Source organism: Rhodanobacter sp. Root179 (assembly GCF_001428465.1).
GTDB lineage: Bacteria > Pseudomonadota > Gammaproteobacteria > Xanthomonadales > Rhodanobacteraceae > Rhodanobacter.
Map to the genome: position 1 here is coordinate 1 of NZ_LMHR01000076.1, position 56,860 is coordinate 56,860.

50 protein-coding genes, 1 tRNA gene and 1 riboswitch (1 of these 52 cut by a window edge) are annotated in these 56,860 nt (G+C 65.9%); of the genes, 21 read left to right on the plus strand and 30 right to left on the minus strand.

Annotated elements, in window-relative coordinates:
- Window positions 1–133: 133 nt before the first annotated feature.
- The 7 genes from pgsA to ASD82_RS09255 all read right to left on the minus strand — a co-directional run bounded on the left by pgsA (window position 134) and on the right by ASD82_RS09255 (window position 7,964).
- On the minus strand, window positions 134–745 hold the full coding sequence (gene pgsA / locus ASD82_RS09225) for a CDP-diacylglycerol--glycerol-3-phosphate 3-phosphatidyltransferase (RefSeq protein WP_007808940.1): 612 nt from the start codon (window positions 743–745) through the stop codon (window positions 134–136).
- Window positions 746–817: 72 nt separating this feature from the next.
- Window positions 818–2,659 carry an excinuclease ABC subunit UvrC gene (gene uvrC, locus ASD82_RS09230; RefSeq protein ID WP_056717543.1) on the minus strand — a complete coding sequence of 614 codons (1,842 nt, stop codon included), beginning with the start codon at window positions 2,657–2,659 and terminating at the stop codon, window positions 818–820.
- A gap of 38 nt (window positions 2,660–2,697) precedes the next feature.
- Entirely contained in the window at window positions 2,698–3,477 is a 780-nt protein-coding gene (gene kdsB, locus ASD82_RS09235) for a 3-deoxy-manno-octulosonate cytidylyltransferase (RefSeq protein ID WP_056717544.1), read from the minus strand.
- Between the two features lie 57 nt (window positions 3,478–3,534).
- The gene (gene aroA, locus ASD82_RS09240; protein ID WP_056717545.1) at window positions 3,535–4,845 is read right to left on the minus strand and encodes a 3-phosphoshikimate 1-carboxyvinyltransferase; all 1,311 of its coding nucleotides are present in this window, start codon (window positions 4,843–4,845) and stop codon (window positions 3,535–3,537) included.
- Window positions 4,842–5,930: a prephenate dehydratase gene (pheA, locus tag ASD82_RS09245; RefSeq protein WP_056717546.1), complete on the minus strand. Its 1,089-nt coding sequence runs from the start codon at window positions 5,928–5,930 to the stop codon at window positions 4,842–4,844. The genes aroA and pheA overlap by 4 nt, the downstream gene beginning before the upstream one ends.
- A 93-nt stretch (window positions 5,931–6,023) precedes the next feature.
- Window positions 6,024–7,112 (minus strand): 3-phosphoserine/phosphohydroxythreonine transaminase, encoded by a 1,089-nt coding sequence (serC, locus tag ASD82_RS09250; protein WP_056717609.1) that lies wholly within the window; start codon window positions 7,110–7,112, stop codon window positions 6,024–6,026.
- Window positions 7,113–7,196: 84 nt separating this feature from the next.
- On the minus strand, window positions 7,197–7,964 hold the full coding sequence (locus ASD82_RS09255; RefSeq protein WP_056717547.1) for an FHA domain-containing protein: 768 nt from the start codon (window positions 7,962–7,964) through the stop codon (window positions 7,197–7,199).
- 91 nt (window positions 7,965–8,055) lie between these two features.
- Between ASD82_RS09255 and ASD82_RS09260 the strand changes: the two genes are divergently transcribed.
- Together ASD82_RS09260 and infA are read left to right on the plus strand one after the other, a co-directional pair.
- Window positions 8,056–8,331 (plus strand): polyhydroxyalkanoic acid system family protein, encoded by a 276-nt coding sequence (locus tag ASD82_RS09260; RefSeq protein ID WP_056717548.1) that lies wholly within the window; start codon window positions 8,056–8,058, stop codon window positions 8,329–8,331.
- A 107-nt stretch (window positions 8,332–8,438) separates the two neighbouring features.
- The gene (gene infA / locus ASD82_RS09265; protein WP_007508585.1) at window positions 8,439–8,657 is read left to right on the plus strand and encodes a translation initiation factor IF-1; all 219 of its coding nucleotides are present in this window, start codon (window positions 8,439–8,441) and stop codon (window positions 8,655–8,657) included.
- Window positions 8,658–8,763: 106 nt separating this feature from the next.
- Here infA and clpA read toward each other — a convergent pair whose 3' ends face one another.
- Complete coding sequence (gene clpA / locus ASD82_RS09270) at window positions 8,764–11,034, minus strand: ATP-dependent Clp protease ATP-binding subunit ClpA (RefSeq protein ID WP_056717549.1); 2,271 nt, start codon at window positions 11,032–11,034, stop codon at window positions 8,764–8,766.
- A 66-nt stretch (window positions 11,035–11,100) separates the two neighbouring features.
- Window positions 11,101–11,427: an ATP-dependent Clp protease adapter ClpS gene (gene clpS / locus ASD82_RS09275; protein WP_007808959.1), complete on the minus strand. Its 327-nt coding sequence runs from the start codon at window positions 11,425–11,427 to the stop codon at window positions 11,101–11,103.
- A 122-nt stretch (window positions 11,428–11,549) separates the two neighbouring features.
- On the opposite strand from clpS, the gene ASD82_RS09280 reads away from it, so the two are divergent.
- From ASD82_RS09280 to hflD, 3 genes are read left to right on the plus strand one after another with little or no spacing between them, the layout of a single operon-like run.
- Entirely contained in the window at window positions 11,550–12,035 is a 486-nt protein-coding gene (locus ASD82_RS09280; RefSeq protein ID WP_056717550.1) for an NUDIX hydrolase, read from the plus strand.
- Complete coding sequence (gene mnmA / locus ASD82_RS09285) at window positions 12,032–13,174, plus strand: tRNA 2-thiouridine(34) synthase MnmA (protein ID WP_056717551.1); 1,143 nt, start codon at window positions 12,032–12,034, stop codon at window positions 13,172–13,174. Before ASD82_RS09280 ends, mnmA begins: the two co-directional genes overlap by 4 nt.
- A 10-nt stretch (window positions 13,175–13,184) precedes the next feature.
- On the plus strand, window positions 13,185–13,808 hold the full coding sequence (gene hflD, locus ASD82_RS09290; RefSeq protein ID WP_056717552.1) for a high frequency lysogenization protein HflD: 624 nt from the start codon (window positions 13,185–13,187) through the stop codon (window positions 13,806–13,808).
- A 150-nt stretch (window positions 13,809–13,958) separates the two neighbouring features.
- Here hflD and ASD82_RS09295 read toward each other — a convergent pair whose 3' ends face one another.
- A complete protein-coding gene (locus ASD82_RS09295; RefSeq protein WP_056717553.1) occupies window positions 13,959–15,212 on the minus strand; it encodes a porin in 1,254 nt (417 codons plus the stop codon).
- Window positions 15,213–15,397: 185 nt separating this feature from the next.
- On the opposite strand from ASD82_RS09295, the gene rnt reads away from it, so the two are divergent.
- The 6 genes from rnt (at window position 15,398) to phoU (ending at window position 20,880) form a co-directional block, all read left to right on the plus strand.
- Window positions 15,398–16,057 (plus strand): ribonuclease T, encoded by a 660-nt coding sequence (gene rnt, locus ASD82_RS09300; RefSeq protein WP_056717554.1) that lies wholly within the window; start codon window positions 15,398–15,400, stop codon window positions 16,055–16,057.
- 164 nt (window positions 16,058–16,221) lie between these two features.
- Window positions 16,222–17,256, plus strand: a complete 1,035-nt coding sequence (gene pstS / locus ASD82_RS09305; protein ID WP_056717555.1) for a phosphate ABC transporter substrate-binding protein PstS — start codon at window positions 16,222–16,224, stop codon at window positions 17,254–17,256.
- 86 nt (window positions 17,257–17,342) lie between these two features.
- On the plus strand, window positions 17,343–18,350 hold the full coding sequence (gene pstC / locus ASD82_RS09310) for a phosphate ABC transporter permease subunit PstC (protein WP_056717556.1): 1,008 nt from the start codon (window positions 17,343–17,345) through the stop codon (window positions 18,348–18,350).
- On the plus strand, window positions 18,350–19,216 hold the full coding sequence (pstA, locus tag ASD82_RS09315) for a phosphate ABC transporter permease PstA (protein WP_056717557.1): 867 nt from the start codon (window positions 18,350–18,352) through the stop codon (window positions 19,214–19,216). Before pstC ends, pstA begins: the two co-directional genes overlap by 1 nt.
- The gene (gene pstB, locus ASD82_RS09320; protein ID WP_056717558.1) at window positions 19,209–20,018 is read left to right on the plus strand and encodes a phosphate ABC transporter ATP-binding protein PstB; all 810 of its coding nucleotides are present in this window, start codon (window positions 19,209–19,211) and stop codon (window positions 20,016–20,018) included. The genes pstA and pstB overlap by 8 nt, the downstream gene beginning before the upstream one ends.
- Before the next feature lie 139 nt (window positions 20,019–20,157).
- Window positions 20,158–20,880: a phosphate signaling complex protein PhoU gene (gene phoU, locus ASD82_RS09325; protein ID WP_056717559.1), complete on the plus strand. Its 723-nt coding sequence runs from the start codon at window positions 20,158–20,160 to the stop codon at window positions 20,878–20,880.
- Window positions 20,881–20,897: 17 nt separating this feature from the next.
- Here the strand turns inward: phoU and sugE are convergent, their stop codons facing one another.
- The 4 genes from sugE to rnr form a co-directional block, all read right to left on the minus strand.
- Entirely contained in the window at window positions 20,898–21,215 is a 318-nt protein-coding gene (sugE, locus tag ASD82_RS09330; protein ID WP_056717560.1) for a quaternary ammonium compound efflux SMR transporter SugE, read from the minus strand.
- A 76-nt stretch (window positions 21,216–21,291) separates the two neighbouring features.
- Window positions 21,292–21,561 (minus strand): hypothetical protein, encoded by a 270-nt coding sequence (locus ASD82_RS09335; RefSeq protein WP_056717561.1) that lies wholly within the window; start codon window positions 21,559–21,561, stop codon window positions 21,292–21,294.
- Entirely contained in the window at window positions 21,558–22,304 is a 747-nt protein-coding gene (gene rlmB, locus ASD82_RS09340) for a 23S rRNA (guanosine(2251)-2'-O)-methyltransferase RlmB (RefSeq protein WP_056717562.1), read from the minus strand. The genes ASD82_RS09335 and rlmB overlap by 4 nt, the downstream gene beginning before the upstream one ends.
- Complete coding sequence (gene rnr, locus ASD82_RS09345; RefSeq protein WP_056717563.1) at window positions 22,301–24,859, minus strand: ribonuclease R; 2,559 nt, start codon at window positions 24,857–24,859, stop codon at window positions 22,301–22,303. The genes rlmB and rnr overlap by 4 nt, the downstream gene beginning before the upstream one ends.
- Window positions 24,860–25,117: 258 nt before the next feature.
- Between rnr and ASD82_RS09350 the strand changes: the two genes are divergently transcribed.
- Window positions 25,118–25,204: transfer RNA gene (locus tag ASD82_RS09350), tRNA-Leu, on the plus strand.
- Window positions 25,205–25,384: 180 nt separating this feature from the next.
- Here the strand turns inward: ASD82_RS09350 and ASD82_RS09355 are convergent.
- Window positions 25,385–25,792, minus strand: a complete 408-nt coding sequence (locus tag ASD82_RS09355) for a VOC family protein (protein WP_056717564.1) — start codon at window positions 25,790–25,792, stop codon at window positions 25,385–25,387.
- Between the two features lie 209 nt (window positions 25,793–26,001).
- Window positions 26,002–26,099, plus strand: a riboswitch (glycine riboswitch).
- A gap of 39 nt (window positions 26,100–26,138) precedes the next feature.
- Between ASD82_RS09355 and gcvP the strand changes: the two genes are divergently transcribed.
- Window positions 26,139–29,060, plus strand: coding sequence for an aminomethyl-transferring glycine dehydrogenase (gene gcvP, locus ASD82_RS09360; protein ID WP_056717565.1), 2,922 nt, complete (start codon window positions 26,139–26,141; stop codon window positions 29,058–29,060).
- Between the two features lie 69 nt (window positions 29,061–29,129).
- Here gcvP and ASD82_RS09365 read toward each other — a convergent pair whose 3' ends face one another.
- The 3 genes from ASD82_RS09365 to ASD82_RS09375 all read right to left on the minus strand — a co-directional run bounded on the left by ASD82_RS09365 (window position 29,130) and on the right by ASD82_RS09375 (window position 35,914).
- Window positions 29,130–31,985: a C1 family peptidase gene (locus ASD82_RS09365; protein ID WP_056717566.1), complete on the minus strand. Its 2,856-nt coding sequence runs from the start codon at window positions 31,983–31,985 to the stop codon at window positions 29,130–29,132.
- 178 nt (window positions 31,986–32,163) lie between these two features.
- Window positions 32,164–33,102, minus strand: a complete 939-nt coding sequence (locus ASD82_RS09370; protein ID WP_056717567.1) for a sensor domain-containing diguanylate cyclase — start codon at window positions 33,100–33,102, stop codon at window positions 32,164–32,166.
- Window positions 33,103–33,256: 154 nt separating this feature from the next.
- Window positions 33,257–35,914 (minus strand): M1 family metallopeptidase, encoded by a 2,658-nt coding sequence (locus ASD82_RS09375; RefSeq protein WP_056717568.1) that lies wholly within the window; start codon window positions 35,912–35,914, stop codon window positions 33,257–33,259.
- 253 nt (window positions 35,915–36,167) lie between these two features.
- Between ASD82_RS09375 and ASD82_RS09380 the strand changes: the two genes are divergently transcribed.
- Window positions 36,168–36,515 carry a hypothetical protein gene (locus ASD82_RS09380; protein ID WP_056717610.1) on the plus strand — a complete coding sequence of 116 codons (348 nt, stop codon included), beginning with the start codon at window positions 36,168–36,170 and terminating at the stop codon, window positions 36,513–36,515.
- 53 nt (window positions 36,516–36,568) lie between these two features.
- Here the strand turns inward: ASD82_RS09380 and ASD82_RS09385 are convergent, their stop codons facing one another.
- Window positions 36,569–37,303 (minus strand): hypothetical protein, encoded by a 735-nt coding sequence (locus tag ASD82_RS09385; protein WP_056717569.1) that lies wholly within the window; start codon window positions 37,301–37,303, stop codon window positions 36,569–36,571.
- Window positions 37,300–37,791, minus strand: coding sequence for an RNA polymerase sigma factor (locus ASD82_RS09390; RefSeq protein WP_056717570.1), 492 nt, complete (start codon window positions 37,789–37,791; stop codon window positions 37,300–37,302). Before ASD82_RS09390 ends, ASD82_RS09385 begins: the two co-directional genes overlap by 4 nt.
- Before the next feature lie 121 nt (window positions 37,792–37,912).
- On the opposite strand from ASD82_RS09390, the gene ASD82_RS09395 reads away from it, so the two are divergent.
- Window positions 37,913–39,160 carry a S8 family serine peptidase gene (locus tag ASD82_RS09395; protein WP_056717571.1) on the plus strand — a complete coding sequence of 416 codons (1,248 nt, stop codon included), beginning with the start codon at window positions 37,913–37,915 and terminating at the stop codon, window positions 39,158–39,160.
- 102 nt (window positions 39,161–39,262) lie between these two features.
- Window positions 39,263–40,303 carry a hypothetical protein gene (locus ASD82_RS09400; RefSeq protein WP_056717572.1) on the plus strand — a complete coding sequence of 347 codons (1,041 nt, stop codon included), beginning with the start codon at window positions 39,263–39,265 and terminating at the stop codon, window positions 40,301–40,303.
- A 103-nt stretch (window positions 40,304–40,406) separates the two neighbouring features.
- Here ASD82_RS09400 and ASD82_RS09405 read toward each other — a convergent pair whose 3' ends face one another.
- The 3 genes from ASD82_RS09405 to ASD82_RS09415 all read right to left on the minus strand — a co-directional run bounded on the left by ASD82_RS09405 (window position 40,407) and on the right by ASD82_RS09415 (window position 41,588).
- Window positions 40,407–40,673, minus strand: coding sequence for a hypothetical protein (locus ASD82_RS09405; RefSeq protein ID WP_056717573.1), 267 nt, complete (start codon window positions 40,671–40,673; stop codon window positions 40,407–40,409).
- Between the two features lie 134 nt (window positions 40,674–40,807).
- The gene (locus ASD82_RS09410; RefSeq protein WP_056717574.1) at window positions 40,808–41,014 is read right to left on the minus strand and encodes a hypothetical protein; all 207 of its coding nucleotides are present in this window, start codon (window positions 41,012–41,014) and stop codon (window positions 40,808–40,810) included.
- A 79-nt stretch (window positions 41,015–41,093) separates the two neighbouring features.
- Window positions 41,094–41,588, minus strand: coding sequence for a hypothetical protein (locus tag ASD82_RS09415; RefSeq protein ID WP_056717575.1), 495 nt, complete (start codon window positions 41,586–41,588; stop codon window positions 41,094–41,096).
- Between the two features lie 611 nt (window positions 41,589–42,199).
- Here ASD82_RS09415 and ASD82_RS09420 point away from each other — a divergent pair.
- From ASD82_RS09420 to ASD82_RS09440, 5 genes are all read left to right on the plus strand, one after another.
- Complete coding sequence (locus ASD82_RS09420) at window positions 42,200–44,977, plus strand: type I restriction-modification enzyme R subunit C-terminal domain-containing protein (protein WP_056717576.1); 2,778 nt, start codon at window positions 42,200–42,202, stop codon at window positions 44,975–44,977.
- Window positions 44,974–46,635 carry a restriction endonuclease subunit S gene (locus ASD82_RS17940; RefSeq protein ID WP_200950267.1) on the plus strand — a complete coding sequence of 554 codons (1,662 nt, stop codon included), beginning with the start codon at window positions 44,974–44,976 and terminating at the stop codon, window positions 46,633–46,635. The genes ASD82_RS09420 and ASD82_RS17940 overlap by 4 nt, the downstream gene beginning before the upstream one ends.
- A gap of 75 nt (window positions 46,636–46,710) precedes the next feature.
- A complete protein-coding gene (locus ASD82_RS09430) occupies window positions 46,711–48,162 on the plus strand; it encodes a hypothetical protein (RefSeq protein WP_157599233.1) in 1,452 nt (483 codons plus the stop codon).
- Between the two features lie 101 nt (window positions 48,163–48,263).
- The gene (locus ASD82_RS09435) at window positions 48,264–49,733 is read left to right on the plus strand and encodes a class I SAM-dependent DNA methyltransferase (RefSeq protein ID WP_056717579.1); all 1,470 of its coding nucleotides are present in this window, start codon (window positions 48,264–48,266) and stop codon (window positions 49,731–49,733) included.
- Window positions 49,734–49,849: 116 nt separating this feature from the next.
- A complete protein-coding gene (locus ASD82_RS09440; protein WP_056717580.1) occupies window positions 49,850–50,920 on the plus strand; it encodes a hypothetical protein in 1,071 nt (356 codons plus the stop codon).
- A 168-nt stretch (window positions 50,921–51,088) separates the two neighbouring features.
- Here the strand turns inward: ASD82_RS09440 and ASD82_RS09445 are convergent, their stop codons facing one another.
- From ASD82_RS09445 to miaA, 7 genes are all read right to left on the minus strand, one after another.
- The gene (locus ASD82_RS09445) at window positions 51,089–52,381 is read right to left on the minus strand and encodes an adenylosuccinate synthase (RefSeq protein WP_056717581.1); all 1,293 of its coding nucleotides are present in this window, start codon (window positions 52,379–52,381) and stop codon (window positions 51,089–51,091) included.
- 58 nt (window positions 52,382–52,439) lie between these two features.
- On the minus strand, window positions 52,440–52,622 hold the full coding sequence (locus ASD82_RS09450; RefSeq protein WP_056717582.1) for a DUF2065 domain-containing protein: 183 nt from the start codon (window positions 52,620–52,622) through the stop codon (window positions 52,440–52,442).
- A 10-nt stretch (window positions 52,623–52,632) separates the two neighbouring features.
- Window positions 52,633–53,499, minus strand: coding sequence for a protease modulator HflC (gene hflC, locus ASD82_RS09455; protein ID WP_056717583.1), 867 nt, complete (start codon window positions 53,497–53,499; stop codon window positions 52,633–52,635).
- Complete coding sequence (gene hflK, locus ASD82_RS09460; protein WP_056717584.1) at window positions 53,499–54,569, minus strand: FtsH protease activity modulator HflK; 1,071 nt, start codon at window positions 54,567–54,569, stop codon at window positions 53,499–53,501. The genes hflC and hflK overlap by 1 nt, the downstream gene beginning before the upstream one ends.
- A gap of 180 nt (window positions 54,570–54,749) precedes the next feature.
- Window positions 54,750–56,051 carry a ribosome rescue GTPase HflX gene (hflX, locus tag ASD82_RS09465; RefSeq protein WP_056717585.1) on the minus strand — a complete coding sequence of 434 codons (1,302 nt, stop codon included), beginning with the start codon at window positions 56,049–56,051 and terminating at the stop codon, window positions 54,750–54,752.
- Between the two features lie 57 nt (window positions 56,052–56,108).
- The gene (hfq, locus tag ASD82_RS09470) at window positions 56,109–56,393 is read right to left on the minus strand and encodes an RNA chaperone Hfq (protein WP_056717586.1); all 285 of its coding nucleotides are present in this window, start codon (window positions 56,391–56,393) and stop codon (window positions 56,109–56,111) included.
- 132 nt (window positions 56,394–56,525) lie between these two features.
- Window positions 56,526–56,860: the end of a tRNA (adenosine(37)-N6)-dimethylallyltransferase MiaA gene (gene miaA / locus ASD82_RS09475; protein ID WP_056717587.1), read on the minus strand. 634 nt of this gene lie beyond the right edge of the window; 335 of the gene's 969 nt are visible here — the last part of the coding sequence; its start codon lies beyond the right edge, outside the window — the gene reads right to left on this strand; the stop codon is at window positions 56,526–56,528.

Genomic DNA, 56,860 nt, shown 5'->3' on the forward strand with positions numbered 1-56,860 from the left:
GACTCGAACTCGCGACCCCGACCTTGGCAAGGTCGTGCTCTACCAACTGAGCTATTCCCGCATTGGAGCCGCGCATTCTAATACGTGATGGCGGATCGTCAAGCCCGGATTTGCAACAACCCGGACTGCCTGCTCAGGACCCGGCCTTGTCGACCGGCGACGGCTCCTGCATGTCGCTGCTGAGCAGCGGCCACGCGGCGCGCAGATAGGTCAGGCCGGACCAGATCGTCAGCACGCCGGCAATCACCAGCAGCGCTTCGCCGATGTGATAGAGCCGCAACGCCTCGGCGGCCTTCTCGTGCTGCACGATCAGCACCACCAGCGCGACCATCTGCATCACCGTTTTCAACTTGCCGATGAAGGCGACCTTCACCGTGGCGCGCATGCCGATGCCGGCCATCCATTCGCGCAGCGCCGAAACGCTGATCTCGCGCCCCACGATCACCGCTGCCGTCACCGCCATCACGATGCCGGGCCAGCCGCCGCGATGCGCTTCCACCAGCAGGAACAGGGTCACCGCCACCATCAGCTTGTCGGCCACCGGGTCCAGGAACGCGCCGAAGGCCGAGGTGAGTTTCATGCGCCTGGCCAGATAGCCGTCCAGCCAGTCGGTGATCGCAGCCAGCACGAACACGATCGCCGCGGTGATGTTGTGCCCGGGGAACGGCAGGTAGAACACCGCCACCATCACCGGCAGCAAGGCAACACGGAACAGGGTCAGCCAGGTCGGCAGGTTGATGCGCATGATTCTTTCCAGTGATTTGTGCCAGTTTCGCACGCCGATGCGCTACTGCCGAGTGAAAGGGTTTGCCGATGTTCAGCCATGCAGGCTGGCGTAGATCCGTTCGGCGAGGCCGCGGTCGATGCCCTTCACCTGCATCAGTTCCTCGACGCCGGCGCCCTCGACCCCCTGCATGCCGCCGAACGCCTTCAGCAGCGCCGAGCGGCGGCGGGCGCCCACGCCCGGCACGTCTTCGAGCACGCTGCGCTCGCGGGCCTTCTCGCGGCGCTTGCGGTGGCCGCTGATGGCGAAGCGGTGAGCTTCGTCGCGCACCGCGGCGATCAGATGCAACGCGGGCGACGACGAGCCCGGGTGCAGCTCGCGTCCCGGGCTTCCCGCTTCGATCCGCGCCAGCACCAGGGTTTCCTCGCCGGCGCGCCGACCCGGCCCCTTGGCCACGCCGACCACCTCGATGCCGGTGACGCCGAGCTCCTTCAGCACGTCCAGCGCCTGCGCCACCTGCCCGCCTCCGCCGTCGATCAGCAGCACGTCGGGGCGCGCACCCTCGCCGTCGGCCACCTTGCGGAAGCGCCGGGTCAATGCCTGATGCATCGCCGCGTAGTCGTCGCCGGGCGTGATGCCGGCGATGTTGAAACGGCGGTAATGCGATTTCTCCGGACCTTCGGGGCCGAACACCACGCACGAGGCAACGGTGAGTTCGCCCATCGTGTGGCTGATGTCGAAGCATTCGATGCGGCGTGGCGGCGCCTCCAGCCCGAGCAGCTTCTGCAGGTCGTCAAAGCGCGTGCCCAGGGTCTGCCGGCTGGCCAGTCGCGCGGTCAGCGAGGCCTGCGCGTTGCGCTCGGCCATCTGCAGGAACTGCGCGCGGTCGCCCCGCACGCTGGACTTCAGCTCCACCGCGCGACCGGCATGCTGGCTCAGCAATTCGGCCAGTATCCCGCGATCCGCCAGCGCCTCGCCAAGGATCAGTTCCCGCGGCACCGGCCGGTCGAGGTAATACTGCGCTATGAACTGCGTCAGCACGTCGGCCGGCTCGGCATCCAGCGGCAACCGCGGGAAGAATTCGCGCGTGCCCAGGCTGATGCCGTTGCGGAAGAACAGCACGCTGACGCAGGCCATGCCCGCCTCGATGCGGCAGGCGATCACGTCCATGTCGGCACTGGCGCCCTGCACGTGGTGCTGCGCCTGCAGCTGGCGCAGCGCGGCGACCTGGTCGCGCAGCTTCGCCGCGCGCTCGAACTGCAGTGCCTTGCTGGCCTGCTCCATCGCCTCGGCCAGCTCGTCGATCACCGCGTTGCTGCGTCCCTCCAGGAACATCTCGGCGTGGCGCACGTCGTTGCGGTAATCCTCCACGCTGATCAGGCCCACGCACGGCGCGCTGCAGCGGCCGATCTGGTACTGCAGGCAGGGGCGCGTGCGGTTGCGGAAATAGCTGTCCTCGCACTGGCGCACCTTGAACAGCTTCTGCATCAGGCTGAGGCTCTCGCGCACCGCGTAAGTGCTGGGATACGGCCCGAAGTAGCGTCCCGGCAGGTTTTTCGCACCGCGATGGAAGGCCAGCCGCGGATAGTCCTCGCCGCTGGACAGGTAGATGTATGGATAACTCTTGTCGTCGCGCAGCAGGATGTTGTAACGCGGCTTCAGCGACTTGATCAGCTGCGATTCCAGCAGCAGTGCCTCGCCTTCGGTGCGCGTCACGGTGATCTCGACGCGGGCGATCTGCGCCACCATCGCCGCGATGCGCGGTTCCATCCGTGGCTTCAGGAAGTAACTGCTGACGCGCTTCCTGAGGTTGCCGGCCTTGCCCACGTAAAGCAGCTCGCCCGCTGCATCGAAGTGGCGATAGACGCCGGGGGCGGAAGTGAGCGTACGGACGAAGGCCTTGCCGTCGAAGGGGGGCGGTTGCGCGGGCTGCATGGGACGATTCTAGAGGGCGGCCCGATCGATATGGTGGCTTAGTGCTGCGTGCGCAACCACTGCTCGGCGCGCTCCAGGTCGGCCTGGGTATCGATGCCGGGCGGGAACGGTTCGGGGGTCAGTCGCACCGCGATCGCGTGGCCGTGTTCCAGTACCCGCAATTGTTCCAGCGACTCGGCCTGCTCCAGTGGCGTGCGCGACAGGCGCGTGTAGCGGTCCAGGAAACCGGCGCGATAGGCGTAGATGCCGATGTGCCGCAGGAACGGCAGGCCCGACGGCAAGCTGTGTCGGTCGCCGGCGAACGCATCGCGCGCCCACGGCATCGGCGCACGACTGAAGTACAGCGCGTGTCCGTTCGCCGCACGAACCAGCTTCACCACGTTCGGGTCGAACAGTTCCTCGGCGTCGATGATCGGCGTGGCCAGCGTGGCCATCGGCGCGTCGTCGCCGGCCAGCGCCTGCGCCACCGCGCGAATGCCGGCGGCCGGGGCGAACGGCTCGTCACCCTGCAGGTTCACCACGATGCTGTCCGCGCTCCAGCCGTAATGCAGCGCGCATTCGGCCAGCCGGTCACTGCCCGAGGCGTGGTCCGCGCGGGTCATGCAGATATCGATGCCGGCCTGCCCGGCCAGCGCATCGGCGATCCGCGCATCGTCCACCGCCACCACGATCTGGGCGGCGCCGGCCTGCAAGGCGCGTTGCGCCACCCGCACCACCATCGGAATGCCGTCGATCTCGCGCAGCGGCTTGCCCGGCAGGCGGGTCGAGCCGTAACGGGCGGGGATCGCCACGATGAAGGGAGGTACGACGTTCGACATGGATAAAACCTTCAGCAGCCCGGACCAATGCCACCAAGATACAGCCTGCGCGGCGGCTCAGTCCGCATCGCGCAGGTCGAAACCGCAACCGTTGGACAGCGTCACGAAGCCCGGGAACGAAGTGGCGACATGGCTGCAGTCATTGATCTGCACCGGTGCGTCGGCGACCAGCCCGGCCACCGCGAAACTCATCGCGATGCGGTGGTCGAGATGGCTGTCCACCGCGCCACCGGCCAGCCGGCCGCCGTGGATGATCGCGCCATCGGGCGTTTCCTCGATGCGCGCGCCGAGCGCACGCAGGCCCGCGGCCATGGTCGCGATGCGATCGGATTCCTTCACCCGCAGCTCGGCGGCGCCCCGGATCACCGTACGACCGGAAGCCACCGCCGCCGCGATGAACAAGGCGGGGAACTCGTCGATCATGTCCGGCACGATCGACTCCGGCAGCTCGACACCGTGCAGCGCGGCGTGGCGCACCACCAGGTCGCCGACGGGCTCGCCGCCGGCTTCGCGCTCGTGTTCGACGGTGATGTCCGCCCCCATCAGCCGCAACGCCTGCAGCAGGCCGGTGCGACGCGGGTTGAGCCCCACGCCGGGCAGGCGCAACGCCGAACCGGGCACGATGCTGGCAGCGACCAGGAAGAACGCGGCCGAGGAAAAGTCCGCCGGCACGTCGACATCCCGGGCGCGCAGCAGGTGTCCGCCTTCGAGTCTCGCGTGGCCCGGCGCAAACACGATCGGCCAGCCGAACGCCGCCAGCATGCGTTCGGTGTAGTCGCGGGTCGGGTGCGGTTCGATGATTTCCGTTTCGCCCTTGGCGTACAGGCCCGCGAGCAGCAGGGCCGACTTCACCTGGGCGCTGGCCACCGGCAGCTCGTAGCGGATACCGCGCAGCGGCTGCCCACCATGGACGTCCAATGGTGGCAGGCCATCATGGCTATCGATGCGTGCGCCCATCAGCGCCAGCGGATCGGTCACCCGGCGCATCGGTCGTTTCGACAGGGACGCATCGCCGACCAGCGTGCTGTCGAACGCCTGGCCCGCCAGCAGGCCGGCGAGCAGGCGCATGCCGGTACCGGCGTTGCCGCAATCCAGCGGCAGCGTGGTGCCGCGCAGACCGTGAAGGCCCACGCCGTGCACCACGCGCTCGCCGGCCGACGGCGTCTCGATGCGTACGCCCAGTTGCGCCAGCACGGCGGCGGTGGCCCGGGTGTCCTCGCCTTCGAGGAAGCCATGAATATGCGAGGTGCCCTCGGCGATGGCGGCCAGCATCAGCGCACGATGGGACACCGACTTGTCGCCGGGCACGGTGACGCTGCCCTGCAACGCGCCGCCCGTTCGGCTGCTCCAGTCGAGCCGGCCGCTCAAGGCAGCGCCACCGGATAGGAGCCCAGCACGCGCACGGTGGCCGCCGAGGCGCCGATGTCCTGCACCGCGGCCTGCAGCGAGCCTTCGTCGATATGCCCTGAAACGTCAATGAAGAATGCGTATTGCCACTTGCCGGTATGCGCCGGCCGCGACTCGATCCGGTTCAGGCTGACGCCGTGTTTCGCGAACGGGCTGAGCACGTCGTACAGCGCACCGGGCTTGTCGTTGACCGTGATCAGCAACGAGGTGCGGTCATTGCCCGAGGGCGGGAACAGCGACCGGCCGATCACCAGGAAGCGCGTGGTGTTGTCGGCGCGATCCTCGATGCCCTTCGCCACGGTCTTGAGGCCGTAGACCTTGCCCGCGGTCTCGCCCGCGATCGCCGCTGCATCGTCGGCATGGCGGGCCAGCCGCGCCGCCTCGGCATTGCTGCCCACCGCGATGCACTCCACCTCGGGCAGGTTGATGCGCAGCCAGGTCTTGCACTGCTGCAGCGACTGGGCATGGGCGTAGACGCGCCTGACGTCCTCCGGCTTCCCGGTGAGCGAATGCAGGCACTGGTGCACGCGCAGCTCGACCTCGCCGCAGATCGTGGCTTCGGAGGTGAGGAACATGTCCAGCGTCACCTGGATCATGCCCTGCCCCGAATTCTCCACCGGCACCACGCCGAAATCGGCATGCCCGGCGGCGACCTCCTGAAACACTTCCTCAATGCTGCCCAGCGGCAGGCCGTAGGCCGCGTGACCGAAATGCTTGCGCACCGCCTGTTCGCTGAAGGTGCCTTCCGGCCCCAGGAAGCCGATCTTCAGCGGGTCTTCCTGGGCCAGGCAGGACGACATGATCTCGCGGAACAGGCGCACCATCTCGGTATCGGAGAGCGGGCCGTCGTTGCGGTCCACCACCATGCGCAGGACATGCGCCTCGCGCTCGGGTCGGTAATAGTCGATCGCGGAAAGACCTTCGCCCTTCACCTTGGCCACCGTGCGCGCATGGTTGGCGCGTTCGGAGATCAGCTGCTGGATCTGCCGGTCGATGCTGTCGATGCGCTCGCGCATCTCGCTCAGCGGGGTTTTTGAATCGGTCATGATGCGATCACTGTCTGGATGAATGGACGTCCGGATGATGGACGTCCAAATGGAGAAGTTGCATCCTGCCTGAAAAACGCCGTCTGCGCCTGCTCAACCGTGCCGGCGGACAAAATCGCCCATGAATTCGACCAGCGCCTCGACGGCTGCCAGCGGCACCGCGTTGTACAGCGAGGCGCGCATGCCACCCAGCGCCTTGTGTCCCTTCAGCGCCAGCAGGCCGGCGGCGTCCGACTCCTGCAGGAACGCGGCATCCAGCGCCGTGTCGTGCAGGTCGAAGCGGACGTTCATGCGCGAACGGGCAGCGGGATCGACCGGGTTGCGGTAATAGCCGTCCGAACCGTCGATGGCGCCGTACAGCAAGCCGGCCTTGGCCCGATTCAGGTCAGCCATCGCGGCGACGCCGCCCTGCTCCAGCAGCCACTGGAAGGTCAGTCCGGCCAGGTACCAGCCCCAGGTGTTCGGCGTGTTGAGCATGGAGTCGGCGGCGGCGTGCTCGGCGTAGCGGAAGATCCGCGCCATCGGCCGACCCGCGCGCTGCAGCAGGTCGCGGCGGATGATCATCACCACCAGGCCGGACGGCCCGATGTTCTTCTGCGCACCGGCGTAGATCAGCCCGAAACGGCTGACGTCGAGCGGTTCGGACAGGATGTTCGAGGACAGGTCGGCCACCAGCGGCACCGCCTCGCCGACATCGGGGACGTCATGGAATTCGACGCCGTGGATCGTCTCGTTCGGCGTGTAGTGCACATAGGCGGCGCGCGGATCGAGCTGCCAGCTGTCGCGCGGCGGCAACCTGAGATAGTCGTCCGCGGCGCTGCTGGCCGCCACATTCACCCGCACGTACGCACCGGCTTCGCTGGCGGCCTTGGCGCTCCAGTGTCCGCTGACGATGTAGTCGGCGCCGTCGTCCGGGCCGGCCAGGTTCATCGGGATCTGCGCGAAGTGCTGGGTCGCGCCGCCTTGCAGGAACAGCACGGCGTAATCGGCCGGGATCTGCATCAAGGTGCGCAGGTCGGCTTCCGCCTGCGCCGCCATCGCGATGAAGCGCTTGCCGCGGTGCGACTGCTCCATCACCGAGGCGCCACTGCCGTTCCAGTCCAGCAGTTCGCGCTGTGCGCGTTCGAGTACCGCCGGTGGCAAGGCCGCCGGACCGGCGCTGAAGTTCCAGACTCTGCTCACGTGCGCCTGCATCCCGTTGGAAGTGTGTCCGGCATTATGCCGCAGCGCAGCATGGCGCGGTCAACTGCCACGACGCAGGCAGGCTCAGAACCGGATCAGCAGGACCAGGGCGATGCCGAGAGCCAGCACGGCGGCGGTGACGATCAGCCACCAGACCTCGCTGGTCGGACCCGCCGATTCTTCCGGCAGCGGCTGCGGCCACGACTCGGCCATCACGATCTCCGGCTCCGGTTCCATGCCCGGACCGTCGATCACGAAGCGATGCATGGCCACGCCGATCTGGTCGCCGGGCAGCAAGACCAGTTTCTGCACGGCCGTGCCATTGACCCGCAGCGGATGGCGCTCGCAGGCACGCAGGTTTTCCAGCCACAACTGGCCGCCTTCCCAGAAAATCCGCAGCACCACCACGTCGCCTTGCGGCAACTCCAGCGGGCAATGGCCTGACGAGCCGAGTTCCAGCCCCCCTTCCAGCGACAGCACCCGGCCAGACAACGGGCCCGCGACGGCGCGCAAGGCCACCGTGCAACGCCCCTGCCCGGAAACCTGCGGCGAGGCGCGCCCCGCGGGGTCTTCGTCGGAACGCAGCAGCATGCGGCAGTCGCCGACGCTGATCACGTCGCCCGCACGCAACAGGGCCTGCTCACGCACCGGACGGGCGTTGACATGGATGCGATCCGCCGACGGCAGCACCTGCAACACCCAGCCGCGGCGATCCTGATGAATCCGCAGATGTTCGGGCGCCGCCTGGCCGGAGGCCAGCACGAGGTCGTTGTGGGCAGCGCTGCCGATCCGCAACAGCGCCTGCGTCCAGTGAAAGTCTTCACGGGCCGCATTGGGAAATTCGATACGCATGGATGAACCGGTCAAAGGACCGCGAAACTCTATCATGTGACGCCGTGCCTTAAGATTCGCCTGCAGACGCCACCCCATCCCCGGAATCTCCATGCCCAAGATCGACATCCGCCGTCCCCACCAGCTTTCGATCGCCGAAGCCCGTTCCGTGGTCGAACAGGTCGCCGCGCGCATGCACGAAAAGTTCGGCATGGAAGGCCGCTGGCAGGACGATACCCTGCTGTTCTCGCGCCCCGGCGTCACCGGCTCCATCGCGGTAGCCGGCGATGCGATCCAGGTCAAGGCGGAGCTGGGCCTGATGCTGGCCCCACTCAAGGGCATGGTCGAGCAGGAAATCCGGCGCAAGCTGGACGAGCATTTCAGCTGATCCGCCCCGGCGTTCCGCCTGCTTGATGATTCTTTAACCAGCCGCCCTTTCGTGGCATAATCGTCGGCTTACGCGGCCATGACGGCTGCGCGTGAACCCCGGAACACATGGCCAAAGACGACGTCATCGAAATGGAAGGCACGGTCCAGGAGACCCTGCCCAACACCATGTTTCGCGTACAACTCGAGAATGGGCACGTCATCATCGCCCACATCTCCGGTCGCATGCGCAAGCACTACATCCGCATTCTCACGGGCGACAAGGTCAAGATCGAGATGACCCCGTACGACCTGAGCAAGGGACGCATCACCTACCGCATGAAGTAAGCGGTCGTGCCACTGCCTTGATGCAGTGAACGCGTGATGAGGTGCCAGACATGACAAAGGCGGCGCAATGCGCCGCCTTTGCTTTGCCCGTCATTCGGGCTTTGGGCTACTCGACCACCGCCGGCACCTGCTCGGCCGCCTGGCAATCGACCTTCAGCTCGCCATCGGCGACGCTGAGCCGCACCACGCCGCCGTCGGCCAGCTTGCCGAACAGCAGCTCGTCGGCCAGCGCGCGCTTCACCTTTTCCTGGATCACACGCGCCATCGGGCGTGCACCCATCTGCGGATCGAAACCGTGCTCGGCCAGCCAGCGGCGGGCGTCGGCGTCCACGTCCAGGCTCACCCGCTTCTCGGTCAGCTGGCTTTCCAGTTCGATCAGGAACTTGTCCACCACGCGCAGGATGTGTTCGAAATCCAGCGCGCCGAACTGGATGATCGCGTCCAGCCGATTGCGGAACTCCGGCGTGAAGATGCGGCGGATCACTTCCATCGCGTCCGATTCGTGCTTCTGCTCGACGAAGCCCATGCTGCGCCGTGCCGCGATCGCCGCGCCGGCGTTGGTGGTCATCACCACCACCACGTTCTTGAAGTTCGCCTCGCGGCCGTTGGTGTCGGTCAGCACGCCGCGGTCCATCACCTGCAACAGGATGTTGAACACGTCCGGGTGCGCCTTCTCGATCTCGTCCAGCAGCAACACCGCGTGCGGATGCTTGGTCACCGCTTCGGTCAGCAGGCCACCCTGGTCGAAACCGACGTAGCCCGGAGGCGCGCCCACCAGGCGCGACACCGAATGGCCTTCCATGTATTCGGACATGTCGAAGCGGATCATCTCGATGCCGAGCTGCATCGCCAACTGCTTGGTCACCTCGGTCTTGCCCACGCCGGTGGGACCGGCCAGCAGGAAGCAGCCGATCGGCTTGGACGGATCGGCAAGGCCCGAACGGGCCATCTTGATCGATGCGGACAGCGCCTCGATCGCCTGGTCCTGGCCGAACACGACCATCTTCAGATTGCGCTCGAGGTTGCGCAACACGTCGCGGTCAGAGGCGGACACCTGCTTGGCCGGAATGCGCGCCATCTTGGCCACGATGTACTCGACCTCGCTGACGTCCACCGTGCCGGTGCGCTGTTCCTCGGGCAGCAGCCGCTGGCGTGCGCCGGCCTCGTCGATCACGTCGATCGCCTTGTCCGGCAGCAGCCGGTCGGGGATGTGCTTGACCGAAAGGTCCACCGCCGCCTTCAGCGCCTCGTTGGTATAAGCGACGTGGTGGTGTTCCTCGAAGCGCGAGCGCAGGCCCTTGAGGATCTCGATGCTGTCGGCCACGGTGGGCTCGACCACGTCGATCTTCTGGAAGCGGCGGGCCAGCGCGCGATCCTTCTCGAACACGCCGCGGTATTCCTGGAACGTGGTCGAACCGATGCAGCGCAGTTCGCCCGAAGCCAGCATCGGCTTGATCAGGTTCGACGCGTCCATGGTGCCACCCGACGCCGAACCGGCGCCGATGATGGTGTGGATCTCGTCGATGAACAGGATCGCGCCCGGCTGCTTCTTCAACTGCGCGATCACGCCCTTCAGGCGCTTCTCGAAATCGCCGCGGTACTTGGTGCCGGCCACCAGCGCGCCCAGGTCCAGCGACCAGATGGTGGCGTCTTCCAGCACCTCGGGCACTTCGCCGTCGACGATGCGCTTGGCCAAGCCCTCGGCCAGCGCGGTCTTGCCCACGCCGGCCTCGCCCACGTACAGCGGGTTGTTCTTGCGCCGGCGGCACAGCACCTGGATGGTGCGCTCGATCTCGTCGGTGCGGCCGATCAGCGGGTCGATCTTGCCTTCCAGCGCCAGCTCGTTGAGGTTGCTGGCGAACTCCTGCAGCGGATTGCCCTTCGGCTCGCCTCCCTCCTCGCCCTCGCGCTCGCCGCCGGCCACGCCGGCAGCCGGCTCGTCGCCGATCTTGGCGATGCCGTGCGAGATGTAGTTGACCACGTCGAGCCGGGTGATCTCCTGCTGGTGCATGAAATACACCGCGTGCGAATCCTTTTCGCCGAAGATCGCCACCAGCACGTTCGCACCGGTGACCTCCTTCCGCCCGGAGGATTGCACGTGATAAACCGCCCGTTGCAGCACGCGCTGGAAGCCCAGCGTGGGTTGCGTGTCGCGCTCGTCGCCCGCCGGCAGCACCGGCACCGTTTCACCGATGATGCGCTCCAGGTCGGCCGACAGGCGCGGCAGGTCCACGCCGCAGGCGCGCAGGGCGCCGAGCGCGGACTGGTTTTCGGTGAGGGCGAGCAACAGGTGCTCGACCGTCATGAACTCGTGGCGTTGTTCGCGGGCCTGCTTGTAGCAATGGCCGATGGTGACTTCCAGATCCTTGCTGAACATTCGGATCGTCTCCGCTTTGCAGTGGGAGCGGCCTTCAACGCCGCAATGAGCACGAAATGGGGTCGCTCAGAGCTTTTCCATAGTGCACAACAACGGGTGCTGATGGGAGCGTGAATATTCGTTGACGTGGGTAACCTTGGTTTCCGCCACCTCGCGGGTGAAGACGCCGCAGACGCCACGCCCGCGGGTATGCACGTGCAGCATCACTTGCACCGCCTGTTCCTGGTCGAGGTTGAAAAAGCTGCGCAGCACCTCGACCACGAAATCCATCGGAGTGAAGTCGTCGTTCAGCAGCAGCACCTGGAACAGCGGGGGCCGCGCCACCTCGGGCTTCGCGGTTTCCAGCGCCAGGCCGCGGCCGCTGTCGTGCTCATGTTCGGGTTCGTGGGCCATGTTGGTCAGGGTCGTTTCTCTGGTTCGAAGTATACGCCGCGGCGGATGCGTCCCTGCCGCAACGGTGCGTCAGCAGAGGTGATGGCACAATGGGCACTTTTCCACCCCGGTATTGCCTGTCCATGGCCGATTCCTCCCCCAACTCCGATATCTGGCGTCCGCACGTCACCGTGGCCTGCGTGGTGACCAGGGGCGAACGCTATCTGATGGTGGAGGAAGAAGTGGCCGGGCGACTGGTCTACAACCAGCCGGCCGGCCACCTGGACGACCACGAAAGCCTCGCCCAGGCCGCCCTGCGCGAAACCCTGGAGGAAACCGGCTGGACGGTGGAACTGCAACACCTGATCGGCGTGCACCAGTGGCGCAGCACCGAGCATGGCGACGCGGTGGTCCGCTTCAGCTTCGCCGCTCGCGCGATCAGCCATGATCCCGACCGCCCGCTGGACAGCGACATCCGCCGCGCGCTGTGGCTGACCCGCGAGGAGATCGCCGCGCTGGGCGAGCGCCTGCGCAGCCCGATGATCCTGCAAAGCATCGACCTGTGGCTGGGCGGCCAGCGGCTGCCGCTGGAGATCCTGAGCCACCTGCCCGAAGGCGAGCCGTCGTGAAGGTGATGCTGGGCATTTCCGGCGGCGTCGACTCGTCGGTGGCCGCCTTGCTGCTGCAGCAGGCCGGCTACGAAGTCGAGGGCCTGTTCATGCAGAACTGGGAAGAGGACGAGCGCTCCGGCCCGTGCACCACCGACGCCGACCGCAAGGACGCCGTGGCCGTGTGCGGGCGCCTGGGCATTCCGTTCCACGCGCGCAACTTCGCCGGCGAATACTGGGATGGCGTGTTCGAGCATTTCCTGGCCGAGTATCGCGCCGGGCGCACGCCGAACCCCGACGTGCTGTGCAATCGCGAGATCAAGTTCAAGACCTTTCTCGACGAAGCGCACGCGCTGGGCGCCGAGAAGATCGCCACCGGCCATTACGCCCGGGTCGACTGCGTGGACGGCCGTTACCGCCTGTTGCGTGCGGTGGACACGGCCAAGGACCAGAGCTATTTCCTGCATGCGCTGGGCCAGCAGCAACTGGCTGCCACGCTGTTCCCGCTGGGCGGGCTGCAAAAGCCCCGCGTGCGCGAACTGGCCCGCGAGGCCCACCTGCCCACCCACGCCAAGAAGGACTCCACCGGCATCTGTTTCATCGGCGAGCGCGATTTCCGCGGTTTCCTGTCGCAATACATACCGGCCCGCCCCGGCGAGATGCGCAGCCCCGACGGTGAGCTGATCGGCAAGCACGACGGGGTGATGTATTACACCCTGGGCCAGCGCAACGGGCTGGGTATCGGCGGCCGCCATGGCGCCGCCAGCGAGCCCTGGTACGTGGTCGGCAAGGACGTGGCGGCGAACGTGCTGTATGTCGCCCAGGGCGGCGAGAACCGCTGGCTGCATTCGCGGCGATTGCGCTCGGAGGCACCCACCTGGGTCGATGGCCGCGCGCCCGCGGACGAGTTCCGCTGCACTGCCCGCACCCGTTATCGGCAGGCCGACCAGGCCTGCACGGTCAGCGTGACCGCCACCGGCCTGGACATCCACTTCGACGACGCCCAGCGCGCCGTCACACCCGGACAGTCGGTCGTCCTCTACGATGGCGAGGTCTGCCTCGGCGGCGCGGTGATCGCCGCCACCGACGCGGCCTACGGCGGCCTGCTGCCGGCGTTCGCCTCCCCTTCCCCTGCAAGAGTGGCTCCAATCCGTGCTTGAAACTTTTTCCATGACCGAAGAGCGTGTGCTTGCCCTGGCCGGCCTGTTCCAGGCCTGCGCGCTGGCCCAGCAACTGGCCAATGACGGGCGTTGCGACGAAGGCGCGATGGAAGCCAGCGTGGCCAGCGTGTTCCGCATCGACGCGCCTTCCGTGGTCGCCGTGTACGGCGACGCCGCGAACGTGCGGCTCGGCCTGCGCACGCTGATCGCGCAACTCGACGAAACCGGCCGCGACATGGCGGTGACGCGCATGACCGTCACCGTGATGCGGCTGGAGCGCAGCCTGGCCGCACGTCCGGACCTGCTGGAGAAACTGCAGCAGGGCATCATCGCCGCGCAGCGGCAGGTCGAGCACTTCGGCCAGGATTCCAGCCAGGTCAACAGCCGGCTGGCCGAGCTGTACGCCTCCACCCTGTCGATCCTCAACCCGCGGGTGATGGTCAGCGGCAACCCGCAACAGCTGCAGTTGCCCAGCGTGGTGGAAAAGGTCCGCACCAACCTGCTCGCCGCGATGCGTTCGGCGGTGCTGTGGCGGCAACTGGGCGGACGCCAGTGGCAGCTGCTGCTGTACCGGCGCCAGTGCAGCATGCTGGCACGCGGCCTGCTGACCGGGGCCACGCTGGATCGGCGCTGATCGCAGGTTTTCGCTCGGCGGAAAAGCAAACGGCGGGCAAAGCCCGCCGTTTTCCTTCCCTGGGTGAAACTCCCTTGCGATAACCCTATGCGCTGTCCCGTGCGCTTCGCCGTCCGCAGGGCCGCAGTATGCCGCGGCCGTGTGACAGTTTTAGAACCGCACCTCGCCGAACACGCCGATCTCGTTGGTCTTCACGTTCTGCACGTGCAGCGGTGCCGGCGTACCCACCGACTTGTCCGCCTTCTCGTGCTTCCACACGCCAGCGAGCTTGAAGCCCTTGGTCACCTGAAACTCGACGCCGGCGTTGTAGTAGACATCCTTGTTGGCGCTGTCCAGGGTCTTGCTGAGCTTGGCATTGTCGTAACGGGCGAACAGGTTGACGCCATCGGCGATCGCCACGCTGCCCCACACCGAGTAGCCGTCGGCCTTGTCCGTCGCCGTGGTCAGCACGTTGTTCCAGTTCCTGGCGGTGAAATACTCGGCGCCGAGACGGAACGCGTCGCTGGCGTAGGCCACCATCAGGTCGCCGCGCTGGGCGGTGTTCTGCGCGTCGGTCAACTGGGTTTCCTGACCACGGTGGCCACTGTAGCCACCGACGGCCACGACCATGTTCTCGAACGGCACGAAGCCCACGCGACCCTCGACGTCCACGCCCTTGCTGCGGCCCGGGTTCTTGTAGCCGTTGCCGTTGACCACGGACACCGCGTAGTTGAGCGACTTCCCGGCACCGATCTCGCCGCCCAGGTGCAGGCCCCAGTCCGCCGAGTTGCCGTACTTCAGGCGGTCGGTTGTGGTGGGTTCCACGTAGCGGAAGCCATAGTAATTCTCGACGAACGGAATCCACGGCATGTCGGTCGAACCGATGCGGAACACGGCGGCCTGGTCGAACTTGCCCTGCACGTACGCCTTCTTGACGAACAGGTTGGTTTCGCCATCGTTGCTGACGTAGTTGAAGTCGGTGGTCAGGCTCATCGACCAGATGTCGTTGAACTTGTGGTCGACGCCGAGGTAGAAGCGCTTCACGTCGATGCCGAGGCCGGACGCATTGGTCTTGCCGGTGTCGCTGTTCTTCTGATCAATGCTGGTGACATCGAAGTACATTCTTCCGGACAGCGTGGTGTTGTTGACCGCCTTTTCCAGTGCCGCGAACTTCTTGTCGCTGGCGGCCGTCACGTTGGTCGCCTTCTCGACCGCCTGGCCGGTGCTGACATTGATCTCGGATTGCGCGTCGGTGCGCTGTTCCAGTTCGTCCACCTTGGCCTGCAACGCGCTCAACTGGGCCTTGAGGAGTTCGACTTCGCTGCTGCTGGCGGCCGTGGTCGTCCGCTGCGGCGCCGCGGCGGCCGTGAAGCTGCTGACGCCCAGGCCAGCGGCGATCGCTACCGCAATCAATTTGGAACGCATGTCATTACTCCGAAAGTTGATGGGAAAATCTCGATCGCCCCCTCGATCCGATGGCCGGCTAGCGATTCGTTAACAAGTTTGCCCAGCGATTTTTACCGTTGAATGCCGCTTTCATGACACCACCATGACAACCGCGCCTTGCTTCGCCGCCTCATGCCGCGCAGCACGACTGATATGCTTCGCCGATGGAAATCCCCAACAACAGCGCCGCGCCACGCATGGCCGAACGGTTCCGCGGCTTTCTGCCGGTAGTGGTCGACGTGGAAACCGGCGGCTTCGACGCCGAACATGATGCACTGCTCGAAATCGCCGCCGTGCCCCTGTGCATGGACGCAGACGGCTTCCTGCAACGGCAGCCTACGGTATCCACGCACGTCGAGCCCTTCCCCGGCGCCAACCTCGACCCGCGTTCGCTGGAGATCACCGGCATCGATCCGACCAATCCGCTGCGCGGTGCACTGGCCGAGCGGCAGGCACTGGACCACATCTTCCATGTGGTGCGCGAAGCGGTGCGCGAGGCCGGCTGCCAGCGGGCGATCCTGGTCGGCCACAACGCCGCGTTCGACCTGGGCTTCCTCAACCAGGCGGTGAAACGCTGCGGACACAAGCGCAATCCGTTCCATCCGTTCAGCTGCTTCGACACGGTCAGCCTGGGCGGGCTTGCCTATGGCCAGACTGTGCTGAGCAAGGCCGTGCTCGCCGCCGGTCATGCGTTCGACAGCCGCGAAGCCCATTCCGCCGTCTACGACACCGAACGCACCGCCGACCTGTTCTGCAGCGTGGTCAACCGCTGGCGCCAGCTGGAGCTGTTCGAACAGGCGCATGTCGGGCTGGGCGTGGGCTGAGGCGAGAGCGGGGAACGGCAGAGCATCGCCGCTGTCGCTTTCGGTCTCTGATCACCGTTCCCCACCCATGTCATCTTCCTGAAACATTCATTTCATCCAATGGCAACACGAAGAGCCTGAAATGGCGGGGTCGCATCCGACCTCACTCGATAGGAGCTACCGTCTTGACCATCCGCAACTTACCTGTCCGATTCGCCGCCGTCGCCACCCTGGCCGTGGCCTCGACTTTCGGCGCGGCCGCCGCGCAGGCCACCGACATCACCGGCGCCGGCTCCAGCTTCGTCTACCCGGTCATGTCCAAGTGGTCGGCTGCGTATGCCGAGAAGACCGGCAACCGCCTGAACTACCAGTCGGTCGGCTCCGGCGCCGGCATCGCGCAGATCAAGGAAGGCACCATCGACTTCGGCGCTTCCGACGCCCCGATGAAGGCGGAAGACCTGCAGAAGTACGGCCTGGGCCAGTTCCCGATCGTGGTCGGCGGCATCGTGCCGGTGGTCAACATCGCCGGCGTGCAGGCGGACCAGGTCAAGCTGGATGGCGCTACCCTGGCCGACATCTTCCTGGGCAAGATCACCAACTGGAACGACCCGAAGATCGCCGCGCTGAACGCCGGCCTGGCCCTGCCCGCCGGCAAGATCACCGTGGTGCATCGTTCGGACGGTTCGGGCACCTCGTTCAACTTCACCAACTACCTGTCCAAGGTCAGCAATGAATGGGCGACCAAGGTGAAGTTCGGCACGGCGGTTGAATGGCCGACCGGCGTGGGCGGCAAGGGCAATGAAGGCGTGTCGCAGTACGTGCGCCAGATCAAGGGCTCGATCGGCTACGTCGAATACGCCTACGCGGTGAAGAACAAGCTCGCCTGGGTCGACCTGCAGAATGCCAGCGGCAACTTCATGAAGCCGAGCGCCGAAGCCTTCGCTGCTGCCGCCGCCACGGCCGACTGGGCCAGCGCCAAGGACTTCAACCTGATCATGACCAATGCACCGGGCGAACAGGCGTGGCCGATCACTGCCACCACCTGGATGATCATGTACAAGTCGCCGAAGAACGCCGGCAACAGCAAGGTCGCCTTCGACTTCTTCAAGTACGCTCTGGAGCATGGCCAGCCGGCGGCCAGCGAACTCGACTACGTGCCGCTGCCGACCGCGCTGGTCAGCAAGATCGAGGCGTATTGGGCTTCCGAATTCCAGCATTGATGGTTTGATCGAAGCCGTTCTCCTCCGGATCGAGTCCGGGGGAGAACGGTGTGGTGAGGTTCACGAGTTCATTCACAGAGTCCCGCATGACCACTGCCTCCACCACCGACATCCTGGAACAGCGCAGCCGCCGCGACGCCCGTCACGAGCGGCTGTTTCGCTGGCTGCTGAAGGGCTGCGCGCTGATCGTGCTGGCGGCCCTGCTCGGTGCCGCGGGCGCCACGCTGTGGGGTGGCCGCGAGGCGTTCGCCACGTTTGGCTGGCACTTCCTGATCAGCTCGGAATGGGACCCGGGCAACGACGTCTACGGTGCGCTGGTGCCGGTCTACGGCACCCTCGCCACCTCGTTCATCGCGTTGGCTGTAGCCGTGCCGATCAGCTTCGGCATCGCCGTCTATCTGTCCGAAGTCGCGCCGACCTGGCTGCGCACGCCGATCGCCTCGGCGATCGAACTTCTGGCCGGCATCCCCTCGATCATCTACGGCATGTGGGGGCTTTTCATATTCGCCCCGTTCTTCGCCGAACACATCAAGCCGTGGTTGACCAACAACCTCGGCAACAAGCCCGACGACGGCCAGCTGTCGTGGGTGGCCGAACACGTGCCCTTCGTGGGCAAGCTGTTCGGCAGCGACTACCCGTTCGGCGCCAGCATCCTGGTGGCCGGCATCGTGCTGGCGATCATGATCATCCCGTTCATCTCCTCGGTGATGCGCGAGGTGTTCCAGACCGTGCCGACCCGGCTGAAGGAGTCGGCCTATGCGCTGGGCTCCAGCACCTGGGAGGTGTCGTGGGACATCGTGCTGCCATACACCCGCTCGGCGGTGATCGGCGGCATCTTCCTCGGCCTCGGCCGCGCGCTGGGCGAAACCATGGCTGTGACCTTCGTGCTCGGCAACGCGATGCACCTGTCGGCGTCGCTGCTCGATCCGGGCACCTCGATCGCCTCGACCATCGCCAACCAGTTCAGTGAAGCGGCGGGCCTGCAGAAGTCCTCGCTGATGGCACTGGCCTTCCTGCTGTTCGTGGTCACCTTCATCGTGCTGCTGATCGCGCGATTGATGTTGCGACGGCTGGCCAGCAAGGAGGGGCGCTGATGAACACCTTGTACCTGCGCCGCCGCATCGCCAACGCGCTGGCGATGGCGTTGAGCCTGCTGGCCACCCTGGTCGGCCTGGCCTTCCTGGCATGGATCCTGTGGGAAACCCTGCGCCAGGGCATCAGCGCGCTGGATCTGAAACTGTTCACGAAGATCACCGCCTATGGCGAGGACGGCGGCCTGTTGAACTCGATGGTCGGCAGCCTGGTGATCAACTTCATCGGCATCGGCATCGCCACGCCGATCGGCGTGCTGGCCGGCACCTGGCTGGCCGAGTACGCGAACCGCACGAAGCTGGGCGAGTCGATCCGCTTCCTCAACGACATCCTGCTGTCGGCGCCGTCGATCGTGATGGGCCTGTTCGTCTACACCATCATCGTGCTGCCCAGCACCGCCCTCACCCATGGCTCGACCACGTTCTCCGGTTTTGCCGGCGGCGTGGCGCTGGCGCTGATCGCGCTGCCGGTGATCGTACGCACCACCGACGAGATGCTGCGGCTGGTGCCCTCCACCCTGCGCGAGGCGGCGCTGTCGCTGGGCGTGCCGCAGTGGAAGCTGACCCTGCAGATCCTGATCCGCGCCGCCCGTTCGGGCATCATCACCGGCGTGCTGCTGGCGCTGGCACGGATCAGCGGCGAGACCGCGCCGCTGCTGTTCACCGCGTTCGGCAACAACTACATGGCGGTCAATCCGCTGGAGAAGATGTCCAGCCTGCCGCAGATCATCTACCAGTACGCCAACGACCCGGGCGACGCGATGCATGCCCTGGCCTGGGCCGGCGCGTTCGTGATCACCATGTTCGTGCTGCTGCTGAGCCTGGCCTCGCGCCTGATCCTTTCCCGCACCAAGGTGTCCCATGACTGATTCCGCCCTCGCCACGAACCCGGCGCCGGTGGCGCCCGCAGCGGCGGCGGCGCCCAAGATCACCGTGCGCGACCTGCACTTCTACTACAACGGTTTCCATGCGCTGAAAGGCATCAACATGGATATCCCGGAAAAGCAGGTCACCGCGATCATCGGCCCGTCCGGCTGCGGCAAGTCCACCCTGCTGCGCATCTTCAACCGCATCTACGCGATCTATCCGAAGCTGGAGGCGAAGGGCGAGATCCGGCTGGACGGCGACAACATCCTCGACCCGCGCTATTCGATGAACCGCCTGCGCAGCAAGGTCGGCATGGTGTTCCAGAAGCCGGTGCCGTTCCCGATGACGATCTTCGAGAACGTGGCCTACGGCATCCGCCACCACGAGAAACTGTCGCGCAAGGACATGGAAGGCCGGGTCGAACAGGCCCTGCGCAATGCCGCGCTGTGGGACGAGGTGAAGGACAAGCTCAAGCAGAACGCGCTCGGCCTCTCCGGTGGCCAGCAGCAGCGCCTGTGCATCGCCCGCGCGATCGCGCTGAAGCCCGAGGTGCTGTTGCTGGACGAACCCACCTCGGCGCTGGACCCGATCGCCACCGGCCGCATCGAACAACTGGTGGAAGAACTGAAAAGCCAGTTCACCATCGTCATCGTCACCCACAACATGCAGCAGGCCGCGCGCGTTTCCGACCAGACCGCCTTCATGTACCTGGGCGAGCTGATCGAGTTCGACCGCACCGAAAAGATCTTCACCAAGCCGGGCAAGAAGCAGACCGAGGATTACATCACCGGGCGGTTTGGCTGAGAGCCGGGATCCATCGCGGCGTCATTCCCGCGCACGCGGGAATCCATCTTGACCCGGCTCTTTCGCACGAAAGCGACATGGATTCCCGCCTGCGCGGGAATGACGGCTCAAAAGGCTGATTGAACACTTCGAGGCAACCATGAACACCGGCACCGACCACATCATCAAGAGTTACGACAGCGAACTGACCCGGCTCACCGGCGAGATCGTGCGCATGGGCGAGCTGTCGGTGACCCAGCTGGAAGCGGCCATCGACGTGCTGGAGCGCCGCGACGAGCGCGCCGCCCAGCGGGTGGTCGGCAATGACGAGGCGATCGACCAGCTGGAGCAGGAGATCGGCCACGACGTGGTGCGGCTTCTGGCGCTGCGGGCACCGATGGCCGGCGACCTGCGCAACGTGTATGCCGCGTTGCGCATCGCCTCCGACATCGAGCGCATCGGCGATTACGCGGCCAACGTGGCGAAACGCTCGATTCCGCTGTCGATGGTGGCGCCGGTCGCCCCGGTCCACGGCCTGAACCACCTCGCCAGGCTGGCCGCCGAGGAAGTACGCGAGGTACTGGCCGCCTACCGCGACCGCGATGTCGAACGCGCCTACCAGGTGTGGAAGAACGACGTGGTGCTGGACGAGGCCTATACCGGCTACTTCCGCCAGTTGCTGACCTACATGATGGAAGACCCGCGCAACATCACGCCGTGCACCCATCTGCTGTTCATGGCCAAGAACATCGAGCGCATCGGCGACCACGCCACCAACATCGCCGAGAACATCTGGTTCCAGGTCACCGGCGAACCGCTGGACAAGCAGCGCAGCAAGCGCGACCTCACCTCGAACCCGGAGATCACCAAGCTGGGCGAGTAGGCGTTTGCCTGCTCCTGCTAGCTCGCGGTGAGCTTGAGGCCGACGATGCCGACCAAGATCAGCGCGACGCACAGCAGCCGCGGCAGCGTGGCCGGATCGCCGAACAGCACGATGCCCAGCGCCACCGCGCCGACCGCACCGATGCCGGTCCAGATCGCATACGCGGTGCCGATCGGCAGCGTTTTCACCGCCATCGCCAGCAACACGATGCTGACCGCCATCGCCGCCAGGGTGCCCACCGTGGGCCACAGCCGGGTAAAACCTTCGGTGTACTTGAGGCCGATGGCCCAGACCACTTCGAACAGGCCGGCCAGCAGCAGATAGATCCACGCCATGTGGTGTTCCTCTGTGTGTGGCAGGGCCGTCCCCGCGATGGAAAAGTGCGCAGGGTCGTCCCTGCGCACGCCGCCGCTACGGCAGCCCGGGCGTCTCGCGTCGACGCTTGATGCCGCGCACGATGCCGTAGCCGCCGATCAGCAACCAGGCCACCTGCATGATGAACGCCGACAGGTTGAAGCTGCCGAAGCCCAACGACAGCATCACGCCGATCGCACCCAGCACATTCATCAGCTGGTAGACCAGCCCGCTACCCTGCAGCTTGCGCTCCTGCAGCAGGAAAAACGCCAGCAGCACCAGCGCCACGCCGAGGTAACCGGCCCAGTCGTACCAGAAGAAACTCATCGCTTCGCGCTCCGCTGGCGCAACGCCTCGAACAGCACCACGCCGGTGGCGACGGAGACGTTGAGGCTTTCCATCGTGCCCGGCATCGGGATCTTCGCCACGAAATCGCACAGCTCACGGGTCAGCCGGCGAATACCCTCGCCTTCACTGCCCAGCACCAGCGCCACCGGCCCCTTGAAGTCGACGCCGTAGATGGTGGTGTCGGTGTCGCCGGCCAGGCCGGTGATCCACACGCCGGCGTCCTTCAGTTCACGCAGCGTACGCGCCAGGTTGGTGACCGCGATCAGCGGCACCCGGTCGGCACCGCCGGCCGAAGCCCGGCGCACCACCGGCGTCAGGCCCACCGCGCGATCCTTCGGCACGATCACCGCGGTGACCTTGGCGGCCGCCGCGCTGCGCAGGCAGGCGCCGAGGTTGTGCGGATCGGTGACGCCGTCCAGCACCAGCACCAGGGCATCGCTGCCGTCGCGTTCCAGCAGGCCGGCCAGGTCGTTTTCGTGCGCCGCGGGCGCGGCTTCATAACGTGCCGCCACGCCCTGGTGGCGCGCTTCGCCGGCATGCTTGTCCAGCTCGTCGCGGGGCCGGTGCAGCACCGGGATGTTCAACTTCTTCGCGCGTTCGGCCAGCTCGAGCACGCGGGCGTTGCGCTGGCCATTCTCGACCAGCACCTCGCGCACGCGTTCGGCGTCGTTGCTCAACGCGCCTTCGACCGGGTTGATCCCGACGATCCAGCTCTCGCTCATGGCTTGCCTTTCGGTTTGGGTCGACGCCGCGGAGCCTTCTTCGCGGTGGGCGCGGCGGCCGGAGCCTGACCACGCTTGGGCGAAGCCTCCTTGCGCGGACCACGGGAGGAGGACGCTTCAGCCTTGCGGGCTGGACGCTGCGCACCGCGCGACGATGACGACGAACGCAGCGGCGGATTATCGCTCACCGCCGCCTTGCGTGGAGCCGGTGTTGGCGCAGGCACGGCAACTTCAACTTCCTTGCGCCCGAACGCGCGGCCGATCGCCTTCGCGGCGCGGCCAAACATGCCCGGCGCCTTGGTCGTGGCCGCGGCTTTCTTCGGCAACGAATAGCGCTCGCCACTGGCTGCATAGTCGTAGGCCTTGCCACTGCCGGTCGGCGTCGTCGCCGGGGTACGCGGCGAGACCAGCCGGAAGTCGATCTTACGATCCTCCAGGCTGGCCCGCAGCACCTGGATGCGCACGTGGTCGCCCAGGCGGAACTGCGCACCGGTGCGCTCACCCTTGAGCAATTTGCGGGTGGCGTCAAAGTGGTAGTAGTCGTTGGCGAGCTGGCTGATGTGGACCAGGCCGGACACCTTCGACTCGTCCAGTTCCACGAACAGGCCGAACGAGGTGACGCCGGTGACCACGCCGTCGAACTCGCTGCCGATGTGCTTTTCCATCCACGCGCACTTGAAGCGCTCGTCGACGTCGCGTTCGGCTTCCTCGGCACGGCGTTCGCGCTGCGAGCAGTGGATCGCCATCGCCGCCATGTCGCTGGGACTGTAGGTGTAGTCGGCCGGCTTGCGACCGGTCAGCGCATAGCGGATCGCCCGATGCACCAGCAGGTCCGGATAGCGGCGGATCGGCGAGGTGAAGTGCGCGTAGGCGGTGAGCGCCAGGCCGAAGTGGCCGCGGTTGTCGGGCTGGTACGCGGCCATGCTCTGCGAGCGCAGCAGCACGTTCTGGATCAGTTCGCGCTCGGGGCGGTCGTGCACCATGCGCAGGATTTCGGCGAAATCCGCCGGGGTCACCTCGTCGACCGGCGGCATGCGCAGCTTGAACTCGCGCAGGAACTGCTGCAGGTCTTCGTACTTCTCGGCCGGCGGCGGCTCGTGGGCGCGGAACAGCGCGGGGACTTTCTTCTTCTCCAGGAACAGCGCCGCCTGCACGTTGGCGGCGATCATGCATTCCTCGATCAGCTTGTGCGCGTCGTTGCGCTCGGTGGCGCCCATCGACTCGACGCTGCCGCTCTGGTCGAGGCGGAACTTCACTTCCGGTGTCTCGAAGTCGATCGCGCCGCGCCGCTTGCGCTGGCCGGCCATCGCCTTGTACAGCGCGTGCAGGTTCTCCAGCTGCGGCAGCACGTCGGCTACTTCGTGGCGCGCATCCTTGTCGCGCAGGCCGACCGCCTGCCACACCTTGTCGTAGGTGAGCCGGGCGTGCGACAGCATCACCGCGTCGTAGAACTTCGACTTGGTGACGTTGCCCTCGGCATCGACCAGCATGTCGCAGACCATGCACAGCCGCTCGACGTTCGGGTTCAGCGAGCAGATGCCGTTGGACAGCGTCTCCGGCAGCATCGGCACGACGAAGCCGGGGAAGTAGGTCGAGGTGCTGCGTTCGTAAGCCTCGCGATCCAGCGCGTTGCCGACCTGCACGTAGTGCGACACGTCGGCGATCGCCACGATCAGCCGCCAGCCACCGCCACGCTTCGGCTCGGCATACACGGCGTCGTCGAAGTCGCGTGCGTCGGCGCCGTCGATGGTCACCAGTGGCAGCTTGCGGATGTCGGTGCGACCCTCGCGCTCGGCAGCGGTCACTACCGCTTCCACCTGGGCCGCATCGCGCAGCACGTCGGCCGGCCATTCGTGCGGCAGGTCGTGGCTGGCGATCGCCATTTCCACCACCAGCGATGGCTGCAGGCGTTCACCCAGCACGGCGCGGATCTCGCCCACCGGGCCACGCTGGGCGGTGGGCGGCGCGGTGATCTCGACCACCACGATCTGGCCCGACTTCGCGCCCTGCTCCGTGCCCGGCTTGATCATCACGTCGTGATTGAGGCGGCGATCATCCGGTGTCACCAGGGTCACGCCGTCGTCGATCACCACCCGGCCGACCAGGCGCGGCGAACGCCGCTCCAGCACTTCGGCGATCGCGCCCTGCTTGCGGCCGCGGCGGTCGATGCCGACCACGCTGGCCAGCACGCGGTCGCCATGCATCACCGCGCGCATCTGCTGCGGCGACAGGTACAGGTCTTCGCCGCCCTCGTCCGGGCGCAGGAAGCCATAGCCTTCGGCATTGGCCAGCACGCGGCCGGCGATCAGGTCGAGCTTCTGGGTCGGCGCGTAACCGCCACGGCGGCCAAGCAGCATCTGGCCATCGCGCACCATCGCCCCGAGGCGCTTGCGCAAGGCTTCGAGATCGGTTTCTTCGTGGATGCCGAGCGCTTCGGCAATGCGCGCTTCGGTCAACAGCTCGCCGCGCTCTTCGAGCAGGGCGAGGATCGCCTCGCGGCTGGGGATCGGGCGCGCATAACGCTGCGCCTCGCGATCGGCATGGGGATCACGCACGGCGCCTGCGGCGGCCCGGGTGCGCTTGTCCGGCGTGGATGCAGCGCGCGGTGTCCGCTTGGCGGATTTCTTCGCGGGATGCGAGTCCTGGGGATGGCCGGACTTGGGGGGAGTTTTTCTGGTCACTCAGTATCCTTGTGATGTTTGCGCCGCGGAGAATGCCACGTCGCGAGAGATGGTTGTGAAAAAGTGTTGACAAGCCGTCGGCAGATGCCTAAATTACGCGGCTCACGCAGCTCGCTGAGCAACGTGACACCTGCCCAGGTGGCGGAATTGGTAGACGCACTAGCTTCAGGTGCTAGCGGGGGCAACTCCGTGGAGGTTCGAGTCCTCTCCTGGGCACCAATTGTAAACGAAGGCCCGCAGCGATGCGGGCCTTCGTCTTTTCCGGGTTTGATTAAAGTCAGGAAGGCCGCCTAACAAGGCGGCCTTCGTCTTTTTCAAGTTTGACTAAAGTCAGGAAGGCCGCCCGACAAGGCGGCCTTCGTCTTTCCGGATTTGATTGAAAGTCGGGACGGGCGCTCTTCAGCCCGCTGCCGGCCCCTTCAACTCAACCATGTTCCCCTGCGGGTCATACAGATAGATCGACGGCCCCTCACCCTGCGCGCCGTAACGCGAGCCCAGTTCGCCGATGCGCACGCCGTGCGACTTCAGGTGGGCCAGGATCGCCGCCTCGTCGTAATCCTCCACGCGCAGGCACAGGTGATCCATGTTGTGGCCTTGCGCACCCGGCGCGGCGCCACCGTGGCGACCCAGCTTGCCGTCGACGGCGACCAGGTCGATCAGCGAGCGGCCGGCGCGCAGTTGCACCAGGTCGATCTCGTCCTGCCGACGCTCCTCGCGGCAGCCGAGCACGTCGCAGTAGAAACGCTGCATGGCGTCGCTGTCGATGACACGCAACACCACGTGGTCGATGTCGGCGATCCGAATCATGCGCACTCCCGGTCGATGAGGCAGCCGAGCATAACGGGGGCGGTCCGGCGGCTCCCTGAACCGGGCGTCGGCCGGCCGCGACAGCCCCCGTTCCCCCTGTATAATCGCCGCGGTAAACGCATGGTGGGAGAAGCGGCCCGTCCCTCGCAGGACATGGCCGCTGCCGAAGACGCAACGCCCGTAATCGCTCAGGCCCCCATACCACCATGCGTGAACACTCTGGAGAGAGCGGCTGAAGCCGCCGCCGAAGGGGCACGAAACGCCGCCGCGTTTCCAAACTCTCAGGCAAAAGGACAGAGGGGCGCCCCGCGTGCGGCACGACACGCCAGTCTTCGGATGCCCAGCCATGAGCCACAACCCCACTTCCCTGCGTGACCTCGAAAACCACGGTGCCTTCATCGACCGCCACATCGGCCCGGACGACGCCGAGATCGCGCAGATGCTGCGCGTGGTCGGCCACGATTCGCTGGAGTCGATGACCGACGCCATCGTGCCCGCCTCGATCAAGTCCGCCGCACCGCTGGCCTTGCCCACGGCGATCACCGAAGAAGAAGCGCTGGCCAAGATCCGCGCGATCGCCGATCACAACCGGGTGTTCCGCAGCTTCATCGGCCAGGGCTATTACGGCACGCTGACGCCCAACGTCATCCTGCGCAACATCCTGGAAAACCCGGCCTGGTACACCGCGTACACGCCGTACCAGGCGGAGATCTCGCAGGGTCGCATGGAGGCGCTGATCAACTTCCAGACGATGTGTGCCGACCTCACCGGGATGGAGATCGCCAACGCCTCGCTGCTGGACGAAGCCACCGCCGCGGCCGAGGCGATGACCCTGGCCAAGCGCTCGAGCAAGAACAAGGGCAACGCCATCGTGGTGTTCGGCGACGCCCACCCGCAGACCATCGAGGTGATGCGCACCCGCGCCGAGCCGCTGGGCCTGACGATCACCCTGGCCGACTCCGCCGAGGCCTGGGATGCCGCGATCGCCGCGGACGACTACTTCGCGGCGCTGATCCAGTACCCGGCCAGCAGCGGCTGGCTGCTGGACTGGAGCGAGGAAGTGGCGAAGATCCACGCCAAGGGCGCGCTGGCCATCTTCGCCACCGACCTGCTGGCGCTGACCCTGTTGAAGTCGCCGGGCGAAATGGGCGCCGACATCGTGATCGGCAACACCCAGCGCTTCGGCGTGCCGTTCGGATTCGGCGGCCCGCACGCCGCCTTCATGGCCTGCCGCGATGCGTACAAGCGCTCGATGCCGGGCCGCCTGATCGGCGTCTCCATCGATGCCGAGGGCAACAAGGCCTATCGCCTCACCTTGCAGACGCGCGAACAGCACATCCGCCGCGAGAAGGCCACCAGCAACATCTGCACCGCCCAAGTGCTGCTCGCCGTGATGGCCTCGATGTACGCCGTCTACCACGGCCCCAAGGGTCTCACCCGCATCGCCTCCCGTGTGGCGCGGCTCACCGCGATCCTCAAGGCCGGCCTGCAGCAGCTCGGCTTCACCGCCAGCCACCACGACAGCGCGTTCGACACGATCAGCCTGAAGACCGGCGATCGCACCGACGCCATCGCCGCCCGCGCGGTGGCGCTGGGCGCCAACCTGCGCAAGGCCTGGGGCGAATACCTGTGCATCTCGCTGGACGAGACCACCACCCGCGCCGACATCGAGCTGCTGTGGCGCATCTTCGGCGGCGATGACGCGCAGTTGCCCAGCATCGACGCGCTGGATGCCAGCGCGCCGTCGCTGATCCCGCAGGCGCTGCAGCGCACCTCGCCGTTCCTCACCCACCCGGTGTTCAACACGCATCACAGCGAGCACGAACTGCTGCGCTACCTGCGCGCGCTGGCCGACAAGGACCTGGCGATGGATCGCACGATGATCCCGCTGGGCTCGTGCACGATGAAGCTCAACGCCACCGCCGAGATGATCCCGGTCACTTGGCCGGAATTCGCCAACATCCATCCGTTCGCACCCGCCGCGCAGACCCAGGGTTACCAGGAGCTGATCGCCGGGCTGGAAGCGCAACTGGTGGAGATCACCGGCTACGACGCGGTGAGCCTGCAGCCGAACTCCGGCGCCCAGGGCGAATACGCCGGCCTGCTGGCGATTCGTGCGTATCACCAGTCGCGCGGCGAAGGCCATCGCGACATCTGCCTGATCCCCGAATCCGCCCACGGCACCAATCCGGCGTCCGCCCACCTGTGCGGCATGAAGGTGGTGGTCACCAAGTGCGACGCGAACGGCAACGTGGACCTGGAAGACATCCGCGCGCAGGCCGCGAAGCACTCGGCCAACCTCGCCGCGATCATGCTGACCTACCCGTCCACCCACGGCGTGTTCGAGGAAGACGTGGTCGCCATCTGCGACATCGTCCACCAGCACGGCGGACAGGTGTACACCGACGGCGCCAACATGAACGCGCTGGTCGGCGTGGCCAAGCCCGGCAAGTGGGGCTCGGACGTCAGCCACCTCAACCTGCACAAGACCTTCTGCATCCCGCACGGCGGCGGCGGCCCGGGCGTGGGCCCGTGCGCGGTGCGTTCGCACCTGGCGCCGTTCCTGCCGGGCGCGCTGGGCAACGACGGCGCGCGCACCCAGGGCACCGGCCACGGCGCGATGGTCAGCGCCGCCACCTTCGGCAGCGCGTCGATCCTGCCGATCAGCTGGATGTACATCACCCTGATGGGCCAGCAGGGCCTGCGCAAGGCCACCCAGGTGGCCCTGCTCAATGCCAACTACGTGGCGAAGCGGCTGGCGCCGCACTATCCCACCCTGTACACCGGCCGCAACGGCCTGGTCGCGCATGAGTGCATCCTCGACCTGCGCCCGCTGAAGGATGCGACCGGCATCGGCGCCGAGGACGTGGCCAAGCGGCTGATCGACTTCGGCTTCCACGCGCCCACGCTGAGCTTCCCGGTCTCCGGCACCTTGATGGTGGAACCGACCGAAAGCGAATCGCGGGTCGAGCTCGACCGCTTCATCGACGCGATGATCCAGATCCGCGACGAGATCCGCGCCGTCGAGGAAGGCAAGCTGGACCGCGAGGACAACCCGCTCACCAACGCGCCGCACACCGCCACCATGGTCAGCGCCAGCGAGTGGACCCACGCCTACCCGCGCGAACTGGCCGCCTTCCCGCTGGCCAGCCTGAAGCTGCAGAAATACTGGCCGCCGGTGGCCCGCGTCGACAACGTCTACGGCGACAAGAACATCATGTGTTCGTGCATCCCGGTGGATGCGTACCGGGAAGACGTCGAAGCGTAACCATCGGTCGATCGTCCGATGCGAAGGCCCCGCCGCGGCGGGGCTTTTTTTATGGTGGAAAACCCGCGGCTAGAACCCGCGCAGGTCGTCCACCGGCAGCGCCAGCTTCGCACCGGTGATGCGTTCCAGGGTGCGACCCAGCACCTCGACGTTGTTGTCGAAGCTGCCATGCCCCGCGTCGATGGCGACCTCCGGATGCAGGCAGGTGGGCACCTTGCCGACATCGATGACTTCGGTGCGCTTGCCCAGGCCGGTCTGCTTCGCCACCTGGCGCCAATTGCCCAATGCCTCGGCCGTGCTGGACGAACCGTCCCAGCCCTTGTAGCCGGCGTCCATCACGTTCGCCAGGCCGAGGATCGGCGTGCGCACATCCAGCTCCAGGGCGTTGGACACCAGGTACAGCAGCGACTTGCGATAGATTGCCGCGGTGTTGTCGTCACGCTCGTTGCGGTCGGACAGGATGCCCAGGTAAAGCCGCTGCATCAGGGCATCGTGTGGCGCGTAGTGGCGGTTGGCGAACTGCACGGTGCAGGCCGGCGCGTACAGGTGGATGGACGCGGTCTGCGCCTCCAGCCCGCGCGCGGCCAGCAGGTCGACCAGGTAGCCATGGAAGATCGAACCGGCGGAGTGGCCGACCAGGTGGATTTCCAGCTGGTCGCCCCAGGTCTTGGCCAGGTTCTGCAGCGCCGTCACCAGCAGGTCGCCGCCCCGCGTGGGCAGGCTGGCGGCTTCGGCGTTTTCCTTCATCTCGCTCCAGATTGGCCGCGTTAGTGGACGCCCGACGGTGCGCTCGACGAGGATGTCGGTGGCGTCGCTGATCTTCTCGCGGATGCCGCCGGCCCGCGGCGGCTCGTGCCGGAACTTGTCGGCGAAGATGTCGCCGATCGATTCGAGCATGCCGGTCTTCCAGATCACGAACAGCGGATAGCAGCCGTTGCCGATGAAGTAGCGCCCCATCGCCCGCGCGCGTTCGATCGCCGCGGCTTCGCTGTTGAGTCCACCGTGGGCATAGATCACCAGCCGCCTGGTCGTCGCCTTCTGCTGGCGGAACCACTGGTCCGGCAGCGTGCAGGCCTGGAACAGCAGCGAGCGACTCATCTCGTCCTGGGTCAGGTAGCGCGTCACCCGGCCGTCGTTGCCCAGCACCACGCTGTGCTCGTAGGCGGTGGCCTCGTCCCACCACAGGCTGCGATTGGTGCCGACACGGCGGCTGCCACCCTTGCTGCCCGCCGCGAGCTGGCCCAGCACCACGCCCGACACGCCCATCGCGGCCACCCACGCGTCCATGCCATTGGCCAGCCAGTCGGCGTAGGTCAGCACGGCGAAACCGCCGCAGCCCCAGCTCTTGCCCCAGGAGTTCTGCACCACGAAGCCGTCGGTGTTGAAACCGACCAGGGCAAAGGCGTGGCCGTCGTCGTGCGAGGGTTTGCCGTCGAACGCGATCACCGGCAGGCTGTCGTGCCCGGCCAGCTTCCGGCGCACGGTCGGCACGTCCTGCCAGCCCTGGTGCGTGTTGGCCGACACGTAGATCGCGCCCACTTCATGGATCGCCGCCTGCAGGTCGCTGATCGTCTTCAGCTCGATGCGGTAATACACGCCCAGCGTGTTGGCGGTGGCGCGGGTGGCGTAACCGAACTTCGGCGGCTGCGTGTCCTCCTGCCGATACGGCCAGTCGACCTCCATGCAGACGCCGTGGTGATACCACCCCTTCAGCGCGCCACGACAGCTCGAACCGTCGTAGTTCTCGCCCGCGTATTCGTCGTAGCGGCGGGCGAAGTTGTAGAACATGCGCGGACTGACCGAAGCCAGTCGACCCGGCATCCCGCTCTTGCGCCAGCGCAGGTAGTTGACCACGCAGGCCAGGCCGAAACCGGTGCACGCGCCTTCCTGCCCCTGGTCGAGGATCAGGCCGGCCCCGGTATAGGCCGGCAGGAACTCGCTGACCTGCGCATCGGTGGGGTAACGATCAGGCAGGCTGGCCGGCGGCGGCTGGTAGGCGCGATCGCGCAGGTCGACCGGGTCCTTGCTGGCGTCAAGTTTCGCCGTGCCCGTCGCCGCCGCTGCGACGGCCTTGCGAGCCGCGCCGGCCTTGCGAGTCGCCCCCACGCCGCGAACGGCCACCGGCCAGACCGACGCGGCCAGCTGGAACACGTTGCGAAAGCTTGCCAGTCCGTAGCTGCCGCCGTTGACCAGCTTGCGTGCCGCCGCGTAGTTGTTCGCCGCCAGCGCCGTGCGCATCCTGTCCGCCGCGTGCGACAGGAACAGCGCCAGCAGCACGGCCGCCACCTCGGGCGCGTTGGCCAGGTCCGGAAAGCCTTCGATGTCGACGCCGATCAGGGCCGCGTAGGTGTGGTAGTTCGCCCGCCCCGTCAGCTGCACGAAGCCGCGGCCCCGATAGCGCGCGCCGTCGCCGGGCTGGTCGTTGCCCAGCGACTTGCGCCCGTCGTAGGCACTGAACGCGGGCAGCCCCGGCGTGGTGTTGAAGTGCGAGGGAAATTCGGCGATCGGCACGAAGCCTTCGCTCTCGGCGCGGATGGTTCCCAGCGCGGCGCAGATCATCATGCGGTCGCGCAGCCCCGCCGCGCCCAGCGCCGCCGCCACGTAAGGCAGGTAGCGCACGATGTTGGACTTCTTGGTGGCCGGGAACAGCCGCTGCACCGCGTCCACCGTCAGCGGCACCGCCATCGGTTGTGGTTGCATCATGCCGAGCAGGCCCTGGCAGCATGGCCCGATCACCGCATCGGCGACCATCCCGATGCCGGCTTGCCATCGCCGCGCCGCCGCGTCGACCTGCTCGTCGAAAACGTCGCCCGTCGCCAATCCCGGAAAGTCGCGCGCGTCGTCGCCGAGCACCCCGGCCAGGCGCTTGCGCAGCGTGGCGACATCGTTCCCGGAATTCCCCTTGACCAGCAGCAGTGTTGCCATGACGTATCTCCCCTCGTCCGTGGTGAAGGCTACGAAATACGGCGGCAGCATACGCTCGGTTCGGGGGCCGCACATGGCCCGCGGCGCAGGGAAAAACCGGCCACGGCAACGGGCACGAAGCGTGCCAGCGAACGCGATCTGCCGGCGTCGATCGCCGGTCCGACAGGCCTGGCGCCGGTCAGCTTGCCGCCACGATGCAGTCCCGGCCCTGCTGCTTGGCCCGGTACAGCCGCTTGTCGACGCTGTCGAGGAAGCCACGCAGCTCGTCGGCATGCGCGGGAATGCAGGTGGCCGCGCCGAGGCTGATGGTCAGCACCGGGCCGACCGCGGACTGCGCATGGGGAATCTGCTCGGCCAGGATCAGGTCGCGGCAGCGCGCGGCCAGCTTGTGCGACGCCGCCTCGTCGGTTTCCGGCAACAGCAGCACGAATTCCTCGCCGCCGAAACGCGCCAGCAGGTCGCGTGCGCGGGTTGCAGCGGAAGCCAGCAGCCAGGCCACGCGCTTCAGGCAGGCGTCGCCTTCGAGGTGGCCGTAGCAGTCGTTGTACTGCTTGAAATAGTCGATATCGATCATCAGCAACGACAGCGGCTGGCGGTTGCGCCGCGCGTTGCTCCACTCCAGTTCCATCAGCGCATCGAAGCGGCGCCGGTTGGCCACGCCGGTGAGACCGTCGCGGAAGGACAGCTCCTCCAGTTCCTTCTGCAGGCTCGCCAGCTTCTGCTCGGTCTGCTTGCGTTCGCTGATGTCGAACATGAAACCGATCAGCGAATCGACCGAACCGTCCGCCCGCCGCACCACGTGCACCACGTCGCGAATCCACACGTAGTGGCCGTCGCGGGTCAGCGCCCGGTAGTCGGCTTCATGATCGACACCGGCCTGCGATTGCGCCACGCAGAAATTCAGCACCCACTCGCGATCCTGTGGATGCATGCGGCTGGCCCAGTCGCCTACCGTCTGCCAGCTCGCCGGCGTCCAGCCCAGCAGCGCCTCGATCTGCGGTCCGATATAGGCGAACTGCTTGCTGTCCCAGTCGATCTTCCAGGGAATGGCCTTGGTGGACTCCAGCAATGTGCGGTAGACGGTGCTGTCGGGTTCCAGCTTTTCGAAATCGGCCATCGCTCTCGGACTCAAGCATGAAGACGGGTCGCCGCAGCCGCGGCGATCGCGCCAGCCGGCGCGCAGACGCAAGGTACATCGTCCGCCGGGCGTATCGCCAATCGCACCAGGCGGCGCCCGCTGGTGAAAGCGGGCGCCGTCCCGGGCTAGCGGATCAGCCGCCGTTCTTCGCCAGCCAGGCGTCGATCGCGGGCAGCCGTTCCTTGCGCACCATCTGCCGGTACTGGATGTTCGCGATCACCGTCTCCGCCGCGCGGCGCGAGCCCTTGGCGATGTGCGCGTCGGCGTAGGCGTTGATCTTGTCGATCATCGCCGGATCATTGGAGCTGGCGCCGATGCCCGGGTAGTAGCGGCTGCTGGAGGTGGAGTCGACCAGCTTGTCGATCTGCGCCCGGTGCGCCATCGCGAATTCCCAGGCCATGTCGGGGTGCTCGTAGCCCACCGCACGGATCATGCCGGCGCTGTTGGTGGCACCCGGTTCGTCGGTCAGCGCCAGCTCCAGCGCGCGTTTGGCCAGCGCCTTGTCCTTGCTGATCGAAAGCAGCGCGTACAGGCGATCCTTGATCAGCGGCGTGGTCTCGGCCTTGGCCTTCGCATGCAGCTTGTCCCAGCCCGCCGCGTCGGCATTGCGTGCCACCACCGCATAGATGGTCTTGCGCAGGGCCGCCGGCACGGCCTTCGGATCGGTGTCCTGCGCGGCGTAGCGACGCTGCACTTCGCTGATCACGTCGGCATCGCCGAGGTCGGCCAGCACGCCGATCAGCTGGGTGCGCAGGATCGTGGTGGGGTCGCCCTCGTCGGCCTTCGCCTCCCAGCCCACGCGGGCAAACACCGGCTTCAGCTGCTTGATCGCGAATGCATCCAGACGCGCCTGACGCGCGTCGTCGCCACGGTAATACCCGTGCAGGCCGGAGAAGCTGCCCGCGATGTCGCCCCAGATCTGCGGGTCGGCATCGGCCGGGGTGACCTGGGCCAGGTCGAGGTAGCTGGATGCTGGCTGCAGGCCGGCCATGCCCAGCGCCCAGCTGTCGCCCATCAGGCCCATCTGGTCGATCGGCGCCAGCTTGGCGAACTGGCCCTTGATCGCGGCGAATTCCGCCGGCGTGTACAGCGTGCGGTAGTAGCCGCTCTGCCCCGCGTTCACCAGCACCGGGCCGCAGCCGGCCACGTCCAGCGTGGCCTTGCCGTCCACCACGGTGCGGGCGACCTCGCTGCCGCCGATGCTCTGCGCGATCACCGGCACGTGCCACTTCAGCGGCGTCTTGTTCGGGCGATCCTTGGTGAACTCGCCCTGGCTCAGGGTCAGCGTGGTCTTGCCGTTGCTGCACGCGGACGAGGCCACGCGGATCAGCGGAATGCCCGGTTGCAGGGTGAAGTCGTGCGCAATCTGGGTGACCGGCTTGCCGGCCGCGCCCTGCACCGCCTTCCACAGGTCGTCCGACACCGTGTTGCCGTAGGCGTGGGCCTTGATGTAGTTGCGCACGCCGGCGCGCCAGGCATCGGGGCCGACATAGGCTTCCAGCATGCTGATCACCGCCTCGCCCTTGGCGTAGGTGATCGCATCGAACGCCTGGCTGGCCTGCTCCACCGTCTCCACGTGCTGCACCACCGGGTGCGTGGTGGCGACCGCGTCGCGCGACATCGCGCCTTCACGCGTGCCCACCGCATCCAGGTGCGTATGCCACTCCGGGTGCAGCTTCTCGGTGGTGCGCGCGGCCATCCACGAGGCAAAGCCTTCGTTCAGCCACAGGTCGTCCCACCAGCGCATCGTCACCAGGTCGCCGAACCACTGGTGCGCCATTTCGTGGGCGGCGGTGTTGAACACCGCTTGCTTGTCCGACTGGGTCGAGAAGCTCGGATCCAGCAGCAAGGCGTATTCGAAGGTGTAGATCGCGCCCCAGTTCTCCATCGCCGAGAAGAACTGGCTGCTGCCCGGCGAGGCGATGTTGTCCAGCTTGGGCAGCGGATACTTCACGCCGAAATAATCGTTGTACTCGCGCAACACGTCGCTGGCCGATTTCAGCGTGAAACCGGCCTGCGACTTCTTGCCCTTCTGCGTGATCACGCCGATCTCGGTGCCGTCGGCCATGGTGGTGGCGCGCTCGAACTCGCCCAGGCCGAAGAACAGCAGGTAGGTCGACATCTTCGGCGACGGCTGGAAGGTCACCCGGCTCATGCCGTTGCCCAGGTCCCTGGTCGAGGCGACCGGCATGTTGCTCACCGCCATCTCGTCGCTGGGCACGGTCACGGCGAGGTTGAAGGTGGCCTTGTACGCCGGCTCGTCCCACGACGGGATGAAGCGGCGGGCGTCGGAGTTCTCGAACTGGGTGTACAGTGCGCGCTTCTTGCCCGCCGTGGTGTCGTAATCGATCGCGAACAGGCCGTTGGCCTGGGTGCCGATCTTGCCGGTGTAGCTCATCGCCAGCTGGTAGGTGCCGGCAGGCAGCGGCTGGGCGAAGGTGAACGTCGCCGTCTGCGCCTTCGCATCCACCGTCACCTTGGGCGCGGCGATGGCGATCTTCAGCTTGGTCGGGGTCAGGCGCACCGACGAGAACGTCATGTCGATCGCGTTGAGCGTGATGCTGTGGGTCGGCTGCAGCACGTCGACGGTCACCGTCACCTGGCCGTCGAAGGCGAGCTTGTCCGCATGCGGCGTCACCGCCACGTCGTAGTGGCTGGGCCGCACCGTGCGCGGCAGCTGGGTGGTGGCCAGGTCGGTCGCGGACGTCGCCGCCGGCGTGGCCGCCATGGCCGTCATCGAAACGCCAGCGAGCGCCAGGGCGATCGCGGAAACCAGCAAGGTGCTGCGCATGAGTATCTTCCGTGTCAGGGTGGGCGAAGTGCGGAATGCCGCAGCTTGCCGGCGGAAGCCGTGGCGCTGCAGGCGCGATTCCCGTGATGGTGGCGCGCCGTCCGATCGGCGGAAACCGCCGGAAGTCATGGAGTGTGCCGGCGGCCGGTCAACGCGCCGCCCCCGGCGGCGTTCCTGTTCCGGCATGCCGCTGCTCGCCCGGCACGACATGGCAGTACCCCACCGCCGGCCTCCCACACTGAAGGACACCGCCATGAACCACGCTTCGATGATCCGCCTCGGCCTGCTCAGCCTGATCGCCTGCACTGCATTCGCCAGCGCCGGCGCGATGGCCGCCGACACCACCGTCCCCGGTCACCCCCGCGTCAACGAAGTCAATCAGCGCATCGACCACCAGCAGGCGCGCACCGCGAAAGGCGTCGCCAACGGCACCATCACGCCGCAGCAGGCGGCCAGCGACCAACGCCGCGCCGCCAACATCGCCCAGCGCGAAAGCGCCGCCGAAGCGAAGCACAACGGCCACCTGACCAGGGGCGAAACCCGTCGCCTCAACCGCGCGGAAAACCGCAACAGCCGCGCGATTCACCGCCAGCGCCACTGATCGCCCACAGGCAGAAGGCCCCGGCAACGGGGCCTTCAGTCACGGCGGCGCGACTATCGCCAGCCGGCAGCGCGCGCTGCGCGTTCCTGCTGCGCATTGAAGACATCGCCGCGCAAACGCGCATCGACTGCGTCCTGCACCGCACCCGGCATGCTGCTCGCTGCCTGGCGCAGGTCGCCGCTCCCGGACGGCGCCATCACGCTGAGCACCGGCAGTGTCCAACCCGTCTGTTCGTGGCAAGCCAGGCCGGCGCGTGCCGGTGCCGCGCGCAACACGAAGGTGCGGCAGATGTGTCCTTCCGCGCTGCGGAAGCTGAGGCCGATGGCGACTGGCGCCTGCGCGTCCGGCTCGCTGGCCAGCGACTCGTCCAGCGCATGGTTCAAGGCACCTGCGGCGAAGGTCTGGCCACCGTGCATGCGCACGAGATCGTCATGGGATCGCCAACTCCACAAGGCCACGGCGATCAATGCCACCGATGCGGCCAGCGCGGCCCCGGGCAGGAACCAGCGGCGACCGCTGGCGCCGCGGCGCGTCGATCCGGCGCGCGGGGCGATCGGTGTCACCGTGGCCGGTCGCGGCTGCAACATCGCGGAAAGATGCGCGGGCACCGCTTCATCGAGCACCGCATCGAAGGTGGTGCGCAACCGGTCGTTCACCTCGCGCATCCGCTGCACGCGTACGGCAAGCGCGGCGTCATGGGCCAGCACGGCGTCGACTTGCGCGGCGGCCTCGGCATCGATTTCGCCGTCCACGTAGGCCTGCAGGATATCGTCGTCGATCGGAGTCATGCTTCTTTCCCAAGATGGGCCTGCAACGTTGAGCGGGCGCGAGCCAGACGGCTGGTGACGGTGCCCACCGGCACTTCCAGCAGCTCGGCAGCCTCGCCGTACGACATGCCCTCGACCAGCACCAGGGCTACCACTTCGCGATGGTCCGGTGGCAACGCCGCCAGCGCCATCGCCAGTTCCAGCCGTTGCGCGGGCTGGGCGTTGCCGCTGTCCACGGCCATCTCACCAGCTTCCTCCGGCGCGAACAGATGCTGCGACCGGCCACGCGCACGCAGCTCGTCCCGCCAGGCGTTGCGCGCAATCGCGAACACCCACTTGTCCAGCGGGGCATCCGGCCGCCACTGTGCAGAGCGGGCCAGGGCGCGTTCCAGCACGATCTGCACCAGGTCGTCGGCATCGGCCACCTGGCCCGCCAGTGCACGCGCCAGGCGACGCAGGCGCGGCAACAGCGGGATCAGTCCTTCGCGTACGGCGTCGCTCGAATTCACGCATCACCTTCCACTACGTCCGCCGGGGAGGATTCCTTCCCTCGTGCGCAGCGGCGCGGTTCGAGGGCGTAAAGCGGGGCCATGCTAGCATCCGGCCCGGTTGTTCCCGAGGCCGTTGGCCATGCCCTTGCGCCGTCCGTCCGCCCTGCTCTTTTCGTTGTTGACCATCGCGTCTTTTCTGGTCGGCGCGACATCGGTGCAGGCACAGCTGCTGGGCCCCGTGCAGCACCTGCCCGACCTGCAGGCACCCGGCGCGGGCCTGCCGCCCGTGCTTTCCACACCACCCTTGCTCAGCATGGACGACCTGCTGCGCGGGTCGCTGTCGCTCACCCGAAAACTGCAGATCGACGTGCTGCGCCGAAGCGAGTCGAGGCGCGTCGATGTCGATCCCCAGGGCGCGCCGATCCTGCGCGGCGAATTCCTCGCGACGGGCTTGTTCGGTGCGCCACTGGACGCGGTGCGGGCGCTGGGGTTCAGCGTGGATCGCGCGACGCCGGCCGACGCGACGCTGGGGCTGGATTTCGTGGTCCTGCACGACACGCGTGCACGCAGCACCGCCCGGGCCATGCGCGCCCTGCGGCAGGCTGCACCGGATGCCGCGTTCACCTACCAGCATCTCTACCTGCCCGCGGGCACCGATGACGTTGCCGCTGCGGCGACCTCGGCGACACCATCGTCGAACGCTCCGCCGCAGCGCGTCGGGCTGATCGATGGCGGCGTCGATCCGTCCGATCCTGCGCTGGTGCGCGCACGCATCGAGCGGCACGGCTGCAGCGCGGCGAATCCGTCGCGGCATGGCACCGCGGTCGCCGCGCGCCTCGTCGCCGGTGACCCGGACACGCTGTACGCCGCCGACCTGTGGTGCGGCGACGCGGTCGGCGGTGCCACGTCGAACCTGGTGGACGCGCTCGCCTGGATGGCGCGCGAGCACGTGGCGGTCATCAACATCAGCCTGGTCGGCCCGGACAACCCGGTGCTGGCGCAGGCGGTGCGCGCGATGATCGCGCGTGGCCACGTGCTGGTCAGCGCGGTCGGCAACGACGGACCCGCGGCGCCGCCGCTGTTCCCAGCGGCGTACCCGGACGTGATCGGCGTCAGCGGCGTCGACGCGCGCGACCGCGTGCTGCCCGAATCCGGCAGTGGCGACCAGGTGGATTTCTGCGCATCCGGCGTGCTGGGCAGTGGCCGCAACGCGCTGCGCGGCACCTCGTTCGCGGCACCGATCGTGGCGCGCAAGGCCGCACAATGGCTGGACGCGCCCCGTGCCGGCGCCGCCGCCGACGTGCAACGGCACCTGGCCGGCGAAGCGCGCGATCTCGGCCCTGCGGGACGCGATCCACGCTATGGCAACGGGCTGCTCTCGCCCTGAACCTGAATCAACGCCGACCGCCGGTCGGCAGGGAAGGATCGACGAGGCACGAACGTAGTGGATGGTGGAAGCCGCGGATTCGCCGCCGGCAGGAGATCCACCATGCGCAGCACGCCTCTCCATCGCAACGCTCTCACCACCGCCCTGTTCGCCGGTGCGTTCGCCCTTGCCGCGATCATCCCGGCGCATGCCCAGGTTCTGGGCGGCGGATCGCTCACCGGCGGCATCACGGGCGGGCTCGGCAGCCCGGTCAGTTCCACCATGAGCCGCATCGGCGGCCAGATGAGCGGCTCCGCACAAGGCATGGGCAACCTCCAGGCGCCCGACATCAATCAGGCCGCCGCGGCACGACGGGCCGAACGCCTGCGTCGCCACGCCGCCGCCACCGCGACATCGGCGAAGGACGCGGCAACGGGCGCTGGCCAGTCGTTGAACGGCCAGGCCGGCACGGACACGGTCGTCGGCCTCACCGGAGCCGCGGGTGCGAACGCCGGCAACGGCGACGCGGCACTGAATGGCACGGGCAACCTGGCTGCATCGGGAGCCGGCACCGCCGATGCCTCGGGCATGCGTCATGCCGTGACGGGCACGGCAGCCGACACCGTCGGCCAATCGCGTTCAGCCGTCTCGACGGCCAAAAGCGGCGCCCGCGGGGCACTGAACCAGGTACAGAACGCCGCCGGCAATGCATCCGCCAACGCCGAAGGCAAGGCTGATGGTTGGGCCACCACCGGACTCAGCACAGCCCGGCAAGCCACTGCCACCGCCGCCCAATCGGCCCGCACCGCCGGCTCGCTCGGCACCGACGCGAGCGGCCGCGCATCGCAGGCCACCTCGAGCGGCGCAAACGCCACGCCCCAGCCGTCGGGCCATGCCGCCACACCGTCGCCGGCTCCGCTGTCGCCGACCTACAACGCCGTGAGCAGCGCGGAGGACAAATCGATCGACCTGTCCGGCTCGGGCAACGCCAGCGGCAGCGGCAACGCAGGCGCCAGCTCGACCTCCGGCAATCACGGCTCCGCCCATGCCAACGGCGCAGCCGGCGGCCACGCCAGCGCACACGGTTCGGCCCGTGACGGCGTCAGCACGTCCGCGCAAGCCGACGGACACGCCGGCGCCAGCGCGAACGCGCAGCAGCACTAAGTCAGCCGCTGGAAAGCAGGAGCCTCCGTCCGGGGGCTCCTGCATCGGTGCACACAAAGAAAAGCCCCGAATCCGGGGCTTCTCGTGGCACCCCTCGATGGGGCTACTCCTCCGGCGCCGGTTGCATTTTCTCCAGCACATCCTCGAACTCGGCAATCGTCGACTCCAGCGCGCCATGCAGCTTGTTTTGCTGATCCATCAGTTCCGCAATCCGGTCCGCCTGCTTCAGCTTCGACAACTCGCCGTCGTACAACAACCACGATGCGGTCAGCGCCTCCACATTGTTCCTGGAGTAATGCCGCATCTCCTTCAACTGCGCCAGCGTGTCGCCGATGTGGTCGAGCGGCGTCTTGGGATGTTCGTCGGACATGAGGCGTCTCCTGGTGCGGTTGATCGCTGCAACCACCGTAGTGCGGCAGGTGCGAAGCCCAGGTCAACATGATGAAAAGCCCCGCCGGAGCGGGGCCTTCCTGTCGTGGCAGAGCGTGTTCCTACAACGTTGCGTCAGAGCTTGCGCCAGTGATCCGGGATGCGCTTGTCCGACAGATGGCGAACACGCGCGACATGCAATGGACGGTCGGCATGGTGACCCTGCGCCCAGGTGATGGCGGCCGCCTGAGTAGTGGTCGTGTGCAGCGGATTGGCAGAGTGCGCTTCTTCAACGCAGTAGTGCGCCACCCCGTGCTCCACGATGAACAGACTTTGATTCATGACTTTGGCTCCCGGTGAAAACTGGCACGCGGCCAGTGCGCTTGACCGCACCTTGTCCGATGGTCGGACAGGTTCGTGATCAGGCCAGTACGGGCCCAGTCGGTGCCGGATCGCTCGCCGGTGCAGGATTGCGCGGCCCGCGGGCAAAACGGGCTGCCAGCGCCTTGCGCGCCTCGTCCAGCCCCTGCCCCTTGCCAGCCACCTTCAGCACCGCGTAACCCTCCAGCGCATTGGTCATCAGGTCGCTGCCCACCGCCATCTCGGTATCGACGCCGCGCTGATGCAGCTTGCCCAGCCGCACCAGGCGCGGGCGCAACGCATCCAGCGTGGCGATGTCGCGCTGGTAGCCTTCCAGATCGAAATTACGGGGCAGCACGCCGGGATTGTCGGCGAACACGTGGCCGGCCTGCCGGCAGAACGCCTCGGACTTGTCTCCCATCTTGGTCAGCCCGTGCCGCTGGTCCGGCGTCAGCGCGATCAGCGAGGCCAGGCCCGTTTCCAGCGCGGTCAGGGCATTGTCGATGGCCGTCAGTGCATCGGCGTTGAAGTCGATATCGATCAGATTCTGGGACATGTTCACTCCTTTGAATGAGTTGCGGATAAGCCAGCTTCGTTGGCCGGCGCGGCAGCGTAACGTGCGCATCACCCGCCACCCACGCGTTACCCGTAGGCAGGAAAAGAGGCATGGCGTAAGCCTCCACCGCAGCTGCTCGCGAGGACATCCCACGCATCAGTACGACCCAACCGACACGCACGCGGAGAACCCGTCGTTCCGCCGAAAAGGAGCCAAGCGCCGACATCAGAGACCCAAGTGCGACCGGAAAAGACCCTCGCGCCGACGAAAGAGAGCCACGCACGGCTCTGTCGAGTCTCGCGCTCCGCCGAAAAAGAGTCTCGGCCCGATGAAAAAGACCCGGGCTCCGAGGAAGATGAGCGGCGTGTGGCGCTGGAGAGCGCCAAGCGTGGGTCTTTTAGTCCCGCGCTTTGGGCTGAAAGAGTGGCGCCTGGGATGGGAGAAAGTCGCGAGTGGCTCTTTTACGCTGAAGTGACGTTCTTTTCGCCAGAGGGGAGCCACATTTCGACGCAGCAGGGCTCTGTTTTTCTTGGCGCAGGCCCCACTCGCCTTGCAACGGCTGTCCATTACTGGGTTAATCGCCTTCTGCCGACAGCCTGCAGGGGGCACGGATGACACCAGAGGCGAAAGCGCGGCAGACCATCGACCAGAAGCTCGTGGCGGCGGGCTGGGTCGTGCAGGACATGAAAGAGCTGAACCTGGGCGCCGCTTCCGGCGTCGCCGTGCGCGAATACCCCACCGACACCGGCCCCGCCGACTACCTGCTGTTCGTGGATCGCGAGCCGGTCGGCGTGATCGAGGCCAAGCGCGACGAGGCCGGCGAAAACCTCACCGCGCACGAAGCACAAACCGAACGCTACGCCAGTGCCAGGCTGAAATGGCGCAAGGACAGCCCGCCCCTGCGTTTCCTCTACGAGGGCACCGGCCAGATCATCCACTTCACCGACGGCGCCGACCCACGTCCGCGCGCCCGCGAGCTGTTCCATTTCTTCCGGCCGCAGACGCTTGCCACCTGGGCTACCCAGCCGGACACCCTGCGCCGTCGCCTCGCCGAACAAATGCCCGCCCTGCCCGAGCGCAACCTGCGCGCATGCCAGGTCAGTGCCGTCACTGGGCTGGAGAAGTCGTTGGCGCTGGCCAAGCCGCGAGCGCTGGTGCACATGGCCACCGGCGCCGGCAAGACCTTCACCGCGATCACCGCGGCCTACCGCCTGCTCAAGTTCGGCGGTGCCAAACGCATCCTGTTCCTGGTCGACACACGCAACCTCGGCAAGCAGGCGCATCAGGAATTCATGGCATACACGCCGCCGGACGACGGCCGCAAGTTCACCGAGCTGTACAACGTGCAGCGCCTGTCCAGCAGCCGCATCGACCCGCACGCGCAGGTATGCATCAGCACCATCCAGCGCATGTACTCCATCCTTTCCGGCGATCCGATCGACGATTCGGCCGAAGACGTCTCGTTGGCCGAGCTGCCCGACGCCGGCCCGCACAAGCTGGTGCGCTACAACCCCGCGGTGCCGATCGAGCAGTTCGACTTCATCGTCATCGACGAGTGCCACCGCAGCATCTACAACCTGTGGAAGCAGGTGCTGGATTACTTCGACGCCTTCCTGATCGGCCTCACCGCCACGCCGGACAACCGCACCTACGGCTTCTTCAACCAGAACGTGGTGGCCGAGTACAGCTACGAGCAATCCGTGCTCGACGGCGTCAACGTCGGCTATGACGTGTACGAAATCGAAACCGAGATCACCCGCGCCGGCGCCGAGCTGAAGGCGAAGGAATGGGTCGATCACCGCGATCGCCAGACCCGCGCCAAACGCTGGGCACAGACCGAGGACGACACCGCCTACGCCAATACCGACCTCGACCGCTCGGTGGTCAACCCGAACCAGATCCGCCAGGTGATCCAGGAAATGAAGACGGCGGTGGAAACCCGCATCTACCCGCACCGCACCGAAGTACCCAAGACCCTGATCTTCGCCAAGACCGACAGCCACGCCGACGACATCATCAGGACCGTGCGCGAGGTCTACGGTGAGGGCAACGCGTTCTGCAAGAAAGTCACCTACAAGGCCGACGAAGACCCGGACACCATCCTGTCCAACTTCCGCAACGAGTATTACCCGCGCATCGCCGTCACCGTCGACATGATCGCCACCGGCACCGACGTGAAGCCGCTGGAAGTGCTGCTGTTCATGCGCGACGTGCGCAGCCGCGGCTACTACGAGCAGATGAAAGGCCGCGGCGTGCGCAGCCTCGATGCCGAATCGCTGAAGAAAGTCAGCAACAGCGCCGACAGCGCCAAGACCCACTTCGTGCTGATTGACGCCGTAGGCGTGGAAAAATCGCTGAAGACCGAAAGCCGTCCGCTGGAAAAGAAGCCCGGCGCCACGCTCGACCAGTTGCTGAAAAGCATTGCCGTCGGCGGCGCCGACGACGACACCGTGCTCAGCCTCGGCAACCGGCTGGTGCGCCTGGCCAAGCAACTGGACGACAAGGCGCTAGCGCGGATCAAGCAAACGTCTGGCGGCATTGCACTCAACGACCTCGCCCGCGGTCTGGTCAGCGCACTCGACCCCGACCTTGTCGTGGCCGATGCGCTGGACACCGCCCAGGCCGCCGGCATCACCCGCAGCGCTGACACGCTCACCGCCGACGAACTCGCTGCCGCCCGCCACCAGCGCGTGCTGGCGGCCTGCCAGCCGTTCGACGATCCCAGGCTGCGCGACCTGATCGAGTCCGCCCGCCGCGAACGCGAGCAACTGATCGACCACATCAACCCCGACCAGGTCACCTTCAGCGGCTTCAGCGCGCAGGCCGAAGCACATGCCACGGCCACCGTGCAGGCGTTCGCCGACTACCTGCGCGAGCACCGCAACGAGATCGCCGCGCTGGATTTCTTCTACCAGCAGCCCTACCAGCGCCGGCAGCTCACCTTCGCCATGATCGAAGACCTGCACGACGCGCTGTCGCGTCCGCCGCTGATGCTCACCACCGAGCGGCTGTGGAGCGCCTACGCCCGCGTGCAGGCCAGCAAGGTCAAGGGCGCCGACACCCGCCGCCAGCTCACCGACCTGGTCGCGCTGGTGCGCTTCGCGCTCGGCCTGGACGACGAGCTGCGCCCGTTCGCCGACAGCGTCGACAAACGTTTCCAGGAGTGGATCTTCCGTCACAATGCGCAGCGCGCCACAGCGTTCACCCCCGAACAGACCGAGTGGCTGCGGCTGATCAAGGACCACATCGCGTCCAGCTGCTCGATCAGCCGCGAGGATTTCGACTACGCGCAGCTGGCCGACAAGGGCGGCCTACAGAAGGCGTGGAACGTGTTTGGCGAGCAGCTCGATGGGCTGCTTCAGGAAATGAATGAGGAGTTGGTGGCTTGAGTGAGCTTGCAGTAGGCAACGGCAATGAGTTGCCTGATTCCTGGACGACGGCGGCACTTGAAGACGTCGCCACGCTGAGCCCGAGATTCAGCGCCATGGATATTGACGCTACCGATCTCGTCCATTTCGTACCGATGGCTGCCGTTGCCGAAAATTTCGGTGGGATCGATGTTTCGCAACTTCGCCCATACGGTGACGTTCGCAAGGGCTACACGTCTTTTTCCGAAAGCGACGTGCTGTTTGCCAAGATCACCCCATGCATGGAAAACGGCAAAGGTGCGCTCGTTCCGCATCTCCCGCATAAGCATGCTTTCGGTTCGACTGAGTTTCACGTACTCCGTCCCGAAGGCGCGGTGCTGCCGAAGTGGCTGGCTCACTACTTGTCCCAACCGGATTTCCGCCAAGTGGCACGCCAGAATATGGCCGGTACCGCAGGGCAACTTCGCGTCCCGACCAAATGGTTGGCTATCGCTGGCATTCCCGTTCCACCATTGGCCGAGCAAACCCGCATCGTCGAAAAGCTCGAAGAGCTGCTGTCCGACCTCGATGCCGCCGTTGCCGAGCTGAAGGCCGCGCAGCGCAAGCTCGCGCAGTACCGCCAGTCGCTGCTAAAGGCGGCGGTGGAAGGCGCCCTCACCGCTGGCTGGCGCGCCGCCCGCCACAGTTACGACCATCCCCCACGGCCGTCATCCCCGCGAAAGGGGGGATCCACTGGATTGGCTTACCAGGGCGTCATGGATTCGCGCTTTCGCGGGAATGACGGCCAAAGCGAAACCGGCGCCGACTTGCTGCGACGCATCCTCACCGAACGCCGCACCCGCTGGGAAACCAGACAACTCGCCAAGTTTGCCGAGCAAGGCAAGACCCCACCCAAAAACTGGCAAACCAAGTACCCCGAGCCCGCCGCACCCGACACCATTGACCCACATCACCTGCCTCATGGGTGGGCGTGGGCAACAGTTGGCCAATTGAGTCTGGAGCAGCGATACGGTTCATCCGCAAAGACCGGCGAAAGCGCCGATGGTGTGCCGGTCTTGCGCATGGGCAACATCCAAGACGGCGAACTCGAGCTGTCTCGCTTGAAATATTTGCCGCAGGAGCATCACGAATTCCCTGACCTTTTCCTGGAAGATGGCGAGCTTCTTTTCAACCGCACTAACAGCCCTGAGTTGGTTGGCAAAACGGCGGTGTATCGCTCGCAAGTCACACCGTGCTCGTATGCCTCCTACCTGATATCCGTGAAGCTCTCCCCCAGATGTCTCCCAGAATTTGTCGCTGCCTACATCAATTCGGTGCACGGTCGGCACTGGATCAAATCAGTAGTCACGCAGCAAGTTGGGCAGGCGAACGTCAATGGCTCAAAGCTCGCCGCCTTGGCTGTGCCATTGCCTCCAGAAGATGAGCAGCGAGAAATTGTGAAACAACTGCTTGATCAACTCGGCTCCGCCACTGAGCAAGCCGCAGAAATTGAGCGCTCGCTGATGCAATCCGCCGCCCAACGCAAAAACATCCTCAAAGCCGCCTTCGCCGGCCAATTGGTGCCGCAAGACCCCAACGACGAACCCGCCAGCGTGCTGCTGGAGCGGATCCGCGCCGGACGCACCCTGGCTGGCACGATTAAGGGTCGTTCCGGACGAAAAAACGCGGGGAGTCCGTGACTACCTGATCCGGTGGTATGCACATGCATGCCTCCATTCGAAGCGAGACTAGCTACCAAGGGAAGGAGTGACGTCATGACAATCGCATCAATCGAAGTAGTGAAAGCTGCAGAGCTTCAAAGGGCTCTGGCAGATGCTCAGGGAGAGATCGTTGCAGATGTTAAGCTGACTCCAGCCGCGATACCTTCCGGCGGAGCTTTGGGCCTACTGGATGTATTCGTTGAGGGCCTCCCTGCGGGGACCGAATTGCAAACCGGCTTTCTTATTCAATCCAGGAATCCGGATGTTCTGAACATCGATGCGCTGATCTTTCAAGAAGACGGCTCCGACATCGTTCAGTTCGGCTTTGTCGACAACATGATCAGAGCTGGTGACCTTGCAGGATTTGCCCCTAGCCCCGTTGCTGGCGAAGGCGGTCTGTATACGTTGGGCTTTCTCCCCGCTGGCGAAAAGAACCAAGGTCAGGCGTTACACGCATCGGGCCTGAAGAGCTGGATTCCCCATGCTGCGTTGAAAATTGGCCGCAAGCTGGCGATGGACGCTATCAAGACGATTGCCCATGCGGTCGAACAGAAGGCAAAGCCGAATCCGGGGTTCGTAGCTATGAGTTCTGGCTATACGGCCAGAGCCAATGACGCGCAGCTCAATGCAGCCAACGGACAACGCGTGTTGCTTTTCGTGCACGGAATCTTCAGCTCCATCGAAGGCGGTTTCCATGCGCTGGGAGATTCGGGCCAGAACAGCACACTGAAAACGCTGCTCGATCGCTACAAGGGCAACGTGTTCGGTTATGACCACTGGACAATAAGCAAGACACCGCTGGAAAACGCGGTGGCATTGTTGGAAGCCATTCCTTCGAATGCCAACTGGAAGGTTGATCTGGTTTGCCACAGCCGTGGCGGCTTGATCACGCGCGCGTTGTTTGCCAACCCCGCCGACAACTCCGTATTGCAAATTGAGGAACTCCGCAAAATCCAGAAGCTCAGGCAAGATCGTATTGCCAATGTCGGTGAGGTGATCTTTGTTGCCGGCGCAAACCAAGGTTCGCCACTCGCCAACCCTGATCAGTTGCAAAAATTCCTCAAGATCGCCGGCGTCCTAGCCTCAAAGAGTCACTGCTTCGCACTTGATGTAGTTATCGGCTTGCTTCGCACACTGATATCAGCTGCCTACGACATACCCAGCGTCGTACAACTCGACGACAAGAGATCTCAGCTGATTGCTGATCTCAACGCCATCAACACCGTCATAGGTGCCAACCATGCGTATGGCGTGCGGGCCAATTTCGACTGTGCTGGATGGACATGGAAGGAAGCGGAAACGTTGGTGGAAAAATGGTTGATGCCAGAACTCAACGACCTCGTAGTGCCCTATACAGGCGTGGCAAGCAACCCTTTCATTCCGGAAGGTGATCATCTGTACGATTTTGATCAGAATGCCAGTCAGTCGAAGGTCTGGCACACCAACTACTTTGAGCAACCGCAAACGCATGAGTTCTTGTTAAAACATTTGAGTGGCGAACCCTGATCCAGCAGCACCACTGAAGATCGGCGTGGGCCAGCTATCTGAAAGCTCGCCCACGCCAAAACAATCATCAACACCAGACTTTCAACGGAAAATCGCTTCGCATGAACAGCAACACCCTCGTCCAGAAGATCTGGAATTTCTGCAACACGCTGCGCGACGACGGCGTGGGCTATGGCGACTATCTGGAGCAGCTGACCTACCTGCTGTTCCTGAAGCTGGCGCACGAATACTCGCTGCCGCCACACAACCGCGACACTCGCGTACCACGCAGCTGCGACTGGGCCAGCCTGCGCGACAAGACCGGCGAGCCGCTGGAGGCGCACTACATCAAGCTGCTGCACAAGCTCGGCGAGGAGCCGGGCATGCTCGGCGCGATCTTCTTCAAGGCGCAGAACAAGATCCAGGACCCGGCCAAGCTGGCGCGGCTGGTACAAATGATCGACGCGGAGAACTGGCTCAGCCTGGAAACCGACGTCAAGGGCGACCTCTACGAAGGCCTGTTGCAGAAGAATGCCGAGGACACCAAGAGCGGCGCCGGCCAGTACTTCACCCCGCGCCCATTGATCCAGGCGATGGTGGAATGCGTGCAGCCGGAGCCGAAGAAAACCGTGGGCGATCCAGCCTGTGGCACGGGAGGTTTCTTCCTAGGCGTACACGAATGGCTGACTCGCAAGGACAGCCACCTCAATCCTTCGCAGGCCAGGTTCCTGCGCCACGAGACTTTCTACGGCAACGAGATCGTCGCCAGCACGCGCCGCATGTGCCTGATGAACTTGTTCCTGCACAATATCGGCGAGCTGGATGGTGCGCCCGCCGTGGAACGCTCCGATGCACTCGTCTCGGAACCCCGCGTTCTGGTGGACTACGTGCTGGCCAACCCGCCCTTCGGCAAGAAGAGCAGCATGACCATCACCAACGAGGACGGCGAGGAAGATCGCGACGCGCTGACCTACGAGCGCCAAGATTTCTGGCAGACCACCTCGAACAAGCAGCTCAACTTCCTGCAGCACATCGTCTCGATGCTCAAGACCACCGGCCAGGCCGCCGTGGTGCTGCCGGACAACGTGCTGTTCGAAGGTGGCGCCGGCGAAAAGATTCGCCGGAAGCTGCTGGAAACCTGCGACGTCCACACCCTGCTGCGCCTGCCCACCGGCATCTTCTACGCGCAGGGCGTGAAGGCGAACGTGGTGTTCTTCGACGCCAAGCCCAAAGACGGCAAGGTGCACACCAAGGGCGTGTGGATCTACGACCTGCGCACCAACAAGCACTTCACCCTGAAAACCCGCCCGCTCAAGCGCGACGACCTGCAGGACTTCATCGACTGCTACCACCCGGCCAACCGCCAGCGGCGCAAGGAAACCGAGCGTTTCAAATACTTCGACTACAAGACGCTCGTCGCCCGCGACAAGGCCAGCCTCGACATCTTCTGGCTAAAAGACGACAGCCTCGACAACCTCGATGACCTGCCCGCCCCGGACATACTGGCGCAGGAGATCGTGGAGCATCTGGAGGCGGCGCTGGCCTCGTTCCGGGACGTGGCGGCGGCGCTGCCGCGAAGTGGTGAACAGTGAGTGAGGCTATTTTCGGCCTGCAATTGCCGACATTTGGGACATTGAAGACAGTTCGCAGACATCACGGGCCCGATATCAAACTGTCTAGACTCATCGCATCAAACTTGGGGAAATAGATGAGCATCGAATTTGGCGTATGGCGTGTTGACGGTGATACCCCTCAACGCTTGGCATTGCAGGGAAACGACCAGGAGAAGCAGCTCAAAGAATGGCTGATTCAGGACCTTGGCATCATCGCGCCGGACCTCCTTCTGATCGGCTCAGAGGTGGTCACTTTCGACAAAGAGCGCATCGATCTACTGGCAATTGATCGCGGTGGGAAACTGTATGTAATTGAGCTCAAGCGCAACCTGGCACGGCGTGATGTGGTTGCCCAGGTACTCGATTATGGAGCCTGGATTGCCGAACAAGAGCTGGTAGACCTCGCCTCAGTGTTCGAGAGACACAATCCCGGCAAGACGCTCGGCGGTGCGTTTCATGCTCGATTCGGTGAAGCGTTGCCCGACGAGTTGGATACAGCACACGAGCTCTGGATTGTTTGTGCTGGCATGGACTCGCGAACGGAAGCCGTATGCCGCTATTTGGCTGACCACTACGAGCTTCCGATCAACGCCGTATTTGTTCACTTGATGCGAGATGGTGACCGGACATATCTGGCGCGAGCTTGGCTCCGTGATCCCACCCAGCCCCCCGTAGGCGTTAACGAAGCCTTGAGCACGAATCGGGAGTTTTACGCCAACTTCGGCGAGTACGATGAGCGATCCTGGGATGAAGCCCGCAAATACGGCTTCATCTCTGCGGGCGGTGGCCGGTGGTACTCGCGCACACTCAACCTGCTAAAACCGGGGGATCGGGTCTGGGTACGAGTCCCACGCCAGGGCTACGTTGGTGTCGGGCTGGTCGTCGCAAAGGCCGAGCCGGTCGACGACTTCATGGTCGACGAAGGCGGCCAAGAACGGCGGCTCGTGGATGTGGCGCCCGTTATCGCTCGCGCTAGTCGTTACAGCGACGATCCGGAAACCGCTGAGTATGTCGTACGCATCGATTGGATGAAGACCGTGCCGTTATCCGAGGCATTCGATATGCCAGGCTTCTTCGCTCAACAAAATACCGTCGCCCGCCCCCGAGCCGAGTCCTGGGTAAAGACCATAACTCGCTTGAAGGAGCACTTCGGCATCAAGGGGTGAGCGGGCGGTCCCTCGATTCGAGCAGAATTCAACTCCTAGGTTGAAAGTTTCCAAATCAACCTAGGAATTGAATGCCCATCGCTCCGCACCGTCGACAGATGGATGATCTCCATAAATCAAAAAAGCCCCGCATCGCGGGGCTTTTTTGTGTCACGTCATCGCCACCGCTCAAGCGAACGGATCATCCAGGCTGATCGTGTCATCGCGATCCGCACCGGTGGCGACCAACGCCAGCTTGCAACCCGACAGCTCCTCGACCGCACGCAGGTACGCACGCGCCGCCGGCGGCAGCTTGTTCCATTCGCGGATGCCGGCGGTGGATTCCTGCCAACCAGGGAATTCCAGGTAGACCGGCTTGCACTCGTCCCAGCCGTCGGCGTCGAGCGGGGCCAGTTCGCGGCGTTTGCCCCGGTATTCGTAGGCTATGCAGACCTTGATGGTTTCCAGGCCGTCGAGCACGTCGAGCTTGGTGATGGCCAGGCCGTTGATGCCGTTGATCTGCGTGGCGCGCTTCAGCGCGACCAGGTCGATCCAGCCACAGCGGCGCGGGCGACCGGTGCTGGCGCCGAATTCGTTGCCAACCTTGCGCAGGCGCTCGCCCATCTCGTCGTGCAGCTCGGTGGGGAACGGGCCGCTCCCGACGCGGGTGGCGTAGGCCTTGCAGATGCCCAGCACGTAGTCGATGTCGCGCGCGCCCACGCCGGTGCCGGCCAGCGCGCCGCCGATGGTGGTGTTGGACGAGGTGACGTAGGGATAGGTGCCGTGGTCGATGTCAAGCAGCGCGCCCTGGGCGCCCTCGTACAGGATGTTGCCGCCTTCGGCGCGCACGTCGTGCAGGATGGTGGCGACGTCGTCGACCAGCGGACGGATGTACTCGCCCCAGGCCAGCGCGTCGTCGAGAACCTTCTGGTAGTCGACCGGCTCGACCTTCAGCCACTGGGTGAGGATGAAGTTGTGGTAGTCGACCGCGGTCTTGATCAGCGCCGGCAGCTCGTGCGGGTACATCAGGTCGGCCACGCGCACGCTGCGGCGGGCGACCTTGTCCTCGTAGGCCGGGCCGATGCCGCGGCCGGTGGTGCCGATGGCCTTGCCGCCGGCAGCGATCTCGCGCGCTTTGTCCACCGCGATGTGGTACGGCATGATCAGCGGGGTGGCCGGGCTGATCTTGAGGCGCGAGCGCACTTCGACGCCGTTGGCCTCGAGCTCGGCGATCTCGCTGATCAGCGCCTCGGGGGACAGCACCACGCCGTTGCCGATCAGGCACAGCGCGTCGTCGCGCAGGATGCCCGAGGGGATCAGGTGCAGCACGGTCTTCTTGCCCTTGATCACCAGCGTGTGGCCGGCGTTGTGGCCGCCCTGGAAGCGCGCCACCGCGCTGACCCGCTCGGTCAGCAGGTCGACGATCTTGCCCTTGCCTTCGTCGCCCCACTGGGCTCCGAGGATGACTACTGACTTGCCCATTGCATTACTCCGGGAGGTTTCGATCAGGTTTTGCGCCGCCGGGATGAGGCTGCGCGTATCAATGAAAAATCTGCAGCAGCACCAGTCCGGCCACCATCGCGCCGGCGCCGATCAGACGCAAGCTGCGCGGCGGCAGTTTCAGCGCCTCGCGCATCATTGCCTGCCAGCCGCGCGGCGCCGCGAACAGCATGAGTCCCTCGATCACCAGCACCAGGCACAACGCGGCACCCAGCTGGCGCATCGGCCGCGACTCAGCGCTTGGAGCTGGACTGTTCGAAGTAGCGCAGGAACTCGTCGTCGGGCTTCAGGATCATCACGCCCTTGCCATCCTCGAACGAACTGCGGTACGCCGACAGGCTGCGATAGAAGCTGAAGAACTCCGGATCCTGGTTGTAGGCCTGCGCATAGATGGTGGCCGCCTGGGCGTCACCCTCGCCGCGGATCTTGGCCGCATCGCGCTGGGCATCGGCACGCAGCACCTGGCCCTGGCGGTCGGCGTCGGCCTGGATCGTCTCGGCCGATTCCTGGCCGGTGAAGCGCAGTTCGTTGGCCAGCTGCAGGCGCTCGGCGCGCATGCGCTTGTACACCGATTCGCTGACCTCGTTGGGCAGGTCGATGCGCTTGATGCGCACGTCGACCACGGCGATGCCGAGGTTCTTGCGCGCCGACGCGTCGGTCTGTGCGCGCACGCGTTCGGTGATGTCCTTGCGGCCGCCGGAGATCAGGTCGGGCAAGGTACGGGCGTTGAACTCGAAGCGCAGCGCGTCCTTCACGATCGGGGTCAGCCGCTGCGCGGCCTGCAGCTGGTCGCCGCCGGTGGCGCGGTAGTAGGCGGCGTTGTCGGCGACGCGCCACTTCACGTAGAAGTCGACGTTGACGCTCTTCTTCTCGGAGGTGAAGTAACGCTCCGGCGGCGCGTCCAGCGACAGGATGCGTTTGTCGAAGTTCATCACCTGCTGGATCACCGGCAGCTTGAAATGCAGGCCGGGCTGGTAGTCGGTGCGCACGATGCGACCGAACTGCAGCAACAGGGCGCTGTGCCCTTCGCTGACCACGAACATGCTGTTGATGCCCAGCAGGGCGACCAGCACGGCGAGGACGATGGAGCCGATCTTCATCATGGCTGCGCTCCCTTGCTGGCCGCATCGCTGCTGGCGGGTGCGACCACCGTGCCCACCACCGCCGATTCGGGCGAGGTGGTCGTGGCGCCGCCCTGCAGCGTCGGCAGGTTGATGATGTTGCGACCGCCAGAGCCGTCGATCACCTTCGGGTTCTTCGCCATCACCTGTTCCATCGTTTCCAGCCACAGCCGCTTGCGGGTCACTTCCGGCGCGGCCTTGTATTCCTTCAGCAGCAGGTCGAAGCGTGCCGCGTCACCCTGGGCGCGGGCGATGCGCTCGGCCTTGTAGCCGGCCGCTTCGGCCGCGATGCGGGCGGCGTCGCCGCGGGCCACGGGCACCACCTTGCTGGCGTAGGCCAGGGCGCCGTTCTCGATGCTCTGCTTGTCTTCGCGGGCGTTGTTGACGTCGTCGAAGGCGTCCTTCACCTCGTTCGGCGGCGCCACGTTCTGGAAGCTGACCTCGGTGACGCGCAGGCCGGAGTCGTAGCCGTCCAGCGTTTTCTGCAGCGCCTGCTGCGCCTGGGTGACCAGGCTGGCGCCGGCGGCGGACAGGATCTGGTCCATGTCGCTGCCGCCGATCACCGAACGCACGGCGGCCTCGGCCGCGGCGCTGATGGTGCCGTCGGGGTCGTTCAGCGAGAACAGGTATTTGCGCGAGTCGTCCACCTGGTACTGCACGGTGAAGTCGATCGTGATGATGTTCTCGTCGCGGGTCAGCATGGCCACCTTGTCGGTGACCGAGCGGATGCGGGTGGCCTCGACCTTGTTCACCGACTCGATCGGCTGCGGCAGCTTCAGGTGGAAGCCCGGCGCCAGGGTGCGCGAATACTGGCCGAACCGCAGCACCACGCCCTGCTGGCGCGCGCCGATGATGGTGTAGCTGCTGAACAGCAGGCCGACCACCAGCAGCACCACGATGCCGGTGAGGATGCTGCCCGGCCCCTGCCCCATCTTGCCGACGCGGTTCCTGGCCTTGTTCAGCAGGTCATCCACCGGCGACTTGCCGCCCTGGCGGTTTCTGTTCCACGGATCTTTTTGCCCGTTGTTGCCGGGTTCATTCCATGCCACGAGTCAGTCTCCTTTGGGGACGTCCGGGGGCCGGCAACCACGGTCGAAACACGTGTTGCACCGGGTTGCATTGAGATTCAGCCGAGGCTGTCGAAAGTCCTGTGCGAGCCGCCTTTCGCGACCGCGCAAACATCGGGGATTCTATCAGAGCGCGCCCGTCGCCGCGCGCCGGGAACGGCGTCATTCCGCCACGGCCAGCAGTTCCTGCAGCAGTTTCGCCTCGGCCGGATCGCCGCCGCCAAGCGGGGCGATGACACTGCGCGGGGCGTCGATGTGCAGCTGCCAGCCATGTTCGTCGATCGACTCGCCGCTGATGGCGCCCGCCGCCTTGAGCCGCGCATGCAGGCGCCCGGCCGACAGCGGCAGGTGCAGCGGCGAGCGTACCCGCTCGCCGCCCAGCAGCTCGCCCAGCGCCTGGCGCAGCAGGTCGAGGCCGACGCCGTTGGCGGCGGACAGCCAGACCCGCACCGGCTTGCCGCTGGCATCGCGTTCGATCCGCGGCTCGGCACCGGCCAGGTCGATCTTGTTCATCACCCGCAGTTGCGGCACGTCACCGGCGTCGATTTCCTCCAGCACGTTGTCGACCACCCGATGCAGCCGCTCACGCTCCTCGTCGGCGGCGTCGCTGACGTGCAGCAGCAGGTCGGCATCGCGGGCCTCGGCCAGGGTGGCGCGGAAGGCGGCGACCAGGTCATGCGGCAGTTCGCGGATGAAGCCCACCGTGTCCGCGATCACAGCCGGTCCGCAACTGAGATCCTCCAGCTTGCGCACGGTGGGATCGAGGGTGGCGAACAGCAGGTCGGCGGCGAACACGTCACCGGTGGTCAGCGCGTTGAACAGGGTCGACTTGCCGGCGTTGGTGTAGCCGACCAGGGCCACCCGCGGCACCGTGTTGCGCAGACGCGCACGGCGCTGCTGGCCGCGCTGGACCTGGACCTTTTCCAGGCGTTTGGTGAGCTGCTTGACCCGCTCGCCGAGCAGGCGGCGGTCGGTCTCCAGCTGGGTTTCGCCGGGACCGCGGTTGCCGATGGCGCCGCCGCGCTGGGCGTCCAGATGGGTCCAGCCGCGCACCAGGCGGGTGGCCAGGTGCTTCAATTGGGCCAGTTCCACTTCCAGCTTGCCCTCGTGCGAACGGGCGCGCTGGGCGAAGATGTCGAGGATCAGCCCGGCGCGATCGACCACGCGCACGCCCAGGTGCTTTTCGAGGTTGCGTTCCTGCACCGGGGTCAGCAGGTGATCGACCAGCACCAGGTCGGCGTCCAGCGCACGCGCCGCCTCGGCGACCTCGTTGGCCTTGCCGCTGCCGATGTAGTAACGGGGGTTGGGATCTTCGACGCGGGCGCTGATCACGGCGAGCACCTCGGCGCCGGCGGACTTCACCAGTTCGGCGAACTCCTCCGCACGGCGTGCCGTGTCGCCCTCGCCACGCGAATGCGGCAGGACGAGGACGGCACGATCGCCTTTCTTTTGACGGTCAAACACGAGTGGGCGTGATCCTTCGGGAGCAAACCTTCTTCATGCGGGCTGACCGCCGCTGTATCAAGCGTCGGCGTCGGTGCCGCCCGAGGCATCTGCCGGATGGTCGTGGCCATCGTGGCCGTCATGACCATTGCCGATGCGCACATTGCGACTGGGCACCACGGTGGAAATGGCGTGCTTGTAGACCATCTGGCTGACCTGGTTGCGCAGCAGCACCACGAACTGGTCGAACGACTCGACGGTCCCCTGCAGCTTGATGCCATTGACCAGGTAGATGGCCACCGGCACCCGTTCGCGCCGCAAAGCATTCAAAAATGGATCCTGCAACGATTGCCCCTTGGACATTTCTTGTTCTCCCCTTGCACCAAACAGACCGGAGAAAAAACGCCAGTGGCGCCCCGGCCCAACATGACTCGATGTTAACTGCTTTCAAATGCTTGATGAAAGAAGATTTTTGCGCCCCGCAAGTGCGTGGCGTCACATTGGCGGCACGGGCTCTGCCGGGGGATCGACAAACAGCTGCACTGCGCCGGCAACGCGCGTCGCCAGGCCGGCCTGATCGGGCTCGAACAGGCGTGCGCCGTGATCGCTGCGCAGCCAGGTGATCTGGCGCTTGGCCAGCTGGCGGGTGGCGAAGATGGCCCGATCGCGGAACTCCGCGGCGTCGCTGCGGCCATCCAGGTGTTCCCACGCCTGCCGATAGCCGACGGCGCGGATCGCCGGCAGGTCGGCATCGAGATCGCCCCGGACACGCAACGCGCGCACCTCGTCGAGGAAGCCTTTGGCCAGCATGGCGTCGAACCGCTGCGCGA

What these genes read in the sequence shown, in the direction of transcription:
- pstB (WP_056717558.1), top strand. Translation starts at nt 19,209, where the DNA reads ATGACTGATTCCGCCCTCGCCACGAACCCGGCGCCGGTGGCGCCCGCA.
- ASD82_RS09335 (WP_056717561.1), bottom strand. Translation starts at nt 21,561, where the DNA reads ATGAGTTTCTTCTGGTACGACTGGGCCGGTTACCTCGGCGTGGCGCTG.
- ASD82_RS09255 (WP_056717547.1), bottom strand. Translation starts at nt 7,964, where the DNA reads ATGCGTATCGAATTTCCCAATGCGGCCCGTGAAGACTTTCACTGGACG.
- ASD82_RS09405 (WP_056717573.1), bottom strand. Translation starts at nt 40,673, where the DNA reads ATGTCCGACGAACATCCCAAGACGCCGCTCGACCACATCGGCGACACG.
- ASD82_RS09445 (WP_056717581.1), bottom strand. Translation starts at nt 52,381, where the DNA reads ATGGGCAAGTCAGTAGTCATCCTCGGAGCCCAGTGGGGCGACGAAGGC.
- infA (WP_007508585.1), top strand. Translation starts at nt 8,439, where the DNA reads ATGGCCAAAGACGACGTCATCGAAATGGAAGGCACGGTCCAGGAGACC.
- ASD82_RS09365 (WP_056717566.1), bottom strand. Translation starts at nt 31,985, where the DNA reads ATGGCAACACTGCTGCTGGTCAAGGGGAATTCCGGGAACGATGTCGCC.
- ASD82_RS09375 (WP_056717568.1), bottom strand. Translation starts at nt 35,914, where the DNA reads ATGCGCAGCACCTTGCTGGTTTCCGCGATCGCCCTGGCGCTCGCTGGC.
- uvrC (WP_056717543.1), bottom strand. Translation starts at nt 2,659, where the DNA reads ATGCAGCCCGCGCAACCGCCCCCCTTCGACGGCAAGGCCTTCGTCCGT.
- sugE (WP_056717560.1), bottom strand. Translation starts at nt 21,215, where the DNA reads ATGGCGTGGATCTATCTGCTGCTGGCCGGCCTGTTCGAAGTGGTCTGG.
- ASD82_RS09435 (WP_056717579.1), top strand. Translation starts at nt 48,264, where the DNA reads ATGAACAGCAACACCCTCGTCCAGAAGATCTGGAATTTCTGCAACACG.
- ASD82_RS09415 (WP_056717575.1), bottom strand. Translation starts at nt 41,588, where the DNA reads ATGTCCCAGAATCTGATCGATATCGACTTCAACGCCGATGCACTGACG.
- ASD82_RS09410 (WP_056717574.1), bottom strand. Translation starts at nt 41,014, where the DNA reads ATGAATCAAAGTCTGTTCATCGTGGAGCACGGGGTGGCGCACTACTGC.
- kdsB (WP_056717544.1), bottom strand. Translation starts at nt 3,477, where the DNA reads ATGTCGAACGTCGTACCTCCCTTCATCGTGGCGATCCCCGCCCGTTAC.
- phoU (WP_056717559.1), top strand. Translation starts at nt 20,158, where the DNA reads ATGAACACCGGCACCGACCACATCATCAAGAGTTACGACAGCGAACTG.
- pheA (WP_056717546.1), bottom strand. Translation starts at nt 5,930, where the DNA reads ATGACCGATTCAAAAACCCCGCTGAGCGAGATGCGCGAGCGCATCGAC.
- rnt (WP_056717554.1), top strand. Translation starts at nt 15,398, where the DNA reads ATGGAAATCCCCAACAACAGCGCCGCGCCACGCATGGCCGAACGGTTC.
- hflD (WP_056717552.1), top strand. Translation starts at nt 13,185, where the DNA reads ATGACCGAAGAGCGTGTGCTTGCCCTGGCCGGCCTGTTCCAGGCCTGC.
- pstA (WP_056717557.1), top strand. Translation starts at nt 18,350, where the DNA reads ATGAACACCTTGTACCTGCGCCGCCGCATCGCCAACGCGCTGGCGATG.
- ASD82_RS09295 (WP_056717553.1), bottom strand. Translation starts at nt 15,212, where the DNA reads ATGCGTTCCAAATTGATTGCGGTAGCGATCGCCGCTGGCCTGGGCGTC.
- ASD82_RS09420 (WP_056717576.1), top strand. Translation starts at nt 42,200, where the DNA reads ATGACACCAGAGGCGAAAGCGCGGCAGACCATCGACCAGAAGCTCGTG.
- ASD82_RS09260 (WP_056717548.1), top strand. Translation starts at nt 8,056, where the DNA reads ATGCCCAAGATCGACATCCGCCGTCCCCACCAGCTTTCGATCGCCGAA.
- ASD82_RS09395 (WP_056717571.1), top strand. Translation starts at nt 37,913, where the DNA reads ATGCCCTTGCGCCGTCCGTCCGCCCTGCTCTTTTCGTTGTTGACCATC.
- clpS (WP_007808959.1), bottom strand. Translation starts at nt 11,427, where the DNA reads ATGGCCCACGAACCCGAACATGAGCACGACAGCGGCCGCGGCCTGGCG.
- ASD82_RS09430 (WP_157599233.1), top strand. Translation starts at nt 46,711, where the DNA reads ATGACAATCGCATCAATCGAAGTAGTGAAAGCTGCAGAGCTTCAAAGG.
- ASD82_RS09280 (WP_056717550.1), top strand. Translation starts at nt 11,550, where the DNA reads ATGGCCGATTCCTCCCCCAACTCCGATATCTGGCGTCCGCACGTCACC.
- ASD82_RS09440 (WP_056717580.1), top strand. Translation starts at nt 49,850, where the DNA reads ATGAGCATCGAATTTGGCGTATGGCGTGTTGACGGTGATACCCCTCAA.
- gcvP (WP_056717565.1), top strand. Translation starts at nt 26,139, where the DNA reads ATGAGCCACAACCCCACTTCCCTGCGTGACCTCGAAAACCACGGTGCC.
- hflC (WP_056717583.1), bottom strand. Translation starts at nt 53,499, where the DNA reads ATGAAGATCGGCTCCATCGTCCTCGCCGTGCTGGTCGCCCTGCTGGGC.
- pstC (WP_056717556.1), top strand. Translation starts at nt 17,343, where the DNA reads ATGACCACTGCCTCCACCACCGACATCCTGGAACAGCGCAGCCGCCGC.
- ASD82_RS09355 (WP_056717564.1), bottom strand. Translation starts at nt 25,792, where the DNA reads ATGATTCGGATCGCCGACATCGACCACGTGGTGTTGCGTGTCATCGAC.
- ASD82_RS09400 (WP_056717572.1), top strand. Translation starts at nt 39,263, where the DNA reads ATGCGCAGCACGCCTCTCCATCGCAACGCTCTCACCACCGCCCTGTTC.
- ASD82_RS09370 (WP_056717567.1), bottom strand. Translation starts at nt 33,102, where the DNA reads ATGGCCGATTTCGAAAAGCTGGAACCCGACAGCACCGTCTACCGCACA.
- clpA (WP_056717549.1), bottom strand. Translation starts at nt 11,034, where the DNA reads ATGTTCAGCAAGGATCTGGAAGTCACCATCGGCCATTGCTACAAGCAG.
- hfq (WP_056717586.1), bottom strand. Translation starts at nt 56,393, where the DNA reads ATGTCCAAGGGGCAATCGTTGCAGGATCCATTTTTGAATGCTTTGCGG.
- pgsA (WP_007808940.1), bottom strand. Translation starts at nt 745, where the DNA reads ATGCGCATCAACCTGCCGACCTGGCTGACCCTGTTCCGTGTTGCCTTG.
- ASD82_RS09450 (WP_056717582.1), bottom strand. Translation starts at nt 52,622, where the DNA reads ATGCGCCAGCTGGGTGCCGCGTTGTGCCTGGTGCTGGTGATCGAGGGA.
- rlmB (WP_056717562.1), bottom strand. Translation starts at nt 22,304, where the DNA reads ATGAGCGAGAGCTGGATCGTCGGGATCAACCCGGTCGAAGGCGCGTTG.
- ASD82_RS09380 (WP_056717610.1), top strand. Translation starts at nt 36,168, where the DNA reads ATGAACCACGCTTCGATGATCCGCCTCGGCCTGCTCAGCCTGATCGCC.
- ASD82_RS09385 (WP_056717569.1), bottom strand. Translation starts at nt 37,303, where the DNA reads ATGACTCCGATCGACGACGATATCCTGCAGGCCTACGTGGACGGCGAA.